General features: G+C 62.4%; 52 protein-coding genes (1 of these 52 cut by a window edge). 25 read left to right on the top strand and 27 right to left on the bottom strand.

The window, feature by feature from the left end:
• Nucleotides 1–471, bottom strand: partial view of a phage tail protein gene (locus A8B82_RS06925; protein ID WP_201120760.1) — the 5' portion only. Its footprint begins 162 nt before the window's first position; 471 of the gene's 633 nt are visible here — the first part of the coding sequence; the start codon lies at nt 469–471; its stop codon lies off the left edge, out of view.
• 260 nt (nt 472–731) lie between these two features.
• On the opposite strand from A8B82_RS06925, the gene A8B82_RS06930 reads away from it, so the two are divergent.
• Genes A8B82_RS06930 through A8B82_RS06950 form a run of 5 tightly spaced genes read left to right on the top strand, consistent with a single transcriptional unit; the run spans nt 732 to nt 3,984 of the window.
• Nucleotides 732–1,343: a VOC family protein gene (locus A8B82_RS06930; protein WP_067290021.1), complete on the top strand. Its 612-nt coding sequence runs from the start codon at nt 732–734 to the stop codon at nt 1,341–1,343.
• The gene (locus A8B82_RS06935; RefSeq protein WP_067290023.1) at nt 1,340–1,828 is read left to right on the top strand and encodes a GNAT family N-acetyltransferase; all 489 of its coding nucleotides are present in this window, start codon (nt 1,340–1,342) and stop codon (nt 1,826–1,828) included. Before A8B82_RS06930 ends, A8B82_RS06935 begins: the two co-directional genes overlap by 4 nt.
• Nucleotides 1,829–1,859: 31 nt before the next feature.
• Nucleotides 1,860–2,540: a molecular chaperone DjiA gene (locus tag A8B82_RS06940; protein ID WP_067290025.1), complete on the top strand. Its 681-nt coding sequence runs from the start codon at nt 1,860–1,862 to the stop codon at nt 2,538–2,540.
• A complete protein-coding gene (locus tag A8B82_RS06945; protein ID WP_067290028.1) occupies nt 2,540–3,583 on the top strand; it encodes an endonuclease/exonuclease/phosphatase family protein in 1,044 nt (347 codons plus the stop codon). The genes A8B82_RS06940 and A8B82_RS06945 overlap by 1 nt, the downstream gene beginning before the upstream one ends.
• 29 nt (nt 3,584–3,612) lie before the next feature.
• A complete protein-coding gene (locus A8B82_RS06950; protein ID WP_067290030.1) occupies nt 3,613–3,984 on the top strand; it encodes a hypothetical protein in 372 nt (123 codons plus the stop codon).
• Nucleotides 3,985–4,441: 457 nt separating this feature from the next.
• On the opposite strand, the gene A8B82_RS06955 is transcribed toward A8B82_RS06950, so the two are convergent.
• The 4 genes from A8B82_RS06955 to A8B82_RS06970 all read right to left on the bottom strand — a co-directional run bounded on the left by A8B82_RS06955 (nt 4,442) and on the right by A8B82_RS06970 (nt 10,096).
• A complete protein-coding gene (locus tag A8B82_RS06955) occupies nt 4,442–6,010 on the bottom strand; it encodes a Ppx/GppA family phosphatase (RefSeq protein WP_067290032.1) in 1,569 nt (522 codons plus the stop codon).
• A gap of 107 nt (nt 6,011–6,117) precedes the next feature.
• The gene (locus A8B82_RS06960) at nt 6,118–8,292 is read right to left on the bottom strand and encodes an RNA degradosome polyphosphate kinase (RefSeq protein ID WP_067290034.1); all 2,175 of its coding nucleotides are present in this window, start codon (nt 8,290–8,292) and stop codon (nt 6,118–6,120) included.
• A gap of 51 nt (nt 8,293–8,343) precedes the next feature.
• On the bottom strand, nt 8,344–9,024 hold the full coding sequence (locus A8B82_RS06965; RefSeq protein ID WP_067290036.1) for an HdaA/DnaA family protein: 681 nt from the start codon (nt 9,022–9,024) through the stop codon (nt 8,344–8,346).
• Nucleotide 9,025: 1 nt separating this feature from the next.
• On the bottom strand, nt 9,026–10,096 hold the full coding sequence (locus A8B82_RS06970; protein ID WP_067290039.1) for an AI-2E family transporter: 1,071 nt from the start codon (nt 10,094–10,096) through the stop codon (nt 9,026–9,028).
• A gap of 202 nt (nt 10,097–10,298) precedes the next feature.
• Between A8B82_RS06970 and pepT the strand changes: the two genes are divergently transcribed.
• The 6 genes from pepT to A8B82_RS07000 all read left to right on the top strand — a co-directional run bounded on the left by pepT (nt 10,299) and on the right by A8B82_RS07000 (nt 16,788).
• Nucleotides 10,299–11,534: a peptidase T gene (pepT, locus tag A8B82_RS06975; RefSeq protein WP_067290041.1), complete on the top strand. Its 1,236-nt coding sequence runs from the start codon at nt 10,299–10,301 to the stop codon at nt 11,532–11,534.
• A 201-nt stretch (nt 11,535–11,735) separates the two neighbouring features.
• Nucleotides 11,736–13,076: a proline--tRNA ligase gene (gene proS / locus A8B82_RS06980; RefSeq protein WP_067290044.1), complete on the top strand. Its 1,341-nt coding sequence runs from the start codon at nt 11,736–11,738 to the stop codon at nt 13,074–13,076.
• A gap of 126 nt (nt 13,077–13,202) precedes the next feature.
• On the top strand, nt 13,203–13,697 hold the full coding sequence (locus tag A8B82_RS06985; protein ID WP_067290046.1) for a DUF2937 family protein: 495 nt from the start codon (nt 13,203–13,205) through the stop codon (nt 13,695–13,697).
• Nucleotides 13,698–13,744: 47 nt separating this feature from the next.
• A complete protein-coding gene (locus A8B82_RS06990) occupies nt 13,745–15,034 on the top strand; it encodes a lipoprotein-releasing ABC transporter permease subunit (RefSeq protein ID WP_067290047.1) in 1,290 nt (429 codons plus the stop codon).
• Complete coding sequence (locus A8B82_RS06995) at nt 15,027–15,710, top strand: ABC transporter ATP-binding protein (RefSeq protein WP_067290050.1); 684 nt, start codon at nt 15,027–15,029, stop codon at nt 15,708–15,710. The genes A8B82_RS06990 and A8B82_RS06995 overlap by 8 nt, the downstream gene beginning before the upstream one ends.
• A gap of 91 nt (nt 15,711–15,801) precedes the next feature.
• Nucleotides 15,802–16,788 (top strand): Ldh family oxidoreductase, encoded by a 987-nt coding sequence (locus A8B82_RS07000; protein ID WP_067290053.1) that lies wholly within the window; start codon nt 15,802–15,804, stop codon nt 16,786–16,788.
• Between the two features lie 215 nt (nt 16,789–17,003).
• Here A8B82_RS07000 and A8B82_RS07005 read toward each other — a convergent pair whose 3' ends face one another.
• Complete coding sequence (locus A8B82_RS07005) at nt 17,004–17,438, bottom strand: DMT family transporter (RefSeq protein ID WP_067290055.1); 435 nt, start codon at nt 17,436–17,438, stop codon at nt 17,004–17,006.
• Nucleotides 17,439–17,521: 83 nt separating this feature from the next.
• Here A8B82_RS07005 and A8B82_RS07010 point away from each other — a divergent pair, with 83 nt between their 5' ends.
• A complete protein-coding gene (locus A8B82_RS07010; RefSeq protein WP_328586492.1) occupies nt 17,522–17,932 on the top strand; it encodes a c-type cytochrome in 411 nt (136 codons plus the stop codon).
• Here the strand turns inward: A8B82_RS07010 and A8B82_RS07015 are convergent.
• The 3 genes from A8B82_RS07015 to A8B82_RS24665 form a co-directional block, all read right to left on the bottom strand.
• The gene (locus A8B82_RS07015) at nt 17,929–18,606 is read right to left on the bottom strand and encodes a hypothetical protein (RefSeq protein WP_067290057.1); all 678 of its coding nucleotides are present in this window, start codon (nt 18,604–18,606) and stop codon (nt 17,929–17,931) included. The genes A8B82_RS07010 and A8B82_RS07015 overlap by 4 nt on opposite strands.
• A 49-nt stretch (nt 18,607–18,655) precedes the next feature.
• Nucleotides 18,656–19,057: a PaaI family thioesterase gene (locus tag A8B82_RS07020; RefSeq protein ID WP_067290060.1), complete on the bottom strand. Its 402-nt coding sequence runs from the start codon at nt 19,055–19,057 to the stop codon at nt 18,656–18,658.
• Nucleotides 19,058–19,145: 88 nt separating this feature from the next.
• Entirely contained in the window at nt 19,146–19,274 is a 129-nt protein-coding gene (locus A8B82_RS24665) for a hypothetical protein (protein WP_268873797.1), read from the bottom strand.
• 523 nt (nt 19,275–19,797) lie between these two features.
• Between A8B82_RS24665 and A8B82_RS23485 the strand changes: the two genes are divergently transcribed.
• Nucleotides 19,798–20,622, top strand: coding sequence for a DUF4393 domain-containing protein (locus A8B82_RS23485; protein WP_082899171.1), 825 nt, complete (start codon nt 19,798–19,800; stop codon nt 20,620–20,622).
• A 20-nt stretch (nt 20,623–20,642) separates the two neighbouring features.
• Here A8B82_RS23485 and A8B82_RS07025 read toward each other — a convergent pair whose 3' ends face one another.
• The 4 genes from A8B82_RS07025 to A8B82_RS07035 form a co-directional block, all read right to left on the bottom strand.
• On the bottom strand, nt 20,643–22,604 hold the full coding sequence (locus A8B82_RS07025) for a DNA gyrase/topoisomerase IV subunit B (RefSeq protein WP_067290154.1): 1,962 nt from the start codon (nt 22,602–22,604) through the stop codon (nt 20,643–20,645).
• Nucleotides 22,605–22,764: 160 nt separating this feature from the next.
• Nucleotides 22,765–22,896: a hypothetical protein gene (locus A8B82_RS24670; protein ID WP_268873798.1), complete on the bottom strand. Its 132-nt coding sequence runs from the start codon at nt 22,894–22,896 to the stop codon at nt 22,765–22,767.
• 682 nt (nt 22,897–23,578) lie between these two features.
• Nucleotides 23,579–24,457 carry an alpha/beta fold hydrolase gene (locus A8B82_RS07030; RefSeq protein WP_067290061.1) on the bottom strand — a complete coding sequence of 293 codons (879 nt, stop codon included), beginning with the start codon at nt 24,455–24,457 and terminating at the stop codon, nt 23,579–23,581.
• Between the two features lie 161 nt (nt 24,458–24,618).
• Entirely contained in the window at nt 24,619–25,479 is an 861-nt protein-coding gene (locus A8B82_RS07035) for a LysR family transcriptional regulator (protein ID WP_161489430.1), read from the bottom strand.
• 92 nt (nt 25,480–25,571) lie between these two features.
• Here A8B82_RS07035 and A8B82_RS07040 point away from each other — a divergent pair, with 92 nt between their 5' ends.
• The 3 genes from A8B82_RS07040 (at nt 25,572) to A8B82_RS07050 (ending at nt 27,799) form a co-directional block, all read left to right on the top strand.
• The gene (locus A8B82_RS07040) at nt 25,572–25,958 is read left to right on the top strand and encodes a DUF4260 domain-containing protein (protein WP_067290067.1); all 387 of its coding nucleotides are present in this window, start codon (nt 25,572–25,574) and stop codon (nt 25,956–25,958) included.
• Between the two features lie 63 nt (nt 25,959–26,021).
• The gene (locus tag A8B82_RS07045) at nt 26,022–27,389 is read left to right on the top strand and encodes an MATE family efflux transporter (protein WP_067290069.1); all 1,368 of its coding nucleotides are present in this window, start codon (nt 26,022–26,024) and stop codon (nt 27,387–27,389) included.
• Nucleotides 27,386–27,799, top strand: a complete 414-nt coding sequence (locus tag A8B82_RS07050) for a VOC family protein (RefSeq protein WP_067290071.1) — start codon at nt 27,386–27,388, stop codon at nt 27,797–27,799. The genes A8B82_RS07045 and A8B82_RS07050 overlap by 4 nt, the downstream gene beginning before the upstream one ends.
• A 570-nt stretch (nt 27,800–28,369) precedes the next feature.
• Here the strand turns inward: A8B82_RS07050 and A8B82_RS07055 are convergent.
• Both A8B82_RS07055 and A8B82_RS07060 read right to left on the bottom strand, forming a co-directional pair.
• The gene (locus A8B82_RS07055; protein WP_067290073.1) at nt 28,370–28,771 is read right to left on the bottom strand and encodes a hypothetical protein; all 402 of its coding nucleotides are present in this window, start codon (nt 28,769–28,771) and stop codon (nt 28,370–28,372) included.
• Nucleotides 28,772–28,781: 10 nt separating this feature from the next.
• A complete protein-coding gene (locus A8B82_RS07060; protein WP_067290076.1) occupies nt 28,782–29,984 on the bottom strand; it encodes a pyridoxal phosphate-dependent aminotransferase in 1,203 nt (400 codons plus the stop codon).
• A gap of 97 nt (nt 29,985–30,081) precedes the next feature.
• Between A8B82_RS07060 and A8B82_RS07065 the strand changes: the two genes are divergently transcribed.
• From A8B82_RS07065 to A8B82_RS07075, 3 genes are all read left to right on the top strand, one after another.
• The gene (locus tag A8B82_RS07065; protein ID WP_067290078.1) at nt 30,082–30,480 is read left to right on the top strand and encodes a helix-turn-helix domain-containing protein; all 399 of its coding nucleotides are present in this window, start codon (nt 30,082–30,084) and stop codon (nt 30,478–30,480) included.
• Nucleotides 30,473–30,745, top strand: a complete 273-nt coding sequence (locus A8B82_RS07070) for a succinate dehydrogenase assembly factor 2 (RefSeq protein ID WP_067290081.1) — start codon at nt 30,473–30,475, stop codon at nt 30,743–30,745. Before A8B82_RS07065 ends, A8B82_RS07070 begins: the two co-directional genes overlap by 8 nt.
• A 371-nt stretch (nt 30,746–31,116) precedes the next feature.
• Complete coding sequence (locus A8B82_RS07075; protein ID WP_067290082.1) at nt 31,117–31,617, top strand: MarR family winged helix-turn-helix transcriptional regulator; 501 nt, start codon at nt 31,117–31,119, stop codon at nt 31,615–31,617.
• Here A8B82_RS07075 and A8B82_RS07080 read toward each other — a convergent pair.
• Genes A8B82_RS07080 through A8B82_RS07100 form a run of 5 tightly spaced genes read right to left on the bottom strand, consistent with a single transcriptional unit; the run spans nt 31,611 to nt 35,729 of the window.
• Nucleotides 31,611–32,357, bottom strand: coding sequence for a DUF1194 domain-containing protein (locus A8B82_RS07080; RefSeq protein WP_067290085.1), 747 nt, complete (start codon nt 32,355–32,357; stop codon nt 31,611–31,613). The two genes, A8B82_RS07075 and A8B82_RS07080, sit on opposite strands and share 7 nt — an antisense overlap.
• Nucleotides 32,354–33,055, bottom strand: coding sequence for a DUF1194 domain-containing protein (locus A8B82_RS07085; protein WP_067290087.1), 702 nt, complete (start codon nt 33,053–33,055; stop codon nt 32,354–32,356). The genes A8B82_RS07080 and A8B82_RS07085 overlap by 4 nt, the downstream gene beginning before the upstream one ends.
• On the bottom strand, nt 33,049–33,483 hold the full coding sequence (locus tag A8B82_RS07090; protein WP_067290089.1) for a VOC family protein: 435 nt from the start codon (nt 33,481–33,483) through the stop codon (nt 33,049–33,051). Before A8B82_RS07090 ends, A8B82_RS07085 begins: the two co-directional genes overlap by 7 nt.
• Nucleotides 33,484–33,507: 24 nt before the next feature.
• Nucleotides 33,508–34,848: a tetratricopeptide repeat protein gene (locus A8B82_RS07095; RefSeq protein WP_067290092.1), complete on the bottom strand. Its 1,341-nt coding sequence runs from the start codon at nt 34,846–34,848 to the stop codon at nt 33,508–33,510.
• Entirely contained in the window at nt 34,848–35,729 is an 882-nt protein-coding gene (locus tag A8B82_RS07100; RefSeq protein ID WP_138069695.1) for a hypothetical protein, read from the bottom strand. Before A8B82_RS07100 ends, A8B82_RS07095 begins: the two co-directional genes overlap by 1 nt.
• A 199-nt stretch (nt 35,730–35,928) precedes the next feature.
• On the opposite strand from A8B82_RS07100, the gene thyX reads away from it, so the two are divergent.
• From thyX to A8B82_RS23880, 3 genes are all read left to right on the top strand, one after another.
• Nucleotides 35,929–36,834 carry an FAD-dependent thymidylate synthase gene (gene thyX / locus A8B82_RS07105; protein ID WP_067290098.1) on the top strand — a complete coding sequence of 302 codons (906 nt, stop codon included), beginning with the start codon at nt 35,929–35,931 and terminating at the stop codon, nt 36,832–36,834.
• An 84-nt stretch (nt 36,835–36,918) separates the two neighbouring features.
• Nucleotides 36,919–37,353 (top strand): hypothetical protein, encoded by a 435-nt coding sequence (locus tag A8B82_RS07110; RefSeq protein ID WP_138069696.1) that lies wholly within the window; start codon nt 36,919–36,921, stop codon nt 37,351–37,353.
• 35 nt (nt 37,354–37,388) lie between these two features.
• Nucleotides 37,389–37,691, top strand: a complete 303-nt coding sequence (locus tag A8B82_RS23880; protein WP_138069697.1) for a hypothetical protein — start codon at nt 37,389–37,391, stop codon at nt 37,689–37,691.
• A gap of 363 nt (nt 37,692–38,054) precedes the next feature.
• On the opposite strand, the gene A8B82_RS07115 is transcribed toward A8B82_RS23880, so the two are convergent.
• Nucleotides 38,055–38,339 carry a hypothetical protein gene (locus A8B82_RS07115; RefSeq protein ID WP_067290110.1) on the bottom strand — a complete coding sequence of 95 codons (285 nt, stop codon included), beginning with the start codon at nt 38,337–38,339 and terminating at the stop codon, nt 38,055–38,057.
• A 181-nt stretch (nt 38,340–38,520) separates the two neighbouring features.
• Here A8B82_RS07115 and A8B82_RS07120 point away from each other — a divergent pair, with 181 nt between their 5' ends.
• Nucleotides 38,521–39,705 (top strand): cytochrome P450, encoded by a 1,185-nt coding sequence (locus A8B82_RS07120; protein ID WP_067290112.1) that lies wholly within the window; start codon nt 38,521–38,523, stop codon nt 39,703–39,705.
• Nucleotides 39,706–39,791: 86 nt separating this feature from the next.
• Nucleotides 39,792–40,085 (top strand): hypothetical protein, encoded by a 294-nt coding sequence (locus tag A8B82_RS07125; RefSeq protein WP_235604636.1) that lies wholly within the window; start codon nt 39,792–39,794, stop codon nt 40,083–40,085.
• Nucleotides 40,086–40,129: 44 nt separating this feature from the next.
• Here A8B82_RS07125 and A8B82_RS07130 read toward each other — a convergent pair whose 3' ends face one another.
• Nucleotides 40,130–40,336, bottom strand: a complete 207-nt coding sequence (locus A8B82_RS07130) for a cold-shock protein (protein WP_067290117.1) — start codon at nt 40,334–40,336, stop codon at nt 40,130–40,132.
• 165 nt (nt 40,337–40,501) lie between these two features.
• Between A8B82_RS07130 and A8B82_RS07135 the strand changes: the two genes are divergently transcribed.
• Complete coding sequence (locus tag A8B82_RS07135) at nt 40,502–40,825, top strand: arsenate reductase family protein (protein WP_067290120.1); 324 nt, start codon at nt 40,502–40,504, stop codon at nt 40,823–40,825.
• Nucleotides 40,826–41,406: 581 nt separating this feature from the next.
• Here the strand turns inward: A8B82_RS07135 and A8B82_RS07140 are convergent.
• The 5 genes from A8B82_RS07140 to thrS all read right to left on the bottom strand — a co-directional run bounded on the left by A8B82_RS07140 (nt 41,407) and on the right by thrS (nt 46,110).
• A complete protein-coding gene (locus A8B82_RS07140) occupies nt 41,407–41,955 on the bottom strand; it encodes a DoxX family membrane protein (RefSeq protein ID WP_067290122.1) in 549 nt (182 codons plus the stop codon).
• Between the two features lie 13 nt (nt 41,956–41,968).
• Nucleotides 41,969–42,709: an HvfC/BufC N-terminal domain-containing protein gene (locus tag A8B82_RS07145; protein ID WP_067290124.1), complete on the bottom strand. Its 741-nt coding sequence runs from the start codon at nt 42,707–42,709 to the stop codon at nt 41,969–41,971.
• On the bottom strand, nt 42,706–43,554 hold the full coding sequence (gene bufB, locus A8B82_RS07150; RefSeq protein WP_067290127.1) for an MNIO family bufferin maturase: 849 nt from the start codon (nt 43,552–43,554) through the stop codon (nt 42,706–42,708). Before bufB ends, A8B82_RS07145 begins: the two co-directional genes overlap by 4 nt.
• Before the next feature lie 63 nt (nt 43,555–43,617).
• A complete protein-coding gene (locus tag A8B82_RS07155) occupies nt 43,618–43,923 on the bottom strand; it encodes a BufA1 family periplasmic bufferin-type metallophore (protein WP_067290129.1) in 306 nt (101 codons plus the stop codon).
• Between the two features lie 201 nt (nt 43,924–44,124).
• Nucleotides 44,125–46,110, bottom strand: a complete 1,986-nt coding sequence (gene thrS / locus A8B82_RS07160) for a threonine--tRNA ligase (protein ID WP_067290132.1) — start codon at nt 46,108–46,110, stop codon at nt 44,125–44,127.
• Between the last annotated feature and the right edge of the window lie 99 nt (nt 46,111–46,209).

The following is a 46,209-nucleotide window of genomic DNA, read 5'->3' on the forward strand; positions in this document are numbered from 1 at the left end:
TTCGGGTGGCAGGCCTTCTGTCAGGGTCGAGTAGGACAGAAAGTCATTTCTCGGGCGGCGTTTGTCTCCGCCGTCATTGTTGACCGCCAACAAGTGGTTGTGCGTCGGCATCTCTGCCGCGGTCAGCGTCACTGTCTCAGTGCCGAATTTCTGTCCTTGCACTCGCGACGTCAGGCCGGGGCCGCTCCCTGTGTGCATCGGCACCCGTCCACGCAGGTCGGGCAGGCCGAATGTCGTGCGTCCGTCGCCGCCATACATCGTTCCGTACAGCGAAAAGAGCGCGGCATTCTGGCTGATCGCCAGCAACTGGCCATCTGCCCCGGTTGTGGTCCGCGGACAAAAATTCCAGCCGCCCATGACGATCTGGCCGATCCATAATTCCTGTGCGGCGGCAGGCGCGGCAGGGGCGCTTAGACCGGCAGCAAGGGCAACAGGTGCCAGCGCCGAAGTCATACGTTTGAGAGTGAACATGTCCAGGATCCTCCGAAATGGGTTAATACTGCGAGCTTGAATAAAAATTGTTCTGAAATAAGAATTCTCGCGGCCTCAGTTTGACCTGTGTCAGGCCTTACGTCAAACTCAATTAACGATTTATAATATTTACAGCGTCCCGCTTTTAACCTGAAGCATATCACTTCGCCAATGTCCCGGGAGCGCGCAGCGCGGCAGGGTATTGGCGATTCAAGTATCAGGCGGGGCGCTTTTACAATGGCATCAGCAGGGGGCATCGCATGGAACTGGATCACATCGCGGTTGCGGGGGCGCTGTTGCAACAGGCAACAGACCACGTCAGCCGCAGCCTGGGCCTGACCCCGCAACCGGGGGGGGAACATGCGGTTTTTCATACACATAACACGCTTCTCGGGCTTGAATCCGGGCTCTACCTCGAAGCGATTGCTGTCAATCCTGAGGCTCCGGTGCCGGACCGTCCGCGCTGGTTCGATCTGGACCGGTTTTCCGGGCCTGCACGGCTGACCAACTGGATTTGCCGCTGCGACGATCTGGAGGCGACCCTTGCCGCGCTGCCGGCAGGGTTCGGCGCGCCGGTCAGCCTGCAACGGGGTGATCTGCGCTGGCGCATGGCGGTTCCGGCCTCCGGCATCCTGCCCTTCGACAATTGCGCGCCCGCGCTCATGCAATGGGAGGGGGGCAACCACCCGGCGGCCCGCCTTGCACCCTCGGGTTGCCGGTTGGAGCGGTTGACCGTCACCCACCCCGACGCCGCCGCACTGGCCGAGATGCTGGCACCTATGTTGACCGACGCGCGCATCACCTTTGCCGCGGGCACTGCCGGATTGAAGGCGGCTTTTGACACACCTACCGGCACGAGAACACTGGTGTGATCATTCGGGCGGCAGGCGCGCCGGACGCGGCACAGGTGGCGGAACTGTGGAACAGCATGATCCGCGACACGCTGGCCACCTTCACCACCGATGAATGGACAGAAACCGCCATGGCCGAGCGGATCGCGCAGCGGCAGGGGGCATTCTGGCTGGCCGAGGATGCGCAGGGGCTTGCAGGCGTTGTGACCTTCGGCCCATTCCGGCCGGGGCCGGGCTATGCCGCGACAGTCGAACACTCCGTGATCCTGCGGGCCTCTGCGCAGGGCAGGGGCGTGGCGGACAGGCTGATGGATACCGCCGAGGCCGGGGCCGCTGCCATGGGCCATCAAGTGATGGTTGCCGCGATCAGCGGTGCCAATCCGCGCGCGATCGCCTTTCACGCGCGGCGGGGTTTTCGCCAGACCGGCCATATGCCGCAGGTGGGGTTCAAGGCCGGGCAACGGCTTGACCTCATTTTGATGCAGAAAACCATTTCCGCATCCTGACTTCCCCCCTTGGCGGCCCTATGATGGCACCATGTCGATCTGGACCCGCATCACCGAAGCATTGTCTGCACTGACCTCCGGCGAAGGGCTGGCGGCGGTGTTCGACCGCCTGCGCAGCCCGCCGGAGCGGTCTGTGGCCTTTACCATTGCGGTGATCGCGCTGGGGGCCAAGATGGCCAAGGCCGATGGCTTGGTCACACGCGAAGAGGTCATGGCCTTTCGCGAGGTGTTCCAGATCGCCGAAGGGGACACGGCGGGGGCGGCAAGGGTCTTTAACCTGGCGCGGCAGGACGTGGCGGGATTCGACGATTACGCCCGCCGCATCGCCGACATGTTCAGCGATCAGCCGGACATGCTGCGCGACCTGCTGGAAGGGCTGTTTCACATTGCCATGGCCGATGGCACCTATCACCCCAACGAGGATGCCTTTCTGGAGGAGGTGGCGCGTATCTTTGGCCTGTCAGAGGGTGATTTCGCAGCGCTGAAAGCCCGGTTTGTGCCGGATACATCGCCGTTGCCGCATACGGTTCTGGGCATTTCGCCCAATGCCACCCAGGACGAGGCCCGCGCGGCATGGCGCAAGCTGGTGCGCGAGAATCATCCCGACGCGCTGGTCGCACGCGGCCTGCCCGAAGAGGCGGTGCGCATGGCCGAGAAACGGCTGATCGACATCAACCGCGCCTGGGAAACCCTGTCGCGCCGCGCGGCCTGATGCGGATCGCCACCTATAACGTCGAATGGTTTTCGGCGCTTTTTGATCAGGACGACCGCCTGTTCGACGATGACGGCTGGTCTTCGCGTCATGACGTGACACGTGCTGACCAGACAGCAGCGCTGGGCCAGGTGTTCCGTGCGATGGATGCGGATGCGGTCATGGTCATCGAGGCCCCCGATCAGGGAAAGTCGCATTCGACAGTGGCCGCGCTGGAGCATTTTGCCGACCGGTTCGACCTGCGAACCACCCATGCAATCATGGGGTTCTCCAACGACACGCAACAGGAAATTGCGCTGCTCTACGACCCTGTGATGCTGACGCCCCGACATGACCCAAGGGGCGATTTCGCCGGGCCGGAAGGGGCCGGCGGCGCACCGCGGTTTGACACTGCCTTGCGGATCGACCTGGATATAGACGCGCATGAGGACCTCGTGGTGTTCTCCAAGCCGCCGCTGGAACTGGCGATCGAGACGCGCGGCGGCTTTGCGTTCCATATGATCGGGGCGCATCTGAAATCGAAAGCGCCGCATGGGGCGAAGACCGAACAGGAAGTGCTGAGCTTTGGGGTCGCGAACCGGCGCAAGCAATTGGCGCAGGCGGTCTGGCTGCGGCGGCGGATCGACATGCATCTGGCCGAGGCGACGCCGCTGATGCTGCTGGGCGATCTCAACGATGGGCCGGGCCTGGATTCCTTTGAAAATCTCTTTGGCAGATCCTCGGTCGAAATCGTGATGGGGCAGGAGGGTGAGGCTGGCGCGCTTTATGACCCCCATGCGCGGCAGGCGCTGCTGCGCAAACTTGGCGTGGCCCCGACAACGGCCCGGTTCTGGATCAGGCAGGAAAAGCGGTTTTTGCAGGCCCTGCTGGATTACGTGATGGTCACGCCGGATATTCGGGCGCGGGGCGCGCGCTGGCGCATCTGGCATCCGCTGGACGACCCGGAATGCTGGCAGGATCACGCATTGCGCGAGGCCCTTGTGACCGCATCCGATCATTTTCCTGTGACGCTGGATTTCGAGGATGGGCCGCAGGGGGTGTAATGGCGCGCAATCGTGCTAAATTGTGATCTATGAAACATCTTGCCGGTCTTGCCCTGTTGATCTGCCTGCCCTTGTCCGCACAGGCGCAGGAGGAAGAGGACCGTGGCCTGTCCCTGATGGAACGGGGCGCGCAGATGTTCATGGAAGGCATCATGAAGGAAATGGCCCCCGCGATTGACGGGTTGGAAGGGCTGGCCGATCAGATGGGGCCTGCACTGCGCAGTTTCGCAAAAGAGATGGGGCCGAAACTGGGCGAGATCCTGAACGAGGTGGAGGATTGGAGCGTTTACGAAGCGCCGGAGATTCTGCCGAACGGGGATATCATCATCCGGCGCAAGCCTGAACCGCCATTGGAAAAGCCGGTGGTCCCGACTGAGCCTGCACCGCAGATTGATCTTTGAAACCCGGCTTTCGCTGCCATGGCAATGCGCCTGGTCAGGCGGGCGGAAACCTGAACGATGCCTGGCGATTTCAGCGCGACATTCCATAAAGGACGACATGTCATGATTTGGGCTGCCCTCTTTCGCGACAGCTTGGGACATGGGAAGGTGCCGCCCCTTCGCCCACCGGGATTCGCGGGATGCGCGCCCGACCGGTCGAAGCAGCGGATCATAAAGGATATGTCATACAAGACCTGTCAAAAATGACATGTCATGTATGACATGTCCGCAACTGCGGTAAGCAGGTGCTGCAGCTACGGCGAGCAGGTACAGCAAGTACGATAAGCAAGCCTGCACCTTGCGGCGAGCAGGTCTGCAAGCCCCCGCAGCAGGTCTGTCGAAACAGAGTGCCGGATGCAAATGCGCGCCCCCGCAAAAATCGGATGCAAGCCGCGCCTGCACATCGAACTGCGCCCTGCTATTTCCTGACGGTCTTCAACTCCACCGAGGCCTGCAAGGACCCGGCAAGCGAATTCAGACGCGCCTCGGCCACCTCTCCAAACAGCGGCATCATGTCTTCGGTGATCCACAGTTGCAGCAGTTTTTTCTTGGGAAACCAACGCAGTTCGCCGCGATCTTCATCCTTGTTCATCCACAGCATTGCCCCGAACCGCATGGCCTTGCCCAAAATCTCGGCCTCTTTGCGTGCCCGTTCGTCGATCATCTCGTAAAGATCTTCAAAGCGCGTGTTCTCGCGCTTGTTGGAATAGCGGTGCAGCAGGGCAAGCCCCAGAAACACCCGTTCGGAATGCTTCAGCCCCCCCAGGTTGGCCCGTGTGGCATTGTCGAAACAAACCTCGGCCCGGTAATCGGGATGTGCGCGCCAACTGACGTCATGCAGCAGGCAGGCGGCCTTGACCAGTCGCGCGCGCTGCGGCGAACTGGATTTGTACAGTGGCAGAATGAAGTTGTAGAGGGCCTTGCCGAAACCCGGCGTGCGCGCATCCTTTGCCTCGGCAAAGCGGCAGGCCTCGATCAGCGGGTCCCGGTCGCGCAGGCGTTGCGGCATCTGTTCGTAAAGCATCCCTTCGCGGATACCATAGCTGGAAATCGCGATGTCCTTGGGCTTGAAGGTCTTGACCAGTCGGCTCAGCACCTCTGCCGCATAGGGCACCAGCGCCATCCGGGTCGATGAAACGCCGGCCTCGGCGCGCAGGTCCTCCAGGTTCGATTGCTTGATGTATTTGACCGTGGCGCTGACCGCGCGGGGCGTCATGCGGTATTCGTGCAGCACATGCAGCGGATAGCCCCGGCGCACCATGTCGATGCGTGCGATGGCCCGCCAGGACCCGCCCACCAGGAACAGCCGGTCGCGCTGGGCACCCATACGCTCCTGCAACGCCTGCATTACCTCCTTGATCTGGGCATTCCGCGCCTTTGCACCGCCCTTGATGTCGCGCAGTTTCAGCGGCCCCAGTTGCGAGGAGACCCGCCGCCCCACGCGGCCCCCTGAAATCTCGGCCAGTTCCATGGAGGATCCACCGATGTCGCAGACAAGGCCATAGGCACCGGGCCAGCCCAGCAGAACGCCCTGGGCGGACAGCCGCGCTTCTTCCTCACCGTCGATAACCCAGATGCGCAGGCCGGTTTCGCGCAGGACCTCATCGCAGAATGCCGCGCCGTCACTGGCGTCGCGCACCGCCGCCGTTGCCACAACCGTCAATTCGCGCAGGCCCATGCTGTCTGCCAGCTTGCGAAAACGGCGCATGGCCGACAGGGCGCGGACACGCCCCTGTGGCGACAGATGGCCGGTCTCTGCCATGCCCGCACCCAGGGCGCACATGATCTTTTCGTTGTAGAAATACGCAGGCGAGCGCGCCGCGCCGTCAAAAACCACCAGCCGGACAGAGTTCGACCCCACATCGACGACACCCACGCGCGACAGCTTGCGCGCGCTGGGATCTTCAAACAGCGGTTTTGCGAAAAGGCCCAGATCAGCAACGCCGGTTTCCGGCACCGGCGTGTTGGTCTCCGTAAGGTTAGCCATGAGGTCTCCTGGCGGTCGGCTCAACTGCCGGTAAGATGGGGCAGGCGGCCGCGGGGGTCAATGTCCGATCCCGGCGACCACCGGGCTGCGCGGCGCGGCATTTACCGTCAGTCTTCCGTATGGGTCAGCTTCGGCACGTCCGAAGCCCCCGCCGATCCGCGCCCCGACAACGACGGATTCTCCATGAAGAACCGGTGGCAGTTAAAGCTGAACTGCCCTTCGACCAGCGGCGGCCGGGTAAACTTGCCATCCGGGGCCATGACCCAGCTTTGCGCCACATCGGCCAGATTCGCCGCCATGATCTGGCTGGTGATCTGGGCCTTGACCGTCGGGTTCTCGATCTCCACCAGGGTTTCGACCCGGCGGATCAGGTTGCGCCCCATCCAGTCAGCAGAAGAGATAAAGACCCGCGCCTTCTTGTGGGGCAGGCCGTAACCGTTGCCAAAACAGACGATGCGCGAATGCTCCAGGAACCTGCCCACGATGGATTTGACACGGATGTTCTCCGACAATCCCTTGATGCCCGGGCGCAATCCACAGATGCCCCGGATCACCAGACTGATCTGCACCCCGGCCTGGCTGGCGGCATAGAGCGCGTCGATCACTTCCGCGTCGATGATGGAGTTCATCTTGGCCCAGATCGCCGCAGGCTTGCCCGCCTCGGCATGGGCCGCCTCTGCCGCGATCAGCTCCAGCAGGCGGGGCTTCAGCGTGGTGGGGGAAATCGCCAGATTGTCCAGCTTCTCCGGCTGCGCGTAGCCGGACAGGAAGTTGAACACTTTGGTGGCATCGCGCCCCAGTTTCTGGTCGCAGGTGAACAGCGACAGATCGGTGTAGATGCGCGCCGTGATCGGATGGTAATTGCCGGTGCCGTAATGGGTATAGGTCACCAGTTGGTTGCCCTCGCGCCGCACCACGGTGGAAATCTTGGCATGGGTCTTGAGGTCCAGGAAACCGTAAACCACATGCGCGCCCGCGCGTTCCAGCCGCCGGGACTGGCGGATGTTGGCGGCCTCGTCGAACCGCGCCTTGAGCTCGACCAGCGCGGTCACCGATTTGCCGTCCTCCGCCGCCTCGCAGAGCGCCTCGACAATCGGGCTGTCGCGCGAGGTCCGGTAGAGCGTCTGCTTGATCGCCACGACATTCGGATCGCGCGCCGCCTGGGACAGGAACCGCACCACCATGTCAAAGGTCTCATAGGGGTGGTGCAACAGCATGTCCTTCTGGCGGATCGCCTCGAACATGTCGCCGTCATGGTCGCTGACCCGTTCCGGCACGCGCGGGGTAAAGGAGGGCCACAGCAGGTCGGGCCTTGCGTCGGTGACCAGCTTGCTCAGGTCATCGACCCCGATCATGCCGTCGATCTCGATCACGTCGCGCTCGTGCACGCCAAGCTCTGCCATCACCACGGCTTTCAGCTTTTCCGGCGCGCCCGCCGAATGCGTCAGGCGGACAACCTCCCCCCGGCGGCGGCGTTTCAGCGCCACCTCGAATTCGCGCACCAGGTCTTCGGCCTCGTCCTCGACCTCCAGGTCGCTGTCGCGCAGCACCCTGAACTCAAAGTGGCTTTTCAACTTGTAGCCCGGAAACAGGTCCGGGATCTTGAGCACCAGAAGGTCCTCAAGCGGCAGGTAACGCAGCGTGCCCTCGGGGGCGGGCAGCGGCACGAAACGGTCGATCTGCGCCGGGATCGGCAGCAGCGCCTGCAGCGGGCGCTTGTCGCGGGTCCGTTCCAGTTGCAGCGCGAGGGCGTAGCCGGTGTTGGGGATGAAGGGAAACGGGTGCGCGGGGTCGATGGCCAGTGGCGACAGCACCGCAAAGACCTGCGTCAGGAACATCTCCTTGAGGTATTCGTGATCGGCTTCGGTCAGGTCCGATTGATGTTCCAGAAAGATGTTCTGCGCGTCCATTTCCGCCATCAGGTCAACCAGCACCCGTTGCTGGTTCATCATCAGGTTGCGCGCGTCCTCGTTGATCAGGACCAGTTGTTCCGCCGGGGACAGGCCGTCGGCAGCAGGTGTGGTGTTGCCCGCCTGGGCCAGCTCGCGCAGGCCCGCCACGCGCACGGTATAGAATTCATCAAGGTTGCCCGCCGAGATCGACAGGAACCGCAGCCGTTCCAGCAGCGGCACACGGGGGTTTTCGGCCTCTTCCAGCACACGCCAGTTGAACCCCAGCCAGCTGAGTTCGCGATTGAAAAAGCGGCCCGGCCCCGTGGTGTCGAGGTCGGGCAGTTCGATGGCGGGCGGAAACGGCCCTTCTAGGAAATCTGCGTGAGTCATGGCGGCCTTATGGCGCTGATGTGTAACGATGTTGCGACAATGCAGGCAGTATCAGCCCGCTGCGGGGGGCTTGTCCAGCACCTGCGCCGCCAACTGCCGGGTCAGCGGGCGTTTTTGCGCCAGACTGGCGGCATCGAGGCGTTGCACCAGGTCGATTGCAGCGGCAAAGGACCGGTCCATGCGGGACAACAGGTACGGTATCAGGTCGGGCTTGGGGGTCAACTGCCGGTCGGCCAGCAATTTGACCAGAAGCGCGGTCAGCAGCATGTCGTCTGGCGGCTCCAGCGCCACCGCCGTGGCACCGCGCATCCGGCTGATCAGGTCCGGCAGGGTCAGCCCCCATTGTGCCACGGGGGGCGCGCCGGTCAGCAACAGGGTATGCCCCTCTGCCAGGATCAGGTTGTGCAGGTGGAAAAGCGCAGTCTGCGCCGCGTCGTTCCCGGCGATCTCCGGCACATCCTCAACGGCAAGGGGGCCCGTGGCCAGCGCGGGCACTTCGACATCCACAAGGCGGCGCGCCGCGACGATCCGGGCCTGCGACCGCTCGGCCCAGACATGGGCCAGGTGGGTCTTGCCCGCCCCTTCGGGGCCGGTCAGCGCCAGTTTGCCGCCGGGCCAGTCGGGCCAGTGGTCGATCATCGACAGGGCCATGGCGTTGGAAGGTGCCGCGAAAAACGCGTCACGCCCCAGTGCGGTGCGGCTGGGCAGGTCGAATCCCAATTGTCGGGCCATGTCAGTCGTCCAACGTCGTTGGACCGGTGCCGAGATAAAGCAGGCTGTGCTTGTAGCGGTCGGTGGCAAAGCGCGCCAGTACCCCCAGTGCGGCTGCCAGCGGCACGGCGATCAGCATCCCGACAAAGCCGAACAAGGTGCCAAAGACCGACAGCGCCAGCAGCAGCCAGACCGGATGCAGCCCCACGGAATTGCCCACCAGCTTGGGTGTCAGCACATTGCCCTCGATCACCTGACCGATGGCAAAGATGCCCGCAACCAGGCCAATCGACAGCCAGTCGCCCCAGAACTGGAACAGCGCCAACCCAATGGCCAGCGCACCGCCCAAGAGCGCCCCGAGATAGGGGATAAAGGTGACCAGACCGGCGATGAAGCCCACGACCAGCCCGAATTGCAGCCCCACCACCATCAGCGCAATCGCGTAATAGGTGCCAAGGATCAGACAGACAGTGCCCATGCCCCGGATGAAAGACGCAAGTGTTTTGTCCACGTCACGCGCCAACTGCCGGATCACCGGCGCATGGTCGCGCGGCAGCAGCCGGTCGATGGCGGCGACCATGCGGTCCCAGTCCAGCAGCAGATAGACCGACACCACCGGCACGATCACAAACAGCAGGATCACGTTGAGAATGGAGGCGAAGGAGGCCAGCGCTGTCTCCAGCAATTGACCGCCGCGTTCCTGAATGGTCGCCCCGATCGAGGTCAGAGAGTTGCGCAGGGTCGAATCCTCGTCCAGCAGGGCGGGGAAGCGCGTGGTCATGAAATCGGTGAAATCCTGCGTCAGCCTGGGCGCGGTTTCGATCAGCGATGCGGTCTGATTGACCAGGGTCGGGACCACCAGCAGCGCCATCACCCCAAAGATCAGGATCGCAACAAAGGTGATCACCGTCGTGGACAGTGCCCGGCTCAGCCCCATCCGCTCCAGCCGGTCAGCGACAGGGTCGAGGAAATAGGCGATGGCCCCGCCCAGCAGGAAAGGCACCAGCACCTGACCCAGGAACCACAGGGCCACCATGAAGACCACGGCCGCAATGCCCCAGTATTTCAGTTGATCTCGGATCGGAAGGGCCATGGGGTTCTCCGCAAAGGACAGCCTATCACTTCGCCCATGCAGGCCGGTATTTCAAGGGTCGCGCGCCGGACGGGCGCTTTTTTGATCAGGGCGCGCGGCAGGAAACACGCCCACATGCAGCACCGCGCGCGGGGTGTTGAGCCGCCCCCGCGCCGGGCATAGGGTTGGCCCGACAGATTGGTACAGACCGGCAGGAGGCCCCATGCGGAGCGAATTCGACAAGGAACTGGAACAGCGGCTGGTCCGCTATGCGGCCATCGACAGCCAGAGCGATGCAGGCTCGCCGAGCCAGCCCAGCACCGCGATCCAGCTGGACATGTCGCGCCTGCTGGTGACGGAATTGCAGCAGATCGGCGCGCAGGACGTCACCCTGACCGATTATGGCGTGGTGCTGGCGACAGTGCCGGGGACGGCCCCCGGCCCGACAATGGGCTGGTGCGCCCATGTGGACACCGCCCCGCAGTTCAATGCCGCCGGGGTGAAACCGGTGGTCCATCGCGGCTACAACGGCGGCGACATCACCTTTGCCGATGCCCCTGATCTGAAGCTGAACCCGGCGGTCTCGCCGCATCTTGAGGGCAAACAGGGCGAGGACATCATCACCGCCTCCGGCACCACCTTGCTGGGCGGGGATGACAAGGCGGGGGTGGCGATTGCCATGACCGCCGCAAGGTATCTGCTTGAAAATCCTGACATTCCGCATGGGCCGATCCGTCTGGCCTTTACCCCGGACGAGGAAATCGGGCGCGGGGTGGATGCCCGTCTGCCTGCCGATCTGGGCGCTGATTTCGCCTATACCTTTGACGGCGGCAAGCCGGGCGAGATCGAGTTCGAGACCTTTTCGGCGGATGGCGCGGTGGTAAAGGTGGTGGGCGTCTCGGCCCATCCCGGCTTTGCCAAGGACAAGATGGTCAATGCGCTGCATCTGGTGGCGCGGATCATCCAGTGCTTGCCGCAGGTGCGCATGACCCCTGACACAACCGAAGGCGCGGAGGGTTTTATTCATGTCAGCGAGGTGACGGGCGGGTCATCGGAGGCGGAGATCACCCTGATCCTGCGTGATTTCGAACTGGAAGGTCTGGCGGAGAAGGGCGCGTTGCTGCGCCAGGTCTGCGAGGTGGTGGGCAAGGCTGAGCCGCGGGCGCGGATCACCTGCGAGATTTCCCCGCAATACCGCAACATGCGCTATTGGCTGGAAAAGGACAGGACTCCGGTGGATCTGGTGCGGGCAGCGGTGGCCGATGTGGGGCTGACGCCGGTTTCGGTGCCGATCCGGGGCGGCACCGACGGGTCGCGCCTGACCGAGATGGGCGTGCCCTGTCCGAATATCTTTACCGGGATGCAGGAGATTCATGGCCCGCTGGAATGGATTTCGGTGCAGGACATGGCGCTGGCGACCGGGGTGGCGATCGCCCTGGCGCGGCGGGCCGTGTCCTGAAGGGGTGGGCCCATGGCCCACATGCGATATTATTGATTTGGCGCTGCCAAATCGGTTTGCGAGACGCTGTCTCGCGCTCTGGTATATTTTGGGAACAATGAAAGGGAAGGGGAACTGCGGGGCTGAGATGTGCATCGCGATTGCGGGCGGCGCGGACATGGCATAGTCAGACCGCAGCAATTGCCCAAAGAGGAGCCCGCCATGCGTCTGAGCCGATATTTCCTGCCCGTGCTGAAAGAGACCCCCAGCGAGGCGCAGATCGTCAGCCACCGTCTGATGCTGCGGGCGGGGATGATCAAGCAGGCCAGCGCGGGGATCTATTCCTGGCTGCCGCTGGGGTTCAAGGTGCTCAAGCGGATCGAACAGATCGTGCATGAGGAACAGCAGCGCGTGGGGCATATCCCGATGCTGATGCCGACGCTGCAATCGGCGGATCTGTGGAAGGAATCGGGCCGCTATGACGCCTATGGTCCCGAGATGCTGCGGATCCGCGACCGTCAGGACCGTGACATGCTTTATGGTCCCACCAATGAGGAGCTGATCACCGACATCTTCCGCTCCCATGTGGGCAGTTACAAGGACCTGCCGCTGACGCTCTATCACATCCAGTGGAAATTCCGTGACGAGATCCGCCCGCGTTTCGGCGTGATGCGGGGGCGCGAGTTTTTGATGAAGGATGGCTATAATTTCGATCTGACCAAGGAAGACGCGCTGCATGCCTATAACCGCCATCTGGTGAGCTATCTGCGCACCTATGAGCGGATGGGGTTGCAGGCGATTCCGATGCGCGCCGATTCCGGCCCGATCGGGGGTGATGACACCCATGAGTTCCTGGTGCTGGCGGAAACCGGCGAATCGGAGGTTTTCTATGACAGCCAGATCACCGATCTGAAGTTTGGCGACCGCGAGATCGACCATGACGATCATGCCGCCTGTGCCGCCGTGCTGGAGGAGTTCACCTCGCGCTATGCGCGCACGGACGAGACCCATGACGAGGCGATCTTCAGCCAGGTGCCCGAAGACCGCCGCCGGACCGCGCGCGGGATCGAGGTGGGGCAGATCTTCTATTTCGGGACCAAGTATTCAGAACCGATGGGGGCCACCGTGCAGGGCCCCGATGGCAAGCCGGTGCCGGTCCATATGGGCAGCCATGGCATCGGGGTCAGCCGCCTGCTGGGCGCGATCATCGAGGCCAGCCATGACGATCGCGGCATCATCTGGCCCGAGGGGGTGACACCTTTCCATGCCGGGATCGTGAACCTCAAGCAGGGCGATGCCGAAGCTGACGCGGCCTGCGAGGCGCTTTATGACGCGCTCAAGGCGTTGGGGCTGGACCCGCTTTATGACGATACCAAGGGCGGGGCGGGGGCCAAGTTTGCCACCATGGACCTGATCGGTCTGCCCTGGCGCATCACCGTGGGGCCACGCGGCCTCAAGAACGGGGTGGTGGAACTGACCTCACGCCGGACCGGCGAGAGCGAGGAAATGCCGCCGGAACAGGCTGTTGAACGGATTGCGCAGGTTTACGCCGGTATCCTCTGAGGGTTGGACGCAGGATGGGCCGGGATGTAGGGTTGCTCGAAAAAAGGGAGCAGGCCAGATGGTCGTCGGTGTCAGAATGACGGGCATGGTGCAGCACTGCCCGGTGCCTGCCGTGCCGGTTTTGCCATGATCCTGCGGGCGTTGACGCTTGCGGGCGGGCTTGCGGGGGCGGCGGTCACCTCGCAATTCCCCGAGTTTTCCCAGCAATACACCCAGCGACTGGGGGGTGCGGTGGATGCGCTTGCCGAAGTGGTTGCGGATTTCGACGCATCCGCGACTGCCGTCGGTCTGTCCCGCGATGCGGCGCTGGCGCAGATGCAGGGCACCGAATTTCTGGAACGCAGGCGCGCGGATATGACGGCGACCTTCCTGCGCTACGAGCGGCTGCGTGCGGATCTGGCGGAGGTCGAGGGGCAGGGGCCGTTCATGCGGGCCTATCATGCGGCCCGGCTGACCGATGGCCAGATCGCGCGGGCGGCCTGGACGGCCTATCAACCGGCGGTGCCGATCAATTTCGCGGGCCTCAGCTTTGCCTTTGTCGGCTTTCTGCTGGGCACGGCCGCGCTGGGGGGTGTGCTGCGGCTGCTCGCCTGGCCGTTTCGCCGCAGAAAGGGCGCTTGACGCTGCGGGTCCGAAAGCCCAGTTTGCGCCAAATCTCAGGAGCCCCCATGGCGCAGAACCGCACCGCCCCCTTTGCCCCTTTCGAATGGATGATCGCCTGGCGTTACCTGCGGGCGCGCCGCGCCGAAGGGGGTGTCAGCGTGATGACCTGGATCAGCCTGATCGGCATCACCCTGGCGGTCTTTGCCCTGATCGCCACGCTCTCCGTACGCTCCGGGTTTCGGGCGGAGTTCGTGGATACGATCCTGGGCGCGAATGCCCATGTGACGATCTATCAACTGGGCGAAGTGGCCGAGAACGGGCAGATCGACCGATCCATTTCCGATTACACCGAAATGGCCGCAGCCGTGGCACAGGTGCCCGGCGTGACCCGCGCCGCGCCGCTGGTGCGCCAGCAGGTGATGGCCAACAAGGGCCAGTCCAACGCGGGCGTCGAAGTCTTTGGCATCGCGGCAGAGGATCTCAGGACAATCCCGCGCATCGCCCATTCGGAAAATGCGACCGGCGACATCAATCGTTTCGACGAGGGCATCGCCATCGGCGTCGGCGTGGCCCGCACGCTGGGGGTGAATGTGGGTGACAGGATCAAGCTGATCTCGCCCAACGGGGTCAAGACGGCCTTTGGCACCAGTCCCCGCGTCAACGCCTATGAGGTTGTCTATATCTTCGAAGCGGGGCGCTACGACATCGACCGCACCCGTGCTTACCTGCCTTTGGCAGAGGCGCAATCTTTCTTTAATCGGGAGGGGTTGGCGGACGAACTTGAAGTGATGGTTGAAGAGCCGGAGGATGTTGACCGGCTGACCATCCCGCTGTTGCAGGCGGCCGGCGACCGCGCCCAGGTCTGGACCTGGCGCGATGCCTCGGGCTCTTTCCTCAATGCGCTGGACATTGAGGACCGGGTGATGTTCGTGATCCTGTCTGTGCTGGTGCTGATTGCCGCGATGAACATTGTCTCCGGCCTGATCATGCTGGTCAAGAACAAGGGCCGGGACATTGGCATCCTGCGCACCATGGGCCTGACCGAAGGGTCGGTGCTGCGGGTGTTCTTTATCTGCGGCGCCTTCACCGGGATCATCGGCACGGTGATGGGGGTGATCCTGGGATGTCTCTTTGCGCTTTATGTGGATCAGATATTCGCGGTGGTGAACTATCTGTCCGGCGGCACCGCCTGGGATGCGTCGATCCGGGGGATCTATTTCCTGCCGGCCAAGTTGCAGATGGGGGATGTGCTGTCTGCCGTGGGGCTGTCGCTGGGCCTGTCCTTTGTCGTCACGATCTTTCCCGCACGCCGCGCCGCGCGGATGAACCCGGTTGAGGCTCTGCGCTATGAATAATCCCACCCTCGATCTGCAAGGCATCACCAAATCCTACAACCCCGGTGCGCCGAACGAGGTCAAGGTGCTGCGCGGCATCGACCTGCAGGTCGCGCCGGGCGAGGTGGTGGCGCTGGTGGCCCCTTCCGGTGCGGGCAAATCCACCCTCCTGCATATCGCCGGGCTGCTGGACACGCCCGATACCGGCAGGGTCGGCATCGGGGGCGAGGATATGACCGGCCTGGGCGACCGCCGCCGCACGGCGGTGCGACGGTCCGATGTCGGGTTCATCTACCAGTTTCACCACCTGCTGCCGGAATTCACCGCGTCGGAGAACATCGTGCTGCCCCAGCTTGCCAATGGGACCGGCAGGGCGGAGGCGGAGGCGCGGGCGCGCGATCTGCTGACACAGGTGGGCATCGAAGGGCGCGCGGACCATCGCCCGGCGGCCCTGTCCGGGGGCGAACAGCAGCGCGTCGCCTTTTGCCGTGCGCTGGCCAATGCGCCGCGCCTGCTGCTGGCGGATGAACCGACCGGGAACCTGGACCCCGCGACCTCGGATCAGGTTTTCGGCACCCTGATGGCGCTGGTGCGCGACACCGGTCTGGCCGCGCTGATTGCCACCCATAATCTCGACCTTGCCGGGCGGATGGACCGCCAGATCAGGCTGGACGCGGGCCATCTGGTTCCGGTCTGACTCCGCGCCATCCCGCCACCCGCGATCATCGCGCTTGACGGTCCTTCCATACCGGGGACACAGTGGTGCTTTCGAACCAGAGGAATGACAGATGCCCGAGGTGGCGCTGAAAGACATCGCCGAGACGGTTCAGGCCGCCCTGATGGGGCATGGTGCCGATTCCTTTGCCGCCGCCGAAGTGGCCCGCGCTGTCGCGGCTGCGGAATCCGTGGGGAATAAGATCTGCGGCCTCTATTACGTGGAAAGCTATTGCCAGCAGTTGATGTCGGGCCGGGTCAAGGGCGATGTGACCCCCGGCGTGACCATGTCCCGCGCCGCCGTGGTGCATGTGGATGCGCGCTTTGGCTTTGCCCAACCGGCCTTTGCCTATGGGCTGACCGTGGCACTGGATGCCGCGCGCCAGCACGGTATCGCCACGCTGGCGGTCGCCCATGCGCATACCTGCACGTCGCTGGGCTACTTCACGGAACAGATCGCGCGGGCAGGGCTGATCGGGCTGGGCTTTACCAATGCCTCGCCCATCGTGGCCGCGCCGGGGGGCAAGACGCGGGTGATCGGGACCAACCCGATCGCCTTTTCAGTGCCGGACGGACGGGGCGGGATCGCCATGCAGTTCGACCAGTCCACCACCACGGTTGCACTGGGCAAGATCACCATGGCCAGGGCGGCGGGCGAATCCATCCCCGAAGGCTGGGCGGTGGATGCCCAAGGCAGCCCCACCACCGACCCCGAAGAGGCGCTCAAGGGGTCGCTGGTCTCCCTGGGCGGCTACAAGGGCTGGGGCTTTGGCCTGATGGCGGAGATTCTGGCGGCGGGCATGACCGGCGGCGTGCTGTCGCAGGATGTGAAACCGCTCAAGGCGCCCGAGGGGCCGCCGCATGACCTGGGCCAGTATTATATCGTGATCGACCCATCGACCTCGCCCGATTTCGGGGCGCGTCTGGCGGCATTGGCGCAGGCGGCCTCGGCGGACGAAGGCGCGCGCATGCCCGGTCAGGGCAAGGTGCCATCCGATCCGGTTGCGGTCGAAGACGCGCTCTGGGCGCGCATTCAGGCGCTGACGGAGCTGCCGGGTTAGAGCGATGGCGAGGAAATCGGCAACGATTTCCGACTCGGACATCGCGCAAAATCAAAGGGTTAGAGCGTCGCGATTGAGTCAGGTAAGCTGGACGGTGCTCTACAGCGTCCCGCCTTTAACCTGATACACTCCGTATCGCCGATGTCCCGAGAGCGCGAAGCGCGGCAGGGTATCGGCGATTCAAGTTTAAGGCGGGGCGCTTTAGGCTCTGGACCCTAGCCCTGTTGGGTCAGCCAGACCCCCACCGCCATCATCCCGATGCCTGAAAGACGCGCCAGCCCAAGCGGGTTCACCTGCGCGCCGAACAGGCCAAAGTGATCAATCGCCGCAGCCGAGAGCAATTGCCCCAGAAGCACAAAGAAGATCGCATTCCCGACCCCGAAATGCGGCGCGATATAGGTGACCGACAGCACATAGAAGGCGACGAAAAATCCCCCCAGGAACAACGATTTGGGCGCGGTGGCAAAACGCGACCACTGATGCGGACCCAGGATCACGGATGCCAGCAGGCAGACCGCCAGCGCCACCGTGAACAGAACCACTGCCGCCGCAGCGGGCGAGCCCACGTGCCGCCCGAGTGCCGCGTTCATCGCGGCCAGCAGCGGGATGCCGACACCCGCCAAAAGCATGATTATCGCGTGTTGCGCCATTCTGCCTCCTCCACCTTGATCTGCATCATGGCGGCGGGTCCAAAGGCGCGCAAGATGACATTCCATTCAACCGGAGAATTCTCATGCCCAGCCCGATCCGAACCCTGTCCCTGCTTGGCCTGCTCTGCGGGGCGGTGGCCTGCACGCCCAAGGAAATGCCGACCGCCAACGACGGCGCCGCGTTCTTTGCCGCCAATTGCACGGCCTGCCACGGCACCACGGGGCGCGGCGACGGGCCGCTCGCCCAGGATCTCAGCCCGAAACCTGCCGATCTGACCATCCTCACACGGGCAAACGGCGGCAGCTTCCCACGGGCGCGGGCGCTCAGCTATATCTATGGCGATCCCGAACAGGGCCACCTCGCGCGGGTCATGCCGCAGTTCGGCGGGGCGATGGCGGATGATCTGGTTCCCATCGAGGTGGATGGCGTCATGACCCCGACACCCCGCGTGCTGGCGGCACTTCTGGCCTATCTGGAAAGCACCCAGCGCTAACCGCAGATGCCCTTGATCTGGACCCCGTCCCAGGGCAGGCGCACGTCCGACTGCGGGCGCGCGGGCAGGGGGGCCACCGGCATCACCTGCGAGATCAGCGCATGCAGCCGCTTGGTGCGCGGGGCCTGCGGGGCCAGCGCCCGGCAGCAGACGAATTCCTCCACGATGGAGCCTTGCTGTTCATAGCCGAACTCACCGAACTTGCGGGGTGTGTCGATCTCGAACAGGTAGGGGTCGTCGCTGACCGTGTGCTCTGACGCGGCGCGCAGCGGCGAATAGCCGGTGGTCGCGCGGTTCTGCCACTGCCAGACATGGGTCAGCTCATGCGCCAGCAGCATTCCCGCCACCAGCCCGATCGCATCGGGATATTCGGGCAGGTAATCGTCAAGGAACCAATCCTTGTCGAACAGGATCGTGTTGAAGACGGCGACGGCGGCGGGTTTGGTCGTCACGATTTCATCGGTGGCGGGGGGCAGGATCAGCTCGCGGCAGGTGGTGCGCGGACGCGGCTTGCGGCGAAAGGTAACCGCCCGCGTGGGCGAACCGTCATGCAGGCGCACCACGTTCATGTCCAGCGTGTCGCCATGGATGCTGTCAAGGAACGCCCGTTCGTTCACCGTCAGGGGACGCCCGCAAGAGGCCAGCAGCAACAGGAGGAGAAACACACGGATCATGCGCGCAGTAAGGCGTGCGGCGGGGCCGGGATCAAGCGAAGATTACATCTCAGCGCGCGAATGTCGCGGTGGCCAGCGCGACCGGCTTGCCCGAGGGTTCCGCGATCAGGGTGCAGCGGGCAAATATCATGGATTTCCCCGCGCGGGTCACCTCTGCCACGGCGCGGATGCTGTCGCCGCTGGCGGGCCGCAGGAATTGCGTATCAAGGGTCACTGTGCCCACCGGTTCGGGCGCGTCCAGATGGCCGAAACAGGCAAAGACCATCGCCGTATCCGCCAGGGCCGCCAGGGCCTGACCCGACACGATGCCGCCGACGCGGTTGATCTCTGCGCTGATCGGCATGGTCAGTATGGTACGCTCCGGCCCGATTTCCGTGATCGTCGGCTGCAACGCGCGCACCCAGGGGGCAAAGGCGTGTTCAAGGATGTCTTGCGCGGCTTGCGGCGTCATGGGGGCCTCCGGGGCATATTATGCCCTGAAACCTTAGGCGTGCAGCGCGCGGGCGCAAGCCCCGGCAGGGGCCCGCGCCGCAACGTCGTTATTTGACCTTCTTGCCCGCGATCACGGTGCCATCCTTGGTGCCGCTGTTGGCGGTGGCCAGCACCTTGACCTTTTCCTTCTTGGGTTTCTTGGCTTCCTTGTTGCCCTTGTTCTTTTCCTTGGACATGGCGGTATTCCTCTGATCGGGTTCCCGAACGGCAAAGCCCATCGGGTCGATGCTCAGGGGGCAGGGGCGCGGCGCGCGCGCGGCTTTTCCGGTGAGGCAACAGGCGGCGCGAATGGCGCGGGGCCTGTAGGGACAAGGTGGGGGTGATGGGGGCGTTTGGCAAGAGGTTTGCGGGGCGACTTGGCGAAACGTCAGGGCCGCGCCCGACCTCGGGCCGAAGGCCGTCTTGCAAAGGCTCCAGTGGAGCCTTTGAGGCCGTAGGGGGGCGTCAGCCCCGGGGTGCACGCATGTGCGCCCTCCCCGTGGGGGAGGTCGGGCGCGGCCCGGGACGGGGTCCCGGGCGGGAAAAAGTAGTAATGGTAAGGTGCGTCCTGAACGCACCTACAACGCGGCGACCCAGTTTCTATTTCAAAATAATATTGGTGCATGTAGAGGTCGCACCCTACGGCTTGCTAGAAAACCGCCCTTGATGTTTATGATTTGGCGGCCATAATATCCAGAAGACAGTTGTCAGGTCCTTTAAATGTCTGAAGAAGAAAATAAATCTGATCTTATTAATTCGGCTGCCAATTTGGCAAAAGCAATTCCGATTTATGATGATGCGCTTCAACCAGTCATGAAGGAAACAGGAAAGGTTCTTTCGACCGCTGGTAGAGCAGTTAATGTGGCTATTGCACCAATCCGAGGACTTGTTTGGGGAGCAGAAAGAATTGAGGAATGGATAGCTACAAATGTCGCTAAGAAACTCGATAATGTACCTCCAGATGAGATTGTTACTCCAGATCTAGCCATCGCAGGACCAACTATCGAAGCACTGAAATTTAATGGGCACAAGCCTGAGCTTAGTGAAATGTTTGCAAATTTGCTTGCTAGTTCGATGACGAAGGTTACTCACAGGAACGCCCATCCATCATACGTCGGTATTATTTCCGCAATGAGTTCACTAGACGCTCAGATCTTTTCTGCAGTGTCGTCTCGCCATGCTCTTCCAACAATTAGGGTAATAAGAGTGACAGAAGGAGTGGCAGGAAGCGTCACCGTTGTTACCCATTTTCACCCTGATCTAGCGAAAATCACACTTGGATACTTGGGGGTTCATCAAGGAATTTTGGAAGCTACTCAGGCGAGCACCGAACGCCTAGAAAGACTTGGATTAATACGTGCAGTATCTGATGGATATCTCACTTCTGAAAGAAACAAGAAAGAGTATCTTGAGCTAGAAACGGACAAATATATCAAAGCATTTAAACGGCTTGATGTTGATGGGTTGTCTTCCCATGAGGCGCAAAAGAGCTACTTGATTATCACTCAAATAGGGAAGAACTTTAGAGATATAGTTCTTAGATAGGGCGCAGCAGTTCGCACCCCTCAAACATCCAACTCCTCCACGAACCGCGCGTTCTCCTGAATATACTGATACCGCAACTCCGGCTTCTTGCCCATCAGCCGCTCCACCAGATCGCCGGTCTCGCCCGGAATGTCCTCGTCCACCGTCACCCGGATCAGCTTGCGCGTGGCCGGGTCCATCGTGGTCTCTTTCAGATCCTTCGCGTCCATCTCCCCCAGACCCTTGAAGCGTTGCAGGTCGATCTTGCCCTTGCCGCCCAGACCCTTCTCCAGCCAGTGGTTTTTCTCAATATCATCGGCCACATACAGCCGCTTGGCCCCCTGCGTCAGCCGGTACAGCGGCGGGCAGGCCAGATAGAGATGCCCGTTGTCGATCAGCGGGCGCATCTGGGTGAAGAAGAACGTCATCAACAGCGAGGCGATATGCGCCCCGTCCACATCCGCATCGGTCATGATGATGATCTTGTCATAGCGCAGATCGTCGAGGTTGAATTTCGACCCCATGCCAACCCCCAGCGCCTCGCAGAGGTCGGAGATTTCCGCATTGGTTGTCAGCTTGCCGGAGGCCGCGCCCAGCACGTTCAGGATCTTGCCCTTGAGCGGCAGCAGCGCCTGCGTATTTCGGTTGCGCGCGCCCTTGCCGGACCCACCGGCCGAGTCGCCCTCGACAATGAACAGCTCCGTCCCCTCGCGGGACTTGCTGGTGCAATCCGTCAGCTTGCCGGGCAGCCGCAGCTTTTTCGTCGCGGTCTTGCGCGCGGTTTCCTTTTCCTGTCGGCGGCGCAGCCGTTCCTCTGCCCGCAGCACCAGGAAATCAAGGATCGCACCGGCAGACTTTGTATCCGCCGCCAGCCAGTTGTCGAAATGGTCGCGCACCGCGTTTTCCACCATGCGCTGCGCCTCGGTGGTGGCCAGCCGGTCCTTGGTCTGGCCCACGAATTCCGGCTCGCGGATGAAACAGCTGACCAGCGCGCAGCCCCCGGTGATCAGGTCCTCGCGGGTGATCGTGCCCGCCTTGCGGTTGCCGACCAATTCGCCATAGGCCTTGATCCCCTTCAGGATCGCCGCCCAGAACCCGGCCTCATGGGTGCCGCCCTCCGGCGTCGGGATCGTGTTGCAATAGGACTGGATGAAGCCATCGCGCGAGGGGGTCCAGTTGATCGCCCATTCCACCTTGCCGGGGTTGCCGAATTTTTCCTTGAAATCGACCATCCCGCCAAACGGGGCCTCGGCATAGGTGGTCGAGCCGCCCAGCGTCTCGTTCAGGTAATCCGACAGCCCGCCGGGAAAGTGGAACGAGGCTTCCATCGGCGTGTCGCCATCGGGCAGGGCGGATTTCCAGCGGATTTCGACCCCCGAAAACAGATAGGCCTTGGACCGCGCCATCGCGAACAGCCGCGCAGGCCGCAGTTTGAGCGCGCCAAAGATTTCCGGATCGGGGTGGAATGTCACCGCCGTGCCGCGCCGGTTCGGGGCGGCACCGATCTTTTCCAGCCTGCCCTGCGGCAACCCGCGCGAAAATTCCATCGCATAAAGCTCGCGGTTGCGCGCGACCTCGACCCGCAGGTGGTCTGACAGCGCGTTCACCACGGATGAGCCCACACCGTGCAAACCGCCGGAAGTCTCATAGGAATCACCTGAAAACTTGCCGCCCGCATTCAGGGTGCAGAAAATGATCTCCAGCGCCGATTTGCCGGGGTCCTTGGGGTGCGGATCGGTGGGAATCCCGCGCCCATTGTCGCGCACGGTGACATGGCCGTTCTCATGCAGTTCCAGCTCGATCCAGGTGGCATGACCCGCGACCGCCTCGTCCATGGAGTTGTCCACGATCTCCGCCACCATATGGTGCAGCGCGCGATCGTCCTTGCCACCGATGTACATGCCGGGGCGCAGGCGCACATGTTCCATGTCCTCCAGCACCTGGATGGAGGAGGCATCGTATTCCTTGCCGCTGGGCTGGGCACCGGAAAGTAGATCGGACATGTGGCAGGCCTGCTGTTTGTTGATTTTTGTTGGTTGCCGAGTATGCCAGAGCCCGCCGCGCGGGGGAAGGGCGAAGGCCGCCTTGCGGTGCATTTCCCGAACCCTGCCCGGCGTTCAGGACATGCGCGGCACCACCGGGTCGGTGCGCCTTATCCCCGGATCAGAACAATCCCGAATACTGATGCGCGGGCGCGTTCAGCCCGTTGCGGTCATAGGGCCGCCAGAAGGCGGAAAAGATCAGGGCGATCAGGATGATGGCGATGGCAAGCAGTGGCACGACACGAAGCAGCATGGTGAAATCCTCTTCTTTCAAATGCCATCAGCCTGCGGAAAGCCGAGAAACCGCACAAGTCAGGTATTCCCGACCAGCGGTCTCACGGCCGGACGCCCCAAACCTCTTTCTTATTGGCTTGGAAATATCCCGGCGTGTCAGATTTCAGAGGACTTTGACCTTCACGTCATCAGCTGACCCAAAATCAGAAAAATCCGGCAAGCCGCCCTTTGCACGGATCGCAGCGAAAGAGGAAAAGGAGCCCTTTCCGCTCGCGCGGAGTCAAGGCCGCAGGCCGCCGCGCATCATGCCAGAGGCATGTCTGCGACATGACGGGCCGTCCCCCCGGCACGGCGATTTGGTTGCTGTTGTGTCTCATCGTTAGGTAGGAAGTGTTTGGCTGCCATAAAGTGCCAGTCACTGCTGTCAGATCGCCGCACCACGGCCCTGCGATGCGCGGCTTGGTGTTTCATTGCGAAAGGCAAAATAGTCCCTGCGGTTTCAACAGACTTTGCCCCAGACCGCGCCGAAGGTCCGGCTGGAGCCAGAAATGCCTGGCGTTTGGGCCAATATTGCATGACGGGGCTGGATGAGAAGGTTCAGAAAGCCCCGTGCAGCGAGTCAAAGCTGCGCGGCATTCGACACCGTCATGTCGCAGAGATGCCTCCGGCATGATACGCGCGGCCTGTCGCAGGGCGTGACCTCACCGCGTCGCAAGCCAGTCCAGAATCGCCTGCGCCACCTCCTGCGGCTTCTGGTGATGCAGCCAATGGTCGGTGCCGGGTATCTCCACCCGTGTCAGATCGGCGGCAAATTCCTCCAGACCGGCTGTCGCCTCGGGCAACAGGGCGCGGTCGTCGCTGCCCCAGATCAGCAGATGCGGGCAACGGACCTGTAATTTCTCCAGCGGCAGATCGGGCATCTGCACCGTTTCACCCGGCTTCGGCACCAGCAACGGCGACGCGCGGTACCAGTTCACCATGCCACGCAGCCGCCCCGGCCGGGACCATGCCCCGACATAGGCCGCGCGCGTCTCGCCCTGAAGCCAATCCATGTCCATATTGGCCGAAAACATCGCAAGCAGCTTGGCACAGCCGTCACGCCCCAGCTTGTTCTCCGACCCTTCTGCCCGCAGGTAGTGAATATATTGCGAGGCCTCCGCCTGTGCGCCCCCTGCCGCCAGCGCGCGCTGAAAGGGGACGGGATGCACCCCGTTCATGATGATCAGTCTCGACACCAGATCGGGCCGGATGATCGCCAGCCCATAGGCCACCGCCGCGCCCCAGTCATGCCCCAGCACCACCATCGGCGCATCCCCGATCAGCGCCGCCATGTCGCCCACCAGTTTCGAGGTGGCATAGTCCGATACCGCTTCCGGTGCCCAGCTCTGGCCATAGCCGCGCTGATCCGGTGCGATGCAGTGAAACCTGTGCGCCAGCAGCGGCGCCAGATCGCCCCAGGCCCCGCCGAATTCAGGAAATCCGTGCAACAGCAAGAGTTTCGGCAGGTGTTCATCGCCCCAATGGCGCACAAAGAACGGCCTGCCATTCAGCGTCACGGTCTCGGTGCGCGGCTCGGTCATGTCTCGTTTCCTTTTCCTGTCCATGTCGATAGCCCGCACCCCGACGGCCTCTTGCCGCGCCAGAGCGGGGGGCATCGGGCCTGACCCGGTCAACGCGGTTGATCAGACTGGTGCCTCCTCCGATGCAAAGTCTGACCCTTGGGGGCGATCAAGGCAATGGGTCACAAAAGATGACGCAGCGCGCTTTTGAGCTTGGCAAAGACAAAGGCGATCCGCGCAATCCGCGCCTGATCCTCATGCACCACCAGCCAGACCGGCATCTGATGTGCGGTCTCGGGGGCCACCCGGCGCAGCCCCAGACGCGCGGCCAGCTTCACCTGACAGAACCCCAGCCCCACACCGGCACCGATGGCCGCGATCTGCGCCAGCGGATCGTCACAGCGCAGCACCACGTTGGATGGCGCAGGCAGGCCTGCTGCGGCCAGCGCCGGCAGGATCAGATCCTCCCGGTCATCACTGACAAAGGGTTGCGCCTGCCAGGGCCGATCCGCATCAAGCGGGGCAAAATCCGGGGCCGCGAACAGCCCGATCTCGCAGTCCGGCAGACGGGTGGCCACCAACGCCTGCTGGCGCGGCGGGGTAAAGCGGATGGCGATGTCCGCCGCACGCCGGGTCAGGTCTTCGGCCCGGTCGGTCGCGGCCACCTCGAAGCGCAGCCCCGGTGCCTCACCCTGCATCTGCCGGATCAGCCCCGGCAGGACATGTCCCGCCACCACCCGGCTGGTGGTGATCCGCACAACACCCTCCAGCGCCTCCGCCTCGGCGCTGGCCACGCGGCCCAATGCGGCGGCCTCGGCAAGGACGGAGGCGGCCAGCGGCATCAGCGTATGGGCCATCCCCGTCGGGGTCAGCCCGTTTGCCGCACGGGTGAACAACTGGGTGCCAAGCTCCGCCTCCAAGGCCTCGATCTGACGCCGCACGGTCGGCTGGGCCAGCCGCAGGACACGCGCCGCAGCCGATAGGCTGCCGTGGGTCATCACCGCATGAAAGGCCGGGATCAGATCAAGCGAGGGGGTGCTCATCATTTTGTGTTAGGTGAGTATTCCTTTTTGGTCAATTTCTTTCAGGAAGGGTTTCTGGTCATGCTGAGGCCACAGCAACGAAAGGCGATACCATGGCAAAGACCCCGACACCCCGTGCAACCAGGTCAAACCCGCAGGCCCTCACCCTTCAACTCGAAGGGCTGGCGCTGGCAGGGGTCTGTATTCTCATCTATGCCCAACAGGGCGGCGGCTGGGGGCTTTTTGCCCTGCTGATTCTTGCGCCCGACCTCTTCATGCTGGGCTACTTGCGGGACAAGCAGACCGGCGCGCTGGTCTACAACATTGGGCACAGCTACCTGACACCGCTGGCGCTGGCCGGGGCAGGGCTCTGGTCCGGCAGTGATCTTGCCCTGTCGCTTGCACTGATCTGGGGGGCGCATATCGGGTTGGACCGCGCGATGGGTTACGGGCTGAAGTACGCCAGCGGCTTCAAGGAGACCCATCTGAGCCGGGTCTGAGACGGGTTTGAACCGGGCGTTTCATCTCTTCACCTTCGCCATATCCCGGCGTATGGCTGGGATATGACGACCCCTCTGACATACGGCGGCCATGTGCGCGCAATCCTGACGCTGGGCCTGCCGCTGATCGGCGGACACCTGGCCCAGGTGGCCATCGGCGTGACCGATACGGTCATGATGGGCTGGTACGGGATCGACGAACTGGCAGCGGTTACGCTGGCCTCCACCTTCTTTTTCGTGCTGTTCATCTTCGGCTCCGGCTTTGCCTGGGCGGTGATGCCCATGGTCGCGGCTTTTGACGCCGAAGAGGACGATACCGGCATCCGCCGCGCCACCCGCATGGGGCTGTGGCTGTCGCTTGGCTTTGGGCTGCTGTCGCTGCCGGTGATGATCTGGGCAGAGCCGATCCTGCGGATGATGGGGCAGAGCGATGAACTGGCACGGGAGGCGGGCCGCTATCTGAGGGTCATGGGATTCGGCATCCTGCCCGCCCTGCTGGTGATGACACTGAAAAGCTATCTGGCCGCGCTCGAACGCACGCAGATCGTGTTCTGGATCACGCTGATCGCGGCGGGGATCAATGCGCTGGCCAATTACGCGCTCATCTTCGGCAATTGGGGCGCGCCGGAACTGGGCGTGGTGGGGGCGGCCATCGCCTCTGTCACCACCAATGCCGTTTCGCTGATCTGCGTGGTGATCTACGTCTTGCTGGTGGTGCCACAGCATCGCATTTTCGTGCGCCTTTGGCGGGCGGATGCGCAGATGCTGGTCCGGGTGTTCCGGCTGGGTTGGCCGATCGGGCTGACGGCGTTAAGCGAGGTTGGCCTTTTCGCCGCCACCGCCGTGATGATGGGCTGGCTGGGCACGGTGCCGCTGGCGGCCCATGGCATCGCGATCCAATTGGCCTCGATCACCTTCATGGTGCACCTCGGGCTCAGCAATGCGGCCACCATCCGCGCGGGCAATGCAAATGGCCGTCGCGACGCGGCGCGCCTGTCGCGTGGCGCGATCACGGTCACGGGGATGTCGGTGGTCTTTTCGGTCTTTGCCACGGTGATTTTTCTGGGCTGGCCAGAGCCGCTGCTGTCGGCTTTCATGCAGGACGGTGAACCGGCGCGCGCGCAGATCCTCAGCATCGGCGTGGGTCTGCTGGCCATGGCGGCGCTGTTTCAGTTCGTCGACGGGGCGCAGGCTGTCACACTGGGGTTGCTGCGCGGCGTGCAGGATACCCGCGTGCCGATGTGGATTGCCGCCTTCAGCTATTGGGGGGTGGGAATGACCTGTTCTTACCTTTTGGGATTCACGCTGGGCGGCGGCGGCATCGGGGTCTGGTCCGGTCTGGTCACCGGTCTGGGCGTTGCCGCGATCCTGCTGAATCTGCGGTTCTGGGGCGTGACGGTAAAGACCGTCGGAAAGGACCATGCAGCATGATCGCCTATGTCACAGTTGGTGCCGATGACATCGCCCGCGCGAAACGGTTTTACGCGGCGTTCCTCCCGGCGCTCGGTTACGCGCTAAAGGAGGGGCCGGAGGGGCTGAGCTATGCGCTGCCCGTAGAGCCGGGTCAGCAGTCGCAACCGGATTTCTATGTCAAACCAACCTTTGACGGGCGTCCGGCCTCTGTCGGGAATGGCACCATGATCGCATTTGAAGCCCGCAGCCAAGCCCAGGTGCGCGCCCTGCACGCGGCAGCGCTTGCCGTTGGCGGTCAGGACGAGGGGCAACCGGGCTTTCGCGCCGCCTATGGGCCGCAGTTCTATGTCGGCTACCTGCGCGACCCGCAGGGCAACAAGATCGCCCTGTTCTCCAGCAATCCGGCGGAACCCGGCAGGGATGGCTAGATCATGCCCCTAACGTGCAGCGCGATAAACCTGAACCATCTGACGCTATAGTGTGCCGTCATTATAGTGTGCCGTCATTGACCTGAGGCAAATCTCATCGCCAATGTCCCAAAACCGATAGCGCGGCAGGGTATGGCCGGTTCAAGACTGAAGCGGGGCGCTTTAAAATGTTAAAATCATTGACGTCAGGCAGCGTCAGATGTTCCAGTTTTACAGCGTCCCGCCTTTAACCTGATACATTCCGTATCGCCGATGTCCCGAGAGCGCGAAGCGCGGCAGGGTATCGGCGATTCAAGTTCATGGCGGGGCGCTTTAACCCGAAGGGTCACAGCGACCCCGGTGCAATTGCTTGCTCCATCTTCCGGTCCTTTACAAAAGAAGACATGTCATTTTTGACATGTCTTCTTTTGTAAATCAAAGCCGAGTGCATTTCCGGTCAGGGCGTATCAAGATCGGGAACCGGTTCTTAGGGTCCCAACCCTGGCACCGCAGATATGCGGTATAAAAAGGTTTCAGCGTGTTCTGTGAGTGCAAAGGATCGCGACACGCTCTGACGCGAAACAATATGCCTCAATCCTTCAGCAGCCTGTCCGCCTTCTTGCGCACCAGCGTGCTGCGCAGATCGTGCATCGCCAGCAGCAGCGCATCTGTGACCGCCTCCAGCTGTTCGTCGGTGGCCTTGGACTGCACCCATTGCGTCGTCAGGTTCAGATAATCGACAGCGCGGTGGATGTCGTCGATGTCGCGATGGGCCAGAACCTGACGGCGCTCCTCCATCCAGTTGCGGATGGTGTCAAGGTCCGCCTCTGACAGGGTCCGGTCGCCATGCGGCTTGATCTCGCCATTGCGGATATTGGCCATGGCGATCTGGTCCATCTCGATCCGCCGCTGGCGGTTCTCGGTGTCGATCCGAAACACTGCGGCCCCGTTTTCGCGGACCCGGAAATAGTATTCTGGCAGTTCAGTCGACATGGGTACCTCGTTACACGCAGCCCGCGCAGAAGGTCTGGATGCGGCCGCAGGCCTCTTTCAGCGCTGCATCGGACGTAGCGTAGCTGACCCGGAAGTTGGGTGAAAGCCCGAAGGCGGCCCCGAACACCACGGCCACCCCGGTCTCTTCCAGCAGGGCGGTGGCAAAGGCCTCGTCATTCTCGATCCTGGCCCCCCCGGCAGAGGTCTTGCCGATCAGCCCGGCGATGGAGGGGTAGACATAGAATGCCCCCTCCGGCACCGGGCAGGTGACACCGTCGATCGCATTCAGCATGGAAACCACAAGGTTGCGGCGGCGCACGAACATCTCGTTGTTGGGGGCGATGTAATCCTGCGTGCCGTTCAACGCCTCCACCGCCGCCCACTGGCTGATGGTACAGGGGTTGGAAGTGCTCTGCGACTGGATCTTGCGCATCGCGCCAATCAGCTTTTCGGGGCCTGCGGCATAGCCGATGCGCCAGCCGGTCATGGCATAGGCCTTGGACACGCCGTTGACCGTCAGCGTCCGGTCATAAAGTGCCGGTTCAACCTGCGCCGGGGTGCAGAACTCGAACCCGTCATAGGCCAGATGCTCATACATGTCGTCGCTCATCACCCAGACATGCGGGTGACGCAGCAACACATCGGTCAGCCCCTTCAGTTCGTCCCGGCTGTAGCCCGCGCCGGTGGGGTTCGAGGGTGAGTTGAAAATGAACCATTTTGTTTTCGGCGTGATCGCGGCTTCCAGGGCCGCGGGCGTCAGCTTGAAATCGTCTTCCAGGGTTGCGGGCGCGATCACAGGTTCCCCCCCCGCCAGCAGCACCATGTCGGGGTAACTGACCCAGTAAGGCGCGGGAATCACGACTTCCTCGCCGGGGTTCATCGTCGCCATCAGCGCGTTATAGAGGATCTGCTTGCCGCCCGTACCGACGCTGACCTGCGAAGGTTTGTAGTCCAACCCGTTGTCACGCTTGAACTTTTCGCAGATCGCCTGCTTGAGTTCCGGAATGCCGTCAACTGGGGTATACTTCGTCTTGCCAGAGGCGATCGCCGCGACGGCCGCGTCCTTGATGTTCTGCGGCGTGTCGAAGTCCGGCTCGCCCGCGCCAAGGCCGATGATGTCGCGCCCCGCAGCCTTGAGTTCCGCCGCCTTGGTGGTGACAGCAATTGTGGGGGACGGTTTGACGCGGTCAAGCGTCGCAGAGAGCAGTTCCATTCCGGACCTCGGTATGTGATGTATGCGCGACCCTCTTAGGGGGGAGAGGCAAACCGATCAAGAAAGAACGCCTTTGTTCTGATGAAAGGGATGATGAATGGACGATGTAACGGACTGGTACGGACCCGATGCTGCAACCTTTGGCGACAGGCTCGCCGCAGCACGCGAACAAGCTGGCATGAGCCAGGGAGAACTGGCCAAGCGGCTGGGTGTGCAGTTGCCCACCCTGCGCGGCTGGGAAGATGACCATGCAGAACCACGCGCGAACCGGCTGTCGATGCTGGCAGGATTGCTGAACGTGTCGATGATGTGGCTGATCAACGGCGAAGGCGAAGGCATCGTTGCGCCGGATGCGGCGATACCCGACAACGCGGGCCTGACAGAGATCATGTCGGAAATCCGCAGCCTGCGCGCGGACATGATGCGCAAGGCCGAAGACATGGGGCGGCTGGAAAAACGCCTGCGCCGTGTCATGACAGACACCGCGAATGTCTGAGCTTGCCGAACACCGGGTAAAGCGGCTGCACATGCGGTCGATGCGGCGCGGGATCAAGGAAATGGACCTGATCCTGCCCGCCTTTGCCGCTGTTCACCTGGCGCAGATGAATGACGCCGATCTGACCCTCTACGAAGAGATGCTGAACGAAAGCGATCACGATCTCTATCTGTGGGTTTCCGAACAGGCAGAACCGCCTAACCGCTACGCGCCGTTCATCACCATGATCCGCGCGCAACTGGCGGGCGGGGTTCGACCGGCGTAGGGTCTGCCATACGGGATTTTGTTGCTGTTCTCAGTGTAACGCCAAGCCGCGCATCGCTGGGCCGTGGTGCGGCGATCCGACCGTCGTTCATGCCACTTAATGGCAGCCAAACACTTCCTACCTGCCTGTCAGGCACAACAGCAGCCAAATCGCCGTGCCGGGGGACGGCCCGGCAATGCGCGGCGGCCTGCGGCCTTGATTCCGCGCGAACGGAAAGTGGAAAAGGGCGCGAACCGGCCCTTCACTGCGCCGGTTATGAAGCTCCGCCAGGGGCCGGATGCCCCCACCGCACGCCCGCTTCACTTTCCGTTTAACGAAATATTCTGCTTTTTTGCGCAAATTCCCTCCAACGCACCGAGTCGGAGAGAGAAATGAGCATTCAGGAACCAATGGCCATCCCCGGACGGGAAAAGGGCTTCATGATGGGATATCTTGAGGCGCTGTCGCTGGTCGAGCGTCTGCATCGCCTGCTGCTGGACGTGATCAAGGATGAATTCGAACGCGTCGGCGTGCTGGAAATCAACGCGGTACAGGCCCTGCTGCTGTTCAACATCGGCGATAACGAGGTGACGGCGGGCGAATTGAAAAGCCGGGGCTACTACCAGGGCTCCAACGTCAGCTACAACCTCAAGAAACTGGTCGAAATGGGCTATATGCACCACAACCGGTGCGAGATCGACCGCCGCTCCGTCCGGGTCCGCCTGACCGAAAAGGGGCGCAATATCCGCGATGTGGTGTCTGACCTCTTCTCGCGCCATGCCGACGGATTGGAAGAGAAACGCGTGCTGGGCCCGACGGGCATTGCCGACATCACCCTGTCGCTGAAACGGATGGAACGGTACTGGACCGACCAGATCCGCTATATCTACTGATCTGCCGCGCGCAGGTTCCGGGCAGGGGGCACCAGTTCGGAAACCACCAGCCCCTCCAGTTCCTTCAACAGTTTTTCCTTCATCGCGCGGGCATAATCGGCAAAGCCGATGGCGGTGCGCACAAAGGCATCCGGCCCCATGATCACCTCCGCCCGGAAGTAGGAGGACAGCTCTCCGATCTCGGCCTGGCGGATGTCACCTGACCGGGGGTCGTCCACCCCGATCACCAGCGCATTGATGGTCACGCCGCTGCCTTCAAGCTGGGTTTTGACAGTGCGGGGGCGGGGGCCGAGGTTGGACTTTCCATCGCCTGAAATATCCAGCGTGCGTTTCCAGCAATCACTCTGGCCAGACAGTCTGCGCACCCCGTCGGCCATTGCCACCCCCAGCGCGGTGCCGGGTGCCGCGGCGCGCCGGGTGGTCTGACGCAGGGTTTCGATCACGCCGTCAAGGTCGGCGGTACTGTCCAGGTCGGTCCAGGGCACCAGCTCCACCTGATCCTGCGGGCCACTCCATTCAAACACCATCAGACGGACAGGTGCCTGCGGCATCGCCAGAATGCGGGCGCGCACCTCCGGGCTGTCCAGCGCCTCTGTCAGCCCGCCGATCTGCTGGCGATATTCCCGCGCATCGACAGAGCCGGATACATCCAGCGCCAGCGCCAGCGCCTGACGGCAATCGGCATGGGCCAGCACCGGCCCCAGCAAAAGGGCGGCCACAAGGGCCGCAAGACGGATCACCTGTCCCCCTCGCGGCGGATCAGGGCCCCGATCGCCGCCGGGGACACTTCGCGCACCAGCTTTTGCCGCATCGCTCGGGCAAAGTCCGAAAACCCGTCCGCGATCACCACAAAGGCCCCCGGCCCGTGCAGCACCTCGCCCCGGTAAAAGGCGATCAACCCCAGTTCACCCTCGAAATCGGCCGCGTTGATCGCCAGCCCGTTCACCGTCACCCCGTCAAAGGGGAATTCGCGATAGGCGATATCAGGGCCAAACCCCTCGTTGTTCTGACCGTCCCCGGAGATGTCCAGGGTCTTTTCCAGACAATCGGGCGCACGCGCCAGCAGGCCCGCGCCAAACCCCAGCGCATAGCCCATGGCGGTGGGAAACTCGTTGTGGCTGCGCAGGCTGGCCGCCACAGTCTCCGCCGCCCCCGTCAGGGCCATGGGGCTGTCGATCATCGTCCAATCCAGTATGACCTGCTGGTTATACCGCCCCGACCATTCGTAAACCGCAAGCGCCACCGGCAGGTCCGAGGCAAAGAAGGCCTCGGCCACCTCGGGCGACGTCAGGGCGGTCGCCGTGCCCTGCCGCTGCAACCGGTCCTCGGAGGGGTCCACCGAACTGGACACATCCATCGCCAGCACCAGCGCCAGACGGCAATCCGCCGCCGCCGCAGGGGTGGCAAGCAGCGCCAGAAGGGCGGCGGCCCTTACCAATGACCGGTGTTTTCCATGCTGGCCCAGGGTTCCTGCTCGGGCAGGGCATCGCCCTCCTGCAACAGCTCGACCGAGATGTTGTCGGGGCTGCGCACAAAGGCCATGTGCCCGTCGCGCGGCGGACGGTTGATCGTCACGCCCTGGTCCATCAGGCTCTGGCACATGTCATAGATATTCTCGACCGTATAGGCGAGGTGCCCGAAATGCCGGCTGTCGCCGGGCAACGCGTCGTCGCCGTCCCAGTTATAGGTCAGCTCCACATCCGCATGGCCATCCTCCATGCCGGGGGGACACAGGAACACCAGCGTAAACCGCCCGCCCTCGTGGTCGATCCGGCGGCGTTCGATCAGCCCCAGCTTCTTGTAGAAATCAATCGAGGCATCAAGGTCTTTGACGCGCACCATGGTGTGCAGATATTTGATCGGCATGCGGTTTCCTTTGTGTCGCCGGGCTCAGAATAGCGATTGAAAGCCGATGTTCAGCCCGAAGTTCCGTGTCTCGAAGCGGGTGATGTTCGAACTTGTCTGGCTCGCTTCGAGTGTAAGTTTAGGGGCGAAACCGAAAGTGTCAAAATCAACAAAGAGTAATGAGCCGGAAATCGTCGCCTTGACGTCGCGTCGCGCCTGCGGGCTATAGAGCGGATCGTCGTATTGGCGCAGCTCGCCCGCGACCGATACCAATGCCTGCGCGCCCAGCACCGGCTCGGCAAAGGCATATTGCGATCCAAGGTTCAGCCTGGTGTGGGCGATGGCGCGGCTGTCACTGTCGGTGCGTGTCACTGCGGCGTCCCAGCTGATCCTGTCGCCGCTGGCCAGGGGACGGCTCCACCGCCCACCCAGCGCATAGGTGTTGTTTGACCGGATCGCCGCATCCTTTCGGTCGGAATGACCGAAACGCGCATCCCAGACAAAACTGCGCCCGTTCTTGCGCTGGAAGGCCTGCCGAAACTCGACCTCATAGTCGTAGGCAAAGTGAGTACCACCCGACCAAAGCTGGCCAAAGCTGAAAGAAACCGTCTGGCGCGGCTTGCCCGGCCCGTTGGTCCAGTCGTGTCCCACCCGCGCCTGCAACCTGCGAAAGGCGTAGTCCGATGCGCTGACACCGGCAGGCACGTCATCGTCGGTAAAGACCACATGGCTTTCCGTCCAGCGCAGTGCGACGAAGTTCCGGCTGGTGGTCTGGACGTTGAAATTATAGCGCAGCGTCGTGTCCGTGCTGATCGACAGACCCGAAATCGGCACAGCCGCCGGGTTGGTAAAAATCAGCCCCCCCAGCACAAAGGTATTGTCGCGCGGGGCGTTGTTGACGTTGTCGCTGGGGTTGATCCCGAAAGAGAAATTCACCGACCATGGGTTCGCCGTGCGCACGAACTGGTAATCGCGCACCGCCCGGTTGCGCATGCGCTGGCTCGGCGCCACCTGGGCCGCGCGGCGCAGCCAGAACTGCGCCCGCGTCTTCTTGCCGTCCGACGAAAGCGCCTGCGCCATCGCCAGTGCCGCGCCGTATTTCTCGATGTCCCGCTCCGCCGTGCGCCAGGCTTGCCGCGCGGCCTGTTGCGCGGGGCCATAGCGTTCCAGCCTGCGCATCGCATGGGCATGCACGATCAGACTGGGCGTATCCCGCGCGTCCCGCCTGATCAGCACCGTGGTGATGTCAGCCGCCGCGCGCAGCTGTCCCGCCGACAGCAACTGCGCCGCTGTCAGCCTGGCCTCATCCGGGTCCAATGTGGTTTGCGCCAACCCCGCTCCGGCGATGACCAGCGCACAGGCGAGGGGCAATGTCAGGCGTTTCATCACCGCTCCGCGATGAAACCACCCACTTCGCGGATGCCGTTGTTGGCATTGCCCGTGGCCCCTTCGACAAACAGAATCCCCGCAACCTCGGTCCCGCCGGGGCCTGCCAGCACACCTTCCCAGCTGCCGGAGCGGACGATATTGCCGCCGACAACCTCACTGGCGTCGGCTGTCACCGTTGTGGCTGTGGCGAAATCAATTGTCGTATCCTGAAGCGAGATGAACCCGTCCAGCGCGCCAATCGGCTGACCGGCATCATTGTAAAGCGCCCGGTTCGTCACAAAGCCGCCAATCGTGCCGGTATCATCGAAATCGTCGAAATCGACCGCCAGTTCCACGTCGCCGGTAACATAATTCACCACGTTTTCACCATTGACGCCCGCGTTCAGGCTGGTGCGTACCCCGGCATATTCGCCCGAATAGGAATAGATGCCATTCGCCGGCAGCGACGGAGTCGCGCCCAGCCGCTGCGCCCCGGCACCGCCATAACCAAAATCAATATAGGCCGTTGTCCCCGCCGCCGCGACCTGCGTTAGCCCGCTGTCGGATCGCCGGAAGACCGCGAAATACTGGATCTCGTTGGTGCCCGCCGCGGGCGCGCTCTGATAGGCGTTGAAGCCGTTGTTGAACTGCTCCGTCCCGATCCGCTCATAGGCGTTGTCGGGGTCGTCAAACGGAATGTTGTTCAGCGTCAGCGTATCGGAACCCGGATCATAGCTGATGTTGTTCAGCGACAGGAACGTGTTCTGCTCATCCAGATAGACATTGCCCGCGTCGGTATCCGCGCCGCCCTGATCCACTGCATCCCCGCCAAAAGGGGGTGTTCCGCTACAGCCCGCAAGGCCAATTCCGACCGCAAGGCCCATCCATAGACGTGTCACGTGTTCTGCCCTCAATATATATCTTTGTTTTTCCGCACCCTCCCAAACCGTCACGCGTCTTGTCAACGCGCGATACGGGGCCGGGTTATTTTCATCGCGCAGTGCATCCCAAAAACAATACCGCATATCGTGGTTCCTGTGACGCACCCCCGCAGATATAGTAAAACGCGAATCCCAAGCCCATCACAGGACGCGCCCCATGACCCTCACGCCCGAGCAACAAGCCGAAATCGACACCCTGCGCAGCCAGTCGCAGCAGACCCTGCGCGCCACCGTGCCGGGGATGGAGGCGCATCTCTACCGCGCGCATGAGGTGCTGGATCACGGTTTTATCCGGGTCATCGACTACATGGGCGACGATTCAGCGATCTGCCAGGCCGCCCGCGTGTCCTATGGCAAGGGCACCAAGAGCGTGCAGAACGACGAAGGGCTGATCCGCTATCTGATGCGGCACTGGCATTCCACGCCCTTCGAGATGTGCGAGATCAAGCTGCACGTCAAACTGCCCGTCTTTGTCGCCCGCCAGTGGATCAGGCACCGCACCGCCAACGTCAACGAATACTCCGCCCGCTATTCGATCCTGGACCGCGAATTCTACATTCCCGCGCCGGAACACATCAACGCGCAATCCGTGGTCAACAACCAGGGCCGCGGTGGCGTGCTGGAGGGCGAGGAGGCCGCCCGCGTCCTCGAAATCCTGAAATCCGACAGCAACCGCGCCTATGACAATTACGAACAGATGATTTCCCAGGAGGGGCAGGACGGCCTGGCCCGCGAACTCGCCCGCATGAACCTGCCCGCCAATGTCTATACCCAATGGTATTGGAAAGTGGATCTGCACAACCTGTTCCACTTCCTCCGCCTGCGCGCCGACGCCCATGCGCAATACGAGATCCGGGTCTATGCCGATGCGATCTGCAATGTTGTGGCCGACTGGGTCCCGGCGGCTTATGGTGCCTTCGAGGATTACCGTCTGGGCGGTGCGACCCTGTCGGGCAAGGCGCTGGACTGCGTGCGCCGGATGCTGAAGGGGGAGGAGGTCACTCAGGAGACGTCGGGGATGTCGAAGGGGGAATGGCGGGAGTTTGAGGGGGTTTTGGGTTGATTTTTACCCGGTATTAAGGACATTATGCTTTAGCCTTTCTCGTATCAGAGGAGGCTACCTATGCTCACTAATCGGAAAACCGACATGATAAAGATGGTATTTGCGCTAGGAGCAGCGTTTACTATGGCTGGGTTCAGCGCCCTTGCTCAAAGCAAGACTGTACTGGTCCCTGGACCAACCGCTGTCTTAGATGCACAAACGGTCGAGCCAATTGGTAGGCTGAAGGTTTATGCAAAGAAGCCGTCCGCGTGGTTCGGCAACGCTTTCAATGAAGAGCTGGGTGAAATCGAGCCGTTGCAAAAGTTCAGTGTTTCCGATGTGGAGGAAATTGGGTCGTTCAAGGGTTCCGATGTTTGGGTTAAACTTGACTCGGGCGAAATTGCTGGGCAAGCACAAGGAGTTTGTTCCCAAGGATGCTGGGCGTACTTGGGGGCGAAAGACTCGGGGGCGGTACCTTTGACCGAGGATCAGTTGGGGCAAACTGGTATAGAGTATGGAAATTTTATATTCATTGACTAGAAGAAGTAGCGTTTAAATTTTAGGAATTTTAATTGGTGGAAGTTCAGGAGCCACATTTCGAGTATTGGAAGATTTTTGTTTTTTGCATGGTCTTCCTATTTTTCGTTGTTGGTAGCAAAGCCAACGATATTGTTATGAAACCTGAGCCACTCACTCTTGGACAAAATGCAGTATTTCTTGGCTCATCTTTCCTGTTTCTTGCTTTTCCAATGTGTCATGTCGTGTATGAAGCTTTTTTGACCTCTCGTGATTTATTCGTTTGGGTCGGGTCCATTGTGCCGCCCTTAACCGCAGGGTTTACAGCAAGAACCCAAATGACAAAGTTTACTGGTGATTAATAGTCAGCGTAATGGCGGCTTCTAAGATCTGCGGCACCGATTTACAGTCACTCTAAGGAACTCCCTCAATCTTTCCGCATCCATGCCAAATCTCCGATTTGGCAGCGCCCGAACCGCCCCCACGGGGCGGGCGCTTCGCTTCCCACCCCTCGGTTCGGGCGCGGTGCTTTCTGTTGAGGGCAGCGCTTGCATCCCCGGCGAATTGCTCGCGCAATCCGCGTTTGGCATTTCAAAAGGTCCCCCGGACCTTTTGATCCGGCTTCGCCGGACCATGCCTCACCCCACAGACGCGCCGGGCGTGAGGTTCCGATAGAGCGGTGTCCTGAATAAGTCACCCAAGGCAGGGACAGGTGGGCAACCCTGCTAAAGCCCGACTTCTCGCAATCCCCGTTTGCAGATCGTCGGTGGTCGCCGGTCTTGGCTGAACGCGTCGATGCCGCATTGCGTACACCGCCAGCGCCGCATCCCACCCTTCGCACCGTCCTTGCGCCAACGGCACGCCTGCGACCGGCGCGGCTTGCGCCAGAGGCGGACGGCCTGCCATCCCAGGAACACTACGACAAGCGCCAGCACACCCATCTGGATTGGCGTTTCATATTGGCTCAGGCTTTCCAGCCAGCCGTGCTCGCGGGCTTTCACGAATTCCATGCGGGTCCATACCGCCCGATTTGGGCAAAAGTTTGAAACCCGCGGTCCCGCCGGATCGCAACACCCCGCCGAACGCACCGGAAACCAAAAATAAATCAACATTAACAATACCTTAAAGTTCACAGCTGTGAACCGCTCCGCACCTCATTGACAGCCGCGAAAATCCCCCCAGACTCCGCCCATGTTCGACCTGTCCAATCCCCCTGCGGATTTCCTCGAAAATCCCTTCCCGCATTACGACCGGCTGCTGGCCGAGGCCCCCTTCTGCCCCCAGCCCGACGGGTCGTTCCTGATCAGCCGCCACGCCGATCTGAACGCGATCTACCGCGACACCACCCTCTATATCTCCGACAAGAAACAGGCCTTTGCGCCCAAATTCGGCCCCGGTTCCCCGCTCTATGAACATCACACGACCAGCCTCGTGTTCAACGACCCGCCGCTGCACACCCGCGTGCGGCGGATCATGACCTCCGCCCTCACGCCCAAGGCGCTGGCGCGGATGGAACCCGGCCTGATAGCTACCGTCGATCACCTGCTGGATGCCATGCCGCGGGAGGCCGACCTGATCGAGGATTTCGCCTCCTCCATCCCGATCCAGATCATCGGCAACCTGCTGGATGTCCCGATGGATGAACGCGCGCCCCTGCGGGATTGGTCGCTGGCCATTCTTGGCGCGCTGGAGCCCACCCTGACCGAGGCGCAGCTTGCCCGTGGGCACCGGGCGGTGACAGAATTCAAGACCTACCTGCAAGACCTCATCGCCCGCCGCCGCGCCGATCCGGGCGACCCCGAGACCGATGTGCTGACCCGCCTGATCAATGGCGACGACAGCGGCAGGCTGAGCGAGATCGAGTTGATCCAGAACTGTATTTTCATCCTCAATGCAGGGCATGAGACCACGACCAACCTGATCGGCAATGGCCTGGCGTTGCTGCATGATTTCCCTGATCAGAAGCAGCGGCTCATGGATGATCCTGCCCTGATCGACACCACGGTGGAAGAGGTTCTGCGCCTGCGGTCCCCAAACCAGTTCGGCAACCGTGAGACAACCGCGCAGGTCACGCTGGGCGGGTTTGATATCCCTGCGGGCAGCAACCTGCACCTGTGCATCGGTGCGGCCAACCGTGACCCGGAAGTCTTTGACGATCCGGCGACCTTCGACATCACCCGCAAGCCGAACCGGCATCTGGCCTTTGCCGGAGGGCCGCATGTCTGTGTCGGGCTGACCCTGGCGCGGATGGAGGGGCGCATTGCGATAGCCCGTTTCCTGCAACGCTTCCCGAGCTATGCCCTGACAGGTCTGCGCGTCCCCGGCGGGCGCATCCGCTTTCACGGCTATCAACACCTGCCTGCGCGGCTAAGTTAGGACAAATGAAGCAATAAACGCTGGACAGCCCAGCCGCGCGCGGTCACACTTGGGCCATAAAAGCGGTACTATATACGAGGGAAAACATGCGTCTCACAACCGGAGCGATGGCTGCCGTCGCCATGACATTCGCCACATTGATGCCTGCGCAGGTCGCGGCAGGGCCCAAGATCTATGCCTATCCAGCCAGTGCAAATTACTGCCCGGCGGGCCTGCAACCCATTACAATCGCTGGGGTTATCTGCTGTGGGTCACCAAACCAGAGCATGACCTACCAGCAGGCCATGGCCCATCCGGTGCGCCAGCACAAACCGGTCAAGAAACATTACGTGCGCTCGGCGCGCGCGCATTGTCAGGCGGGTCTGAAGGGCTGCGACTGATGTGATCAAGGGGTCCCGGTGCAATGCCGCCGGGACCACATCGGTCAGAGCAGCGCCAGATCGGTCGCCATCTGACGGCCGTCGCGTCCCTCGCTGAGTTCAAAACTCACTTTCTGCTCGTCGGCAAGGCCGGTCAGGCCGGATTGCTCCACTGCAGAGATATGTACAAAAACGTCGTTCCCCCCGCCTTCGGGCGCGATGAAACCGTACCCTTTGGTCGTGTTGAACCACTTCACGGTGCCAGTTGGCATAATGTCCGTGCCTCCTTTGATCTTTGCTGTTCCTGCCGGGGCAGGGTGGGTCTGGTCAGTGCCCGGACCCACACATGAAAAGATTGAGCGCTGAGTGGGAAAATCAAGTTTCCCGTCCAAATTTCCTGCAATAAAGTGCTGTGGACTGACAAAAGGGCCTGCGAAATGCGCATCTATGGATTGAAGAATTGTGACACCTGCCGCAAGGCGCTGAAATCGCTGCCTGATGCGGAATTGGTGGATGTGCGGGCCGAAGGCCTGCCTGACGCGGTACTGGATGCGGCACTGGCGCAGTTTCAGGGGGCGCTGGTCAACACGCGCTCGGCCACCTGGCGGGGGTTGGATGAGGCAGAGCGCGGCATGGCGGCGCGGGATCTGATCAAGGCACATCCGGCGGTGATGAAACGACCGCTGATTGCGGCGGGCAATGCGCTTTTTCTGGGGTGGAGCAAGGACGTCGAGGCCGATCTGAAGTCCCTTCGGTCCTGACTCCTGCCGGTTAAAGCGCCCCGCCTTGAACTTGAATCGCCAATACCATGCCGCGCCGCGCGCTCTCGGGACATTGGCGATGTGATATGCTTCAGGTTAAAGGCGGGTCGCTGTAAACGCGTGCTGGCTGACACCAGAATGATTATCCATGTGCAGCGAAAATTGACTGGGATGTTCAGAGGCGACCGCCACCCCTGTGCAATCGAACCGACAATACGGACATTGGGTTGACGTGGGGCGGAGGCCTGGAAAGAGGCCTTTCCGCTCGCGCGGAGTCAAGGCCGAAGGCCGCCGCGCATCATGCCAGAGGCATGTCTGCGACATGACGGGCCGTCCCCCGGCACGGCGATTTGGCTGCTGTTGTGCCTCATCGTCAGGTAGGAATTGTTTGGCTGCCATAAAGTGCCAGTCACTGCTGTCGGATCGCCGCACCACGGCCCTGCGATGCGCGGCCCGGCGCCTTCGGCTTGATTCCGGGCTTTGGTGTAAGACCGCAAAGCCCGCATAGCCGACACCCAACCGCCTCGGTCAGAGCGTCCGCTTGCGGCCTTCCGGAGGGTGTCGGTTCGCGTGAACATTGGTCAAACCCGCCCGGTTCCGCCGCGCAGCGCCCGGTCGAAGGACAGCGGCCCGGCCCCCTTGACCACCAGCACCAGCAACAGCAACACCCAGAGGCCGCGTTGGTCCAGCACCAGCGCATCGGGGAAGCGGTCGAACCATGCGCCCAGTGCATCGGTCTGGCCGTGGCCGTAAATGTCGGTCAGCGATTGCAGGACAACAAAGCCGATCATGCCAAGTGCCGCGAGGCGGGTGAACAGCCCCAGCACGATGGCGGCGGGCAGGATGAATTCGGCCCAGGTGCCGGCAACGACAACGATCTGGTGAAACACGGAAAGCGCGTCCGTGTCATAGCCTGCGGCCTCGAAGGCCTTGGGGAAAATCTGGGCATAGGCCCCGGCGGAGGGCACGAAAAGCCCCGCCAGACCCTCGCCCAGCTTGGTCAGGCCGGAGTTCAGGAAATAGACCAGCAGGACCGCCGCAAAGAGGAACCTTGCAAGCGTTGACAAAAGCCAGTCCGCCCGTCCCAGCCGGTCCGTAAGGGCAAAGTAGCGAGACAGAAGTGATGACATATCGTGTCCTTGGTCAAAGGGCGGAAAACGCCCGGGCGGTGAGGGCGGCGGCCAGACAGGGGCCGAGGTCGAAATCAGGGTGGCACGCGCTGGCCCTGTCCACGGCGTCACCCAGGGTTTGACCCTCGGCCAGTGCCGCGAGCCAGTCGGCGGCACCGGAGGGCAGGGGGTGCGGCAGCGGGTCGAATTCGGGCCGGGTGACCAGCACGTCCTGGGGGTGTGCGGCGGGTTTGGGGGCCTCTGCCTGCATGTTGAAGCGCCAGATGTCGTAGAGCGGCCATGCCGAGCGCAGGATCACGCTGGCCGGGGCCAATGGCAGGCGCAGGTCCGAGAGCGCGTCGGGGGCCATTGTCGCCAGCGGGGCGGGATCGAAAGGCGGTGCATCTGCCGCATGGTAGGACTGGCGCAGGGCAAGGTCGAGCCGGGCGGCATCGGGCAGGTAGCCGATCTGTGCCAGGGGGGCGAACCCCTTGATGAAGGCGGGAAAATCAGCGCCGTAGAACATCATCAGCGGCGATCGGGGCGGATGGCTGCGGACAAATTCCAGCGAGAGGTGGTCAAAGCGCTGGCCGCCGATCAGCTTGCGGACCAGCGGGAAGGCGGTTTTCATCGCATCGGTCAGCGAGACGGTGACGTTGTTGCGATAAACGGCATAGCGCCGTCCGGCGGGGGTGGCCTTGCCATCGCTGAGGCCGGTTGGCACCGGCTGATCCGGGTCCAGCAGGGCCTGCCGGAATGCCCCCTGGGAGGTCATGCGGCAAGCGCCATCGCGGCGCGCCGGGCGTCTGCCCGCAGGGTCGGCCAGTCGGGCACATCGTTGTCCCATTCCACCAGCACCGGTTTCGGGCCGGTCTGCGCCAACGCATATTCCAGCAGCGCCCAGACCGGATCGGCCACGGGCTTGCCATGGCTGTCGATCAGCAGGGGCGCGCCGTGATCGTCGTGATCTATGTCATGGCCGCCGACATGCAGCTCGCCCACCTGTTCGGTCGGGTAGGCGTCGATATAGGCCTGCGCGCTGATCCCCAGATTGGTGGCGGAAATGAAGACATTGTTCACATCCAGCAAGAGACCACAGCCGGTTTGCCGGGTGAGGGCAGATAGAAAGTCGCATTCAGACAAGTCGGAATCGTCAAATACAAGGTAGCTGGAGGGGTTTTCCAGCAGCATCTGCCGCCCCAGATGGTCCTGCACCTGATTGATATGCGCCGCGACGCGGGCCAGCGTGGCCTGGGTATAGGGCAGCGGCAGCAGGTCGTTCAGGAACTCCGCCCCATGGGTGGACCATGCCAGATGTTCGGAGAAACTGGCCGGTTTGGCCCAGTCGCAGAGCTTTTTCAGCCGGGCGAGATGGTCGCGGTCCAGTGGTCCTTCGCCGCCGATGGAGAGGCCGACACCATGCACCGACAGGGGAAATTTTTCCGACAGCGCGCGCAGCTGGGCCAGCGGGCGGCCACCGTCACCCATGTAATTCTCTGCATGCACCTCGATCCAGGCAACATCGCCGGGGTCGTTCTGCAAGTCGTTGAAATGCTGGGGTTTGTAGCCGACGCCGGGGGCGTTTGGCAGACGGTCGAACGGGCGGGCCGCGTCAAGCATCATATCGCTCCGGGCTGCGTGGGGCGCACCCCGGACGGACCGCCCGGAGTGCGGGTATTGTGTTTACGCGGGCAGGTCGCGGTCCAGCGCTTCAAGGGAGCCCGTGCGCTCTGTCCCGTCGGCCATTTCCGGCAGGTCGATGTCGGCGCAGGTGCCTGCGTCAACCAATGTCCAGGCGTTGCCCTGATAGTCGTTCACGGAGGTGCCGGCGCAGGTTGTGCCGGGGCCTGCCGCGCAGTCGTTTTCCCCTGCAAGGCTGACGCCGTAGCATTTTTCCTTGGACGCCGCTTCGGCGGTGGTGGTGGCATGTGCGGTCATCGCGGCGGCAACCGCACCTGCAATGGCGAATGATTTCATGGTGTTGGACATAGATCCTCCTGTATTCGTCATGTGTAACCTGTGATGCCCTGAGTAAAGCAGTCACCGGACCTTAGCACCATTCACGAGCCGGTGTGTCACGATCCTGTCAGGAGATACGTGAGAAATCTGCTGAAAGTTGCGGGAAATCCGCGTGATTTCCGCGATAATGTTTCAAGCGGGGTCCGGGCGGCGGGGGCCGCCCGGTGATTGTTACAGGTCGCGCAGGTCCGGTGGTGTGGCTTCGCCAGCCAATGTTACAGCCACTTCGGCCAGCGGCTGCACGCTGGTCTGCTTTTCGCCAAGGCGGCGGACGGAGACGGTTTTGTCCTCCACCTCGCGGGCACCCACAGCGAGGATCACCGGCACCTTGCCGACGGAATGTTCGCGGACCTTGTAGTTGATCTTTTCGTTGCGCAGGTCCGCTTCGGCGCGCACGCCTTTGGCTTGCAATTCCGCCACGACCTCCTGGACATAGTCATCCGCTTCGGAGGTGATGGAGGCCACGACAACCTGACGCGGGGCCAGCCAGAAGGGCAGCTTGCCGCTGTGTTCCTCGATCAGGATGCCGATGAAACGCTCGAAGCTGCCCAGTGTCGCGCGGTGCAGCATGAAGGGGCGGTGTTTTGCGCCGTCTTCACCGATGTAGGTGGCATTCAGGCGTTCGGGCAGGTTCGGGTCGACCTGGAAGGTGCCGCATTGCCAGACCCGGCCAATTGCGTCGGTCAGGTAGAAGTCCAGCTTGGGCCCATAGAACGCCCCGTCGCCCGCCTCAAGCGTGTAGGTGCGGCCGGTCTTGCGGATCGCTTCTTCCAAAGCGTTTTCGACGTAGTCCCAGGATTCCTCCGACCCCACGCGCTTTTCGGGACGGGTGGCGAATTTGATCTCGAAGGTGGGAAAGCCCAGTTCGGCATAGATTTCCGCCAGGAATTCGATGAAACGGGCGCATTCCGCCTCGATCTGGTCCTCGGTGCAGAAAATATGCGCGTCGTCCTGGGTAAAGCCGCGCACGCGCATGATGCCATGCAGCGCGCCGGAGGGTTCGAACCGGGTGCAGGAGCCGAATTCAGCCAGCCGCAGTGGCAGGTCGCGGTAGGATTTGAGGCCCTGATTGAACACCTGAACGTGGCAGGGGCAGTTCATCGGTTTCAGCGCGTTGATGCGGGTCTGGGCCTTGTTCTTGACCGCAGCGTCGTCGTTCTCGCCATCGCGGCTTTCGTCCACTTCGACGATGAACATGTGATGCTGGTACTTGTCCCAGTGGCCCGAGGCCTCCCACAGCTTGCGGTCGACGACCTGGGGGGTGTTGATCTCGCGGTAGCCGCCCGCACGTTGCTTGCGGCGCATGTAGTCCTGCAACAGGGTGTAGATGGTCCAGCCGTTCGGATGCCAGAAGACCTGTCCGGGAGCTTCCTCCTGCATGTGGAACAGGTCCATCTCGCGGCCCAGCTTGCGGTGGTCGCGTTTCGCGGCTTCTTCCAGCATGTTCAGATGGGCGCGCAGCTTTTCCTTGCCGGTAAAGGCGACGCCGTAGATGCGTTGCAGCATTGCGCGGCTGCTGTCGCCGCGCCAATAGGCACCGGCGATGGACATCAGCTTGAAGGCATCGCCGGGCACTTGCCCGGTGTGTTGCAGATGCGGACCACGGCAGAGATCCTGCCAGTCGCCGTGCCAGTACATGCGCAACGGCTCATCGCCGGGAATGCTTTCGATCAGCTCGACCTTATAGGGCTCGCCCCGGTCCTGATAATATTTGATCGCAACATCGCGGTCCCAGACTTCGGTGCGGACGGGATCGCGCTTGTTGATGATTTCCTTCATCTTTTTCTCGATCGCGCCCAGGTCTTCGGGGGTGAAGGGTTCGGCGCGGTCAAAGTCGTAGTACCAGCCGTCCTTGATCACCGGCCCGATGGTGACCTTGGTGTCGGGCCAGATCTCCTGCACGGCGCGGGCCATGATGTGGGCCAGATCGTGGCGCACCAGTTCATTGGCCTGCTCATCGTCGGCCATGGTGTGGATGGCGATGTCGGCATCCGCGTCGATGGGCCATGCCAGATCGAAATGCGCGCCGTTCACGGTGGCGGAAATGGCTTTCTTGCCGAGGGATTTGGAAATGTCGGCTGCGACCTCGCCCGCAGTGATACCTGCGTCGTAGGACCGTGCGTTGCCATCGGGAAGGGTGAGGGAAATCTGGGCCATATCGGCTCCTCGTCGGTTTGGCGCCCACTGAACGCCCGGTTGCGGGTTATGTGTTCGGGTCTTCTGGCAAGCGGGGGCAGGGCCGTCAAGGGGGCGCGG

This window comes from Sulfitobacter sp. EhC04 (assembly GCF_001650875.1).
Taxonomy (GTDB): domain Bacteria; phylum Pseudomonadota; class Alphaproteobacteria; order Rhodobacterales; family Rhodobacteraceae; genus Sulfitobacter.

What these genes read in the sequence shown, in the direction of transcription:
- A8B82_RS06930 (WP_067290021.1), top strand. Translation starts at nt 732, where the DNA reads ATGGAACTGGATCACATCGCGGTTGCGGGGGCGCTGTTGCAACAGGCA.
- A8B82_RS06940 (WP_067290025.1), top strand. Translation starts at nt 1,860, where the DNA reads ATGTCGATCTGGACCCGCATCACCGAAGCATTGTCTGCACTGACCTCC.
- A8B82_RS06945 (WP_067290028.1), top strand. Translation starts at nt 2,540, where the DNA reads ATGCGGATCGCCACCTATAACGTCGAATGGTTTTCGGCGCTTTTTGAT.
- A8B82_RS06950 (WP_067290030.1), top strand. Translation starts at nt 3,613, where the DNA reads ATGAAACATCTTGCCGGTCTTGCCCTGTTGATCTGCCTGCCCTTGTCC.
- A8B82_RS06955 (WP_067290032.1), bottom strand. Translation starts at nt 6,010, where the DNA reads ATGGCTAACCTTACGGAGACCAACACGCCGGTGCCGGAAACCGGCGTT.
- A8B82_RS06960 (WP_067290034.1), bottom strand. Translation starts at nt 8,292, where the DNA reads ATGACTCACGCAGATTTCCTAGAAGGGCCGTTTCCGCCCGCCATCGAA.
- A8B82_RS06965 (WP_067290036.1), bottom strand. Translation starts at nt 9,024, where the DNA reads ATGGCCCGACAATTGGGATTCGACCTGCCCAGCCGCACCGCACTGGGG.
- A8B82_RS06970 (WP_067290039.1), bottom strand. Translation starts at nt 10,096, where the DNA reads ATGGCCCTTCCGATCCGAGATCAACTGAAATACTGGGGCATTGCGGCC.
- pepT (WP_067290041.1), top strand. Translation starts at nt 10,299, where the DNA reads ATGCGGAGCGAATTCGACAAGGAACTGGAACAGCGGCTGGTCCGCTAT.
- proS (WP_067290044.1), top strand. Translation starts at nt 11,736, where the DNA reads ATGCGTCTGAGCCGATATTTCCTGCCCGTGCTGAAAGAGACCCCCAGC.
- A8B82_RS06985 (WP_067290046.1), top strand. Translation starts at nt 13,203, where the DNA reads ATGATCCTGCGGGCGTTGACGCTTGCGGGCGGGCTTGCGGGGGCGGCG.
- A8B82_RS06990 (WP_067290047.1), top strand. Translation starts at nt 13,745, where the DNA reads ATGGCGCAGAACCGCACCGCCCCCTTTGCCCCTTTCGAATGGATGATC.
- A8B82_RS06995 (WP_067290050.1), top strand. Translation starts at nt 15,027, where the DNA reads ATGAATAATCCCACCCTCGATCTGCAAGGCATCACCAAATCCTACAAC.
- A8B82_RS07000 (WP_067290053.1), top strand. Translation starts at nt 15,802, where the DNA reads ATGCCCGAGGTGGCGCTGAAAGACATCGCCGAGACGGTTCAGGCCGCC.
- A8B82_RS07005 (WP_067290055.1), bottom strand. Translation starts at nt 17,438, where the DNA reads ATGGCGCAACACGCGATAATCATGCTTTTGGCGGGTGTCGGCATCCCG.
- A8B82_RS07010 (WP_328586492.1), top strand. Translation starts at nt 17,522, where the DNA reads ATGCCCAGCCCGATCCGAACCCTGTCCCTGCTTGGCCTGCTCTGCGGG.
- A8B82_RS07015 (WP_067290057.1), bottom strand. Translation starts at nt 18,606, where the DNA reads ATGATCCGTGTGTTTCTCCTCCTGTTGCTGCTGGCCTCTTGCGGGCGT.
- A8B82_RS07020 (WP_067290060.1), bottom strand. Translation starts at nt 19,057, where the DNA reads ATGACGCCGCAAGCCGCGCAAGACATCCTTGAACACGCCTTTGCCCCC.
- A8B82_RS24665 (WP_268873797.1), bottom strand. Translation starts at nt 19,274, where the DNA reads ATGTCCAAGGAAAAGAACAAGGGCAACAAGGAAGCCAAGAAACCCAAG.
- A8B82_RS23485 (WP_082899171.1), top strand. Translation starts at nt 19,798, where the DNA reads ATGTCTGAAGAAGAAAATAAATCTGATCTTATTAATTCGGCTGCCAAT.
- A8B82_RS07025 (WP_067290154.1), bottom strand. Translation starts at nt 22,604, where the DNA reads ATGTCCGATCTACTTTCCGGTGCCCAGCCCAGCGGCAAGGAATACGAT.
- A8B82_RS24670 (WP_268873798.1), bottom strand. Translation starts at nt 22,896, where the DNA reads ATGCTGCTTCGTGTCGTGCCACTGCTTGCCATCGCCATCATCCTGATC.
- A8B82_RS07030 (WP_067290061.1), bottom strand. Translation starts at nt 24,457, where the DNA reads ATGACCGAGCCGCGCACCGAGACCGTGACGCTGAATGGCAGGCCGTTC.
- A8B82_RS07035 (WP_161489430.1), bottom strand. Translation starts at nt 25,479, where the DNA reads ATGAGCACCCCCTCGCTTGATCTGATCCCGGCCTTTCATGCGGTGATG.
- A8B82_RS07040 (WP_067290067.1), top strand. Translation starts at nt 25,572, where the DNA reads ATGGCAAAGACCCCGACACCCCGTGCAACCAGGTCAAACCCGCAGGCC.
- A8B82_RS07045 (WP_067290069.1), top strand. Translation starts at nt 26,022, where the DNA reads ATGACGACCCCTCTGACATACGGCGGCCATGTGCGCGCAATCCTGACG.
- A8B82_RS07050 (WP_067290071.1), top strand. Translation starts at nt 27,386, where the DNA reads ATGATCGCCTATGTCACAGTTGGTGCCGATGACATCGCCCGCGCGAAA.
- A8B82_RS07055 (WP_067290073.1), bottom strand. Translation starts at nt 28,771, where the DNA reads ATGTCGACTGAACTGCCAGAATACTATTTCCGGGTCCGCGAAAACGGG.
- A8B82_RS07060 (WP_067290076.1), bottom strand. Translation starts at nt 29,984, where the DNA reads ATGGAACTGCTCTCTGCGACGCTTGACCGCGTCAAACCGTCCCCCACA.
- A8B82_RS07065 (WP_067290078.1), top strand. Translation starts at nt 30,082, where the DNA reads ATGGACGATGTAACGGACTGGTACGGACCCGATGCTGCAACCTTTGGC.
- A8B82_RS07070 (WP_067290081.1), top strand. Translation starts at nt 30,473, where the DNA reads ATGTCTGAGCTTGCCGAACACCGGGTAAAGCGGCTGCACATGCGGTCG.
- A8B82_RS07075 (WP_067290082.1), top strand. Translation starts at nt 31,117, where the DNA reads ATGAGCATTCAGGAACCAATGGCCATCCCCGGACGGGAAAAGGGCTTC.
- A8B82_RS07090 (WP_067290089.1), bottom strand. Translation starts at nt 33,483, where the DNA reads ATGCCGATCAAATATCTGCACACCATGGTGCGCGTCAAAGACCTTGAT.
- A8B82_RS07095 (WP_067290092.1), bottom strand. Translation starts at nt 34,848, where the DNA reads ATGAAACGCCTGACATTGCCCCTCGCCTGTGCGCTGGTCATCGCCGGA.
- thyX (WP_067290098.1), top strand. Translation starts at nt 35,929, where the DNA reads ATGACCCTCACGCCCGAGCAACAAGCCGAAATCGACACCCTGCGCAGC.
- A8B82_RS07110 (WP_138069696.1), top strand. Translation starts at nt 36,919, where the DNA reads ATGATAAAGATGGTATTTGCGCTAGGAGCAGCGTTTACTATGGCTGGG.
- A8B82_RS07115 (WP_067290110.1), bottom strand. Translation starts at nt 38,339, where the DNA reads ATGGAATTCGTGAAAGCCCGCGAGCACGGCTGGCTGGAAAGCCTGAGC.
- A8B82_RS07120 (WP_067290112.1), top strand. Translation starts at nt 38,521, where the DNA reads ATGTTCGACCTGTCCAATCCCCCTGCGGATTTCCTCGAAAATCCCTTC.
- A8B82_RS07125 (WP_235604636.1), top strand. Translation starts at nt 39,792, where the DNA reads ATGCGTCTCACAACCGGAGCGATGGCTGCCGTCGCCATGACATTCGCC.
- A8B82_RS07130 (WP_067290117.1), bottom strand. Translation starts at nt 40,336, where the DNA reads ATGCCAACTGGCACCGTGAAGTGGTTCAACACGACCAAAGGGTACGGT.
- A8B82_RS07135 (WP_067290120.1), top strand. Translation starts at nt 40,502, where the DNA reads ATGCGCATCTATGGATTGAAGAATTGTGACACCTGCCGCAAGGCGCTG.
- A8B82_RS07140 (WP_067290122.1), bottom strand. Translation starts at nt 41,955, where the DNA reads ATGTCATCACTTCTGTCTCGCTACTTTGCCCTTACGGACCGGCTGGGA.
- A8B82_RS07145 (WP_067290124.1), bottom strand. Translation starts at nt 42,709, where the DNA reads ATGACCTCCCAGGGGGCATTCCGGCAGGCCCTGCTGGACCCGGATCAG.
- bufB (WP_067290127.1), bottom strand. Translation starts at nt 43,554, where the DNA reads ATGCTTGACGCGGCCCGCCCGTTCGACCGTCTGCCAAACGCCCCCGGC.
- A8B82_RS07155 (WP_067290129.1), bottom strand. Translation starts at nt 43,923, where the DNA reads ATGTCCAACACCATGAAATCATTCGCCATTGCAGGTGCGGTTGCCGCC.
- thrS (WP_067290132.1), bottom strand. Translation starts at nt 46,110, where the DNA reads ATGGCCCAGATTTCCCTCACCCTTCCCGATGGCAACGCACGGTCCTAC.